Here is a 56,640-nt window from a genome sequence, read left to right on the forward strand (position 1 = left end):
ATATTTTTGAAAACATGGGAAATGTCACACCATAGTTCATTTCACAAAATTGTGCAATTTCTTCATCACTGCCCGGCTCCTGCCCACCAAAATTGTTTGCAGGGAATCCCAGAACATAAAACCCTTTACCCTCATACTCTTCGTACAACTCCTGAAGTTCTTTGTACTGAGGCGTATATCCGCATTCAGATGCTGTATTTACAATAAGTAACACGTTCCCCTCGTATTGAGATAGTGATATTTCATCACCCGACAGAGACTTCATTTCAAATTGATAAAGCGTACTTTCTATATGTAAAGTCATAAAAATTAGTGAACCAATTAAAAGAGATATTGTTTTCATAGATACATACATTTGATTTATTGTTGAACCATTTCCTTACTCAATATCATTCCCAGTAAATATTTATAAAAATGAAGAAATATACCGTTGGACTTTTACTTCTATTCCTGTTTGCTATCAGCCCTTTATCCGTCACTGCACAGATGTTCTCTGTAGAAGATTCATCACCGAATCGAGTGCAACCATTAGGCCTATACACGACGATAAGTGCCGGGTGGGAAATTGGCGATTTCAATAACCGTCAATCCGGGATAAACCTTAATGATGACTACAGTTTTAATGACAATATTTACAGAATCAGACTCGAAAGTCCCGGAATAGATGTTGGTCTCGGTTTCGGTGGCAGATTATCAGGAATGGATAGCAACAGCTATGTGAATGTAGTCGGACGGTTACACAACAACCTCAACCTTTATATGAATGATGACCGTTCATTCATCCTTCGGGCTCCCATTCAAATAACCACCGACCTGAAAAGAGTTCAGAGAAACAACATTGATTCCGAGTTTCAACAGAGTTCATTCATATTTGGTGCAGGATTGATGGCCGATGTTCGAATTGCAGAAAATATAGATTTCTCTGTGAAAGGAACTCCAAACTATGGATTCAGTTTTTCGCAAGGGAACCTGTTTGGCGGGAGTCTGTTCCGGACAGATGGCAGAACCCATCTCTTATTCCGAAACTTATTTGGGGATAAAGGGCTCTCTGTTGGTTATCATTTCGATTTCAGGCGATATGACATTGACGGTGATCAAAATGATTACGATTATACATCCCACTCATTTTCAATCGGACTCATCTTCTAATGAAAACAGAAACGTTGTTACTTGAGTTAGAATCGCTTTGCGAAAAAGGAGGGTATACCATCCGAAAAGAGAGAGGTGCATTTCGCGGGGATCAGTGTGTAATTGAAGGTGACAAATTGATCGTCATCAACAAGAATAAACCGCTTGAGTCGCAAACTGCTATTTTAGCACGGGTACTGAGAAACCTCAACACGGATGAAACCTACATTAAACCGGCTGTTCGGAAGGAACTGGAAAAAATCTGGGACAGACTGCAGAGATTCAAAGAAGAGGATATAACTGAAGAGCTCTGATTTATGATGAAGTGTACATTTTTAGGTACCGGAACATCCATGGGCGTTCCGGTTGCAGGCGGTTTCGGTTCAGACCACATCAAAGGTGATCCGCGAAATGAACGAACCCGATGTTCGATGTGGATTAAAACCGATAAATCCTCAGTGATTATTGATACCGGACCGGAATTTCGGATTCAAACAATCCGGTCCGGAGTAAAACAGATCGACCTGGTGTTGATTACCCATGAACACATGGATCACATTGCAGGATTGGATGACCTGAGAGCCTTTAATTATACACAGAAAGGGGCCATACCACTCTTCACGTCCGAACAGACAAAAAACTCTATTCTGACTCGCTTCAACTACATGTTTGGCGAAAACAGGTATCCCGGCTCCACATCCGTGGATATTTCAGTAATCGATAGCAGGACAACCTTTCGGGATCTGACCATCACACCGCTCCCTTACAATCACGGCCGTATTCAGGTTCAGGGTTATCGCATTAATGAGATCTCCTATTTGACGGATGTTAAATCTATTCCGGAATCTACCAAAGAGCTGGTAAAGGGTAGCAGAGTTATGGTTTTAAGCGGACTGCGCTGGCAACCGGAACACCCTACTCATCTTACCATTCCTGAAGCAGTTCAAATTGCAGATGAACTTGAAATCCCTCAAACCTATCTCATCCACATGAATGGCTTTGTTGATCATGAGGAGTCGAATAAACAACTCCCCGATCACGTACAACTGGCCTACGACCAGATGGAAATCACGGTCTAATCAGAGAAATTCTTTCAGATCGGGGTTTGACTTCAGCTCTTCAACCACCTGTTTAACTCCCTGCGCTTTTTTCAGGTTTACAACCAGAATTGCCTTTTTCGTTTCTACTACGGCTACATTATCAACCCCAACGAGGGAAACTAATTTTCCACTGTCGGTTTGAACTAAATTTTGAGATGAATCCACAAAGCAGATCTTAGCACTTCCAATCGCGTTTCCGTTATCATCTTTTTCTGAAAGTTCATGAACAGCCGTCCAGCTCCCTACATCATTCCACCCAAATTCGCCGGGCACTACGTGCACCTTCTCGGCCTTTTCCATAATTCCATAATCAATGGAAATGGACGGACACGCCTGGTAAAACTGGTTGATATCTTCTTGATTTAAATCAGAATTTTGAAGCTTTTCCGTCAATTTAAAAACCTCAGGCAGATATTTCTTAAAAGCATTCAAAATGGTTTCTGTTTTCCAGATAAACATTCCGCTATTCCAGAGGTAGTTTCCATCAGAAAGAAACTTATCTGCCGTTTTTCGATCCGGTTTCTCAGTAAAATTTTTCACTGAATAGACAGGGTTCTCCCCCACACTGATTATGCTCTTTTCATTGTAGCATATGTAACCGTATCCGGTTTCCGGTCGATTGGGCTGAATTCCAATTGTGACGAGAGAATCCTCCCGTTTTGCGGTATCAATCGCAGTGTTCAGAATATTCAGAAACGCTTTCTCATTTTTGATCTGATGATCTGCCGGCAATACAACCATCACCGAATCCGGGTCCATCTTGTTCATAATGGCTGCAGCTGCGGCAACACAGGGTGCTGTATTCTTGGCTACCGGTTCACCTATAATGAATTTTTCCGGAACTTCGGGAAGCTGTCTTTTTACTATTGGAACATAGTTATCGTTGGTTACCACCAGAACATTCTCCGTCTCAATGGCACCTTTCAGCCGTGCCACCGTCTCCTGAATCATCGTCTTTTCACCAAACAGGTTTAGAAATTGTTTGGGTAGTGCTTTGGTGCTTTTCGGCCAAAACCTTGTTCCGGATCCACCGGCCATAATTACAGCGTAGGTCATAAATAGTCTTGATTTTACTTGTTAAGGCATTTCCATCAATTGCAGATTCCACCCCTAAGTTACCGGATGAATTGCCTCAGAAAGGTAGAAAAAAGAGGATCAAACCGAAACGTGAGAAACGCGTGAGAGTGTAAAACGAAACGTAGAGCTTTTCTCAGGTTCGCTTTCAATGGTGAGTTTCTCGCCGTGTGCCTCAATGATGTGCTTTACAATAGAGAGACCGAGCCCTGTTCCGCCCTTCTCCCTGGATCTCGATTTATCCACCCTGTAAAAGCGTTCGGTTACCCGTTCAATATCTTTCGGGTCTATACCGATACCTGTGTCTTTCACAAAAAGCTCAACTTTATCCCGATTGAGTACAGTTACTCCTATCTCAACTTTTCCATTCTCTTTGTTATACTTGATGGCGTTTTCAATCAAATTCACCAGTACCTGTTTAATCTGGTTACGATCAGCCCGGATCTGAATATTTTTGTCAAAATCATGTAAAACAAGCTCAATATTCTCTTTTTGAGCTTTAAACTGCAGGCTTTCGACCACATCCATTATCAAATCCCGAAGAAATACCTCCTGGATATTGGTTTTTAACTCGCCTGTTTCAAGCCGGGAAATCTCCATCAAATCTTTCGTCAAATAGGTAAGCCGGTTCACATTACGCATGGCTTTATGAAGAAATACCTCATTCACTTCATCATCATGAATGGCTCCGTTCAGCAGAGTTTCGATAAAACCCTGAATGGCAAATATCGGCGTTTTTAATTCGTGAGAAATATCACCGATAAACTCCTTCCGGTAATTTTCAATCTTATTAAGGCGGATCAGCTCTTTCTCCACCATCCGGCTTGCACGGATGGTCTGTTTAATCAAATCATCCAGCTCGTCATTTTTTTGTAGCTGAATATCATCATACACCTCAAACTGCTTATGCGATATGTTTTTGATGATTCGAGTAAGCTGATTGACTCTTGAATTGTGCAGATATGCCGAAACCAGATAAATAATGGCAAATACAATTGCGAAAAGTATCACAAACAGAAGAAGGGCATCAAATGAACTCAACCCAATGATGTACCAGATAAGCAGCGAAATCGTCGGCGCAATAACCATCGATGATATTCCCGCGGTGCGGAGAGATATGGCAGAAAAAAAGTTTTTTTTCAACGATTCTCCCTTTAATCCTTAAATCGGTAACCGACCCCTTTTACCGTTTCAATATAGTGATCGCCCAGTTTTTCACGGATTTTACGAACATGAACGTCCACGGTTCGATCAACAACATAGATGTTATCACCCCAAACTTTATTGAGCAAGGTTTGCCGGTCGCGAACTTTCCCTTTACGGCTCGCCAGATAGTAGAGCAGCTCAAACTCTTTTCGCGGAAGCTGAAACTCTTCTTCGCCCCGGGTAACGATGTAACGGTCCTTATCGATTTCGAGATCGTGAACGACCAGTTTATTTACCTCTTCTTCGGTTTCATCGTATCTGCGAAGTACAGCTTTAATTCTTGAAAGCAGCTTTGTTGTGCTGATCGGCTTAGTAACATAATCATCCGCTCCGGTATCCAATCCCTCCACCTCTGTTTTTTCATCACTTCGGGCAGTCAGAAAAATCACCGGAATTCCCTTAAGGTCTGGACTCGACCTCATTTTTTCGCATACCTGTATGCCATCCATTTTCGGCATCATAATATCCAGAAGCACCAAGCTGGGTTTGTGCTCATTCGCCATTTCCAATCCCTGAACGCCATTTTCGGCCTTCAGTACATTGTATCCCTCTTTCTTCAGGTTATACTCGATCAGATCGAGTAAATCCTGTTCATCATCAACGACAAGAATGGTTTGTTTTGACAAATCAAATAAACTTAGTTTGAATTATGGTTCTCACGTAACGGAGTAAGAACACTTACATGATAACCATTTTGTGTTAAGTAAATATTATCTGTTCATCGAGCTCAACGCACTCTTCACAATATCCGAAACTGAAATTTTTGGATTGGCAGCCGCAATTTTTTGTACTGCCTGTTCAGCATCCCGCTTTTTAAATCCAAGCGCCTCCAAAGCAGAAGTAGCCTCCTCGAATCTGCTTCTCTGCTCGGTTGAGCCGGTGGCCACTGATGGCTGATTTTCATCGAATAGCTTGTCTTTCAGCTCCAGACACATTCGTTCTGCCGTTTTTTTACCTATACCGGAAATTTTGGAAAGTGCCGCTGTATTTTGGGTTACAATCGCTTCCATCAGGTTTGCTGCCGGCATCCCCGACAAAATCGTTAAACCCAATTTTGGCCCGATTCCCTTTACGGTAATCAATCGTTCAAACAAGTTTTTCTCTTTGGATGAGGCAAACCCAAACAGCCGCTGGTCGTTGTCGGTAATATGATGATAGATTAAAATTCGAATCTCCTTCCCGGTTTCGGGCAATGTCTGCAACGTTTGGCTTGAAATCTCCACCCGATAGCCAACTCCCTGCACATCAATTATGCACTCCTCTTCCGATTTACTGTGAAGAATTCCGTTCAGAAAGGCAATCATAAAAAATGTCGTTTAATATTGAGGATCAATGTTCTTTTACACGATCGGGATTTGCATCCACAAAAGCAGCCCAGCTCGATTTGCTATTATTTTGATGCATCTTCTTTTTGAGCTGCTTAGCCGGTAAATGTCCGGTTTTGGTGTGATGACACCATGCTACCGCCAGGGCATCTGTGGCGTCGTCTTTTAATTTCTTATCAGGCAACGTCATCAGGCGCTCCAGCATAAAGGCAACCTGTTCTTTGCTTGCATTTCCATTCCCGGTTATCGCCTTTTTCACCGCTTTGGGGTAGTACTCAGAGACCGGAATTTTCTGATTGGTAATAGCCAGAATGGCCGCGGCTTGTGCCCGCCCCAGTTTCAGCATCGCCAGCGGATCCACTCCGTAAACCGGAGTTTCTATAGCACATTGAGTAGGTTTATGCTCTTTGATCAGCTTGGTAATTTCATCAAAGATAAACTGAAGGCGATCGTTGTGATCGTCCATTTTTGCCATTCGAATTACATCACAAATATCCGCCCAGTATTTTCCATTCTCCTCTTCCAGGATGGCAAACCCCGTGGTTCTTGAGCCGGGATCGATACCGAGGATTTTAATGGCCATGGCCGAATAGATTGATTTTAGCTGCGTTTCGATTAATCAATTGATTTCACACAAAAAAGTGAGTAAAGGTATTTTTCAATTCAAACCGTTGAAAGTTGAATCATTTCTTAAAACCTCCCCTCTATCCCCTCCTTAGAAAGGAGGGGAAAATCTAACGATCGATATTACATTTTAAATATCAGATTCATGACAAATACCATGTCTCAAAATTGAACTTACTCTTCGTCGGCGTAGAGTTTTACGAGTCCGTCAATCATCTCTTCAGAAATACCGCTGGTTACAAATCCGCCATCGTGATAGAGATTTTGCATCGTTACCTTTCGGGTCAGATCGGAGAAAAGTGTTACACAGTAGTCGGCGCACTCATCGGCAGACGGATTCCCAAGAGGGGCGATTTTTTCAGCAAATGTATACATGCTGTCAAATCCTTTAATGCCAGATCCGGCCGATGTTTTGGTTGGTGCCTGAGAAACAGTATTCACCCGGATTCCGCGATCAGCCAAGCGGCTTCCATAGTTTCGGGCAATACTTTCGAGCAGCGCTTTAGCGTCATTCATGTCGGAGTACTTAGAGAAAATTCTCTGGGCACCAATGTAGGAAAGCGCCACCACGCTTGCTCCGTCATTAAGAACACCTGTCTTCTCCGCATGGTGAAGAACTCTGTGCAACGAAATGGCAGAAATATCGAGTGTTTGCTTATACCAGTTATAATTCAACTCTTTATAATCTTTCTTCTTTCTAACATTGGGTGACATTCCCACAGCGTGAAGAATAAAATCGATGCTACCGAGCTCCTCTTTGGTTTTTTTCATCAACGCTTCAACATCCTCATCATCGGTCACATCGCACGGAATAATCGGGGCGTTCGTCTCTTCACCCAATGCATCCAGTGTGCCAAGACGCAGTGCAACCGGAGCATTGGTCAATACAAAATCTGCACCTTCACGCTTGCAGGCCAGGGCAATTCTCCACGCGATACTACGCTCATCCAGCGCACCGAAAATAATCCCCTTTTTTCCTTTTAATAATCCATATCCTTTTTCCTGAGACATATCTGTAAACTGATTTAATAGGTTGATTGCTGTTCTGAGATGAAAATAACTACTTCACCCCTCACATCGAAATATAAAAAGAGAAGCCACATTCAATTCTCATGATTGTGGGTTGCTGCAGCTGAGTGATTAAGCAATATAAATGGCCGTACTTTTACCCGATGGTATGGCGGGCGAAACGTAAACAGTTGGTATAAGTTAGTTTTCTCTTACAGGAATAGATCCGGATTGATCCGAAATAATAACTTCTACCCTGCGATTTTGCTGGCGTCCCGATTCTGTTTGATTGGTTGCTACCGGATAGCGAACACCATAACCAACAGTCTCAATCCTGTTTGATGAAATTCCCCGGTTAATTAATGCCCGTTGTACAGAATTTGCCCTTCTCAAGGAGAGGTTTTGATTATACTCTTCCGAGCCGATACTGTCGGTAAATCCCTCAATCATTACATTTCGTTCGGGATACTCATTAAGAAATTGGGCAAGCTCGGCAACAGCACGCTGGCCACCGGGCTTCAGTTCTGCACGGTCAAAATCAAAGAGTACATCACCCAATGTAAGTACCAGTCCGCGTTCTGTTTGCTGTGCTTCCAGTTCATTAACTCTTGCTGCGAGTTCTTCAGCCCTTTCCCTTGCTCGTTCAGCTTCTTGCCGTTCACGCCGAGCCTCTTCAAGAGCCTGTTCCGCACGCTGTTCAGCCCGCAACGCCTGATCTCTTCTTAGATCGATGAGAACGCGTTGTCGATCCGGTTCAGCTCTCTCAATCTCTACTTGTGCCTGATTCAAGTTTGCTGTCTCTTTGGCAATCGCCGCTTTTTGCTTGGCCAGATAGGCATGGTGATCAATCAATGTGCGGTCGGCCCTTGCCTCCCATAGTAACCGGCTGCGCTCCAGCTCCTCTTCTGCTTCAACCAGGGCAACCGGTGCATAAACCAATACCGTAGAGTCTTGCGAAACCGTTTCAAATTCAGCTTCTGCTTCTTCAAGCATTGGAGTCATCACAAGCGGTCCGCTGCAAGCCGTTAGAAGAAGTAAAAGTCCTGGAATTGTAAATAATCGTAGCATTATCTTCATATCATTTCACTCTTTATTTTCGCCATCACGTTTACTCAATTCCTCCTCAAGCAGCCTGATACTCTCCCGAAGCTCCCGAACAGCCAGCTGGGCTTTCCCGGAAAGTGTTTTAATCTGTGCCAGTTCGGCGTCTACTTTGGCTTGCTCAGCAAGCCTTGCCGCCTCTTCATAATCTTCATTGTTATATGCGGCGTGAGCCTGTTCCAGCTTCTGCCTGGCTTGACGAATTTCGAGCGGAGCGTAATCCCCGGCACCTATTTGGTCGGCCTGGCGAATCACCGTTTCAGTTTCTGTAAGTTGCCGGGTGGGTGGATTTGTAGAAGCACAAGCCCCGGTAAGGAAAATCAAAATGGGTAGTGCCGTTTTTAATACGTTCATAAACCTGATCCATACTTGTGTCGAGTGGCTATTATGTGGAGTTGTAAGCCACTCTAAACAAAATGTTCCCTGATCTTAAATAAGATGGTTCAGGTCTTTATCTTCCAAAAGGTATAGTTACGCCAAGCCAGGGAATACCTATATAATCACCTCCTCCATCTGTGGGGCGAAAGAGCCCAAAATCAACTGCAAACTGTTCACTTGTCCAGCGTGCACCTTACAGATAGTATACCTCCTGCTTCAGTTTCTGGAACAAAATAGTTCTCTGTAAGAAGATAGAGCCGGCGATTTACCCGAATCATTCCACTTATATTAATTAACGGTGTGCTTGATACTTCTTCACCCGCATATCCATACCCAATTCCCACAGTCAAATTTTTATCCCGGTCGCCCAATGTACCCACGCCGTAAAAAAGGCCCAGGGATTCTGTTACCGTTCCGATCAGCCCGCCAATCATTGCACCGGCCCCAAGGTGAAGCTTTTCATTAGCAACCGGAAACGTGACCTTGGGCAGAATCCAAACAGGGGTTGACGAAACGCCAAATAGAAACAGCGGTACAATTCCACCGCCCAGAGAGAAATTGTCTGAAATACCATAGTTCACATTGTTGAAAAAGATCCAGGTATTTTGATAGTATCCTCTCCCTTTTGGAAGACCCAGGGCGTTAGGTGCAAAAAAGTAACGTGTGGCTTGTGGATTTTCGTAATAGTAAGATCCATTTATAATTCGTTCGGAATCAATTTGAGTCATACTTCGAATATTCTCCCTTAGAATAGTTACTTCACCTACAGACTCAACATTGAGTACTACAGACTGATCATTTTCTGAAATCAGGTAGCCAAAAAAAACATTGCCTTCAATCGATTCAACTCTATACCATTCTCTCTCTTCTGCCTGCCCATGTGCCGGCGTGCTCCACACAACAAGCAATAAACTAAAACGAAGAACTATCTGTACAACTGTTTTCATAATTGCAATCTCATTCATTTAGGTTCTACGCATATTACACTATTTGCTGCCATTAATTTTAACTATTTAAAAACATATATTTATTCTTAAATATTGCATAACTAATAAAATGATACAAAAACGTTTCATCCCCTTATTAACAGTAATTACCGGTGTTATACTTGTAACCTGCGGACTTTTACTTGTAGGGTTCTACATATATACTGCGATTCATTCTATAGGGCAGGCTGATTCCTCTCTCATTTTCTGGAATATACCGATTGTATTCCTTGGTCTGATGCTGAGCGTTGCCGGAGTTTTCTTTATTGTTACAGGATATAACGCCCGTACCAAACCGTCTCTTTATAAGCTTTCAAAATATTTACTCATCGTTCTTCTAATCGTAACCATTTTCACCATTGCATATGTATGGTTCGGAGAGTACAGGGCTGAACAGATAAGAAATGAACTTCGGGTGCAGCACGAAATCCTATCTGAACTTATGGAAATTGAAAGTGTTGAAATACGGAATCTCTCCACGGAAGCATTCATCTTACACACAATTATAACCGGAGAACAAACCGGTGAATATGAGATGACTGTAAAGCTATTCGATTCACAAGATGAACTCTATCAAACTTCAGAGCTGCACAATCTGATTAATTTAGAAAATGAAATCATTACCGAGCTAACTTTTGATGATTTATTTAAAATATGCAGAGATAGCGGTTCAGAAAATCGCTCCTATTTTTGTGTAGATGGTGCCGGTACAAACAATACAAAATTAAACATTAAAATTACTTTAAAGCCCCGCAACCTGAACAATATTGAATTGAAACCGGATGATGTGGAAACATCGTGGACAACTTCATTGATTTTGGATACCATAACCCGGAATGGCCTGGTAAATGTGGAGAGTATAAAAGAGGGATAAAAAACAAAACACCTCTTACAAGCCATTTTAACCGGGTATTAGGCACATCTATATTCTTCTGTTCTGATTCTATTCGCCTTTTTTAAATAGAAACCGAAATATTCATAGATTCTGTGTTGATAATTCAGGGGAATGTCCGTATCATTTGAGACTCTGCATCAATCGATGCTTTTATTGATATTCTAATTAAACGTGCCTGTGTAATGTTTGAAGATTTGTCTTCTAAAATAGAATCAGCCGTACAGTCCTTGAAGGGGCAGTCGAAGATCACCGATGTAAATATCGCTGAGACCGTACGCGAGATTCGTCGTGCCCTGCTTGATGCAGATGTAAACCTGGAAGTTGCCCGAAAATTCACCGAAGATGTGAAAGAACGGGTTATGGGGTCTGATGTATTAACCGCCGTGAACCCTGGCCAGCAGTTCACCAAAATTGTTTATGACGAGATGGTGAAGATGCTTGGCGAAGAGCGATCTGACCTGGCCGTTGCCAATACCCCTCCCACCGTAATTTTGATCGCAGGTCTGCAAGGATCAGGAAAAACAACTTTTGTAGGGAAACTAGCCCGTTATCTCAAAAAAGAGAATAACCGAAATCCAATTTTAGCCGCAGCCGACGTTTATCGTCCTGCTGCAATCGATCAGCTCAAAACCCTTGCATCCGAAATTGATGTGCCGGTTTATTCCATCAATCAAAAAGATCCGGTTCGTGTAGCAAAAGAAGCCGTATCGATGGCAAAAAGCCTGGCACTGGACACCGTTATTATTGATACCGCCGGCCGCCTGCACGTGGATGAGAAAATGATGGATGAGGTAGCCGAAATCAAGAAAGCGGTTAACCCTGATGAAATTCTGTTTGTTGTTGACGCCATGACTGGCCAGGATGCCGTAAACACAGCCAAGGCGTTTAACGACACAATCGATTTTGATGGAGTGGTATTGACAAAGATGGACGGAGATACCCGCGGCGGTGCTGCACTATCCATCCGTTCAGTTGTTGAGAAACCTATCAAGTTTATGAGCACCGGCGAAAAGCTGGATGCTCTTTCCCCATTCTACCCAGACCGGCTTGCTCAGCGGATTTTGGGTATGGGTGATGTAGTTTCTCTGGTAGAGAAAGCTCAGAAGGAATACGACGAAGAGCAAGCTCAAAAACTACAGAAAAAGATCAAGTCAGATAAATTTGACCTGGTCGACTTTTATGATCAGATCCAGAAGATCAAAAAGATGGGAAATCTGACCGACTTGGTTGGAATGATTCCCGGTGCTGACAAAGCAATGAAGGATCAGGATTTGGATGAAGATTCATTCAAACCGATTGAAGCCATTATCAACTCCATGACGCCGGAAGAACGTCACGATCCTTCACTTTTAAATGGTGCTCGTCGTCGCAGAATTGCGAAAGGATCCGGCACGTCTGTTCGTGAAATCAACGAGTTGATGAAGCAGTTTGAACAGATGAAGAAGATGATGAAGACGATGAGCAAAATGAATAAAGTAGGCCGCGCCATGGAAGGATTAAAAAACCTCCCCTTTGGACGCCGGTAAACATCAACAAGAATATATACCAAACAAAACCTTAAAGGAGTACATCATTGATTAAAATACGCTTACAACGAAAAGGAAGAAAGAAACGCCCTTTTTACCACATCGTGGTAGCTGACAGCCGTTCTCCTCGTGATGGCCGAATTATTGAAAGACTTGGCCGTTTCGATAACGTGAGTGAAAGTAAAGAGCTCACATATGATGAAGAACGTGTAATCCATTGGCTAAAAATCGGTGCACAACCAAGCGACACCGTTCGCAGCATTTTTAAGAAAGAGGGAATCCTCTACAAAATGCATCTGATGCGATGGGGTAAAAGTGATGAAGAGATTGAAGCTGCACTCGATGAGTGGAGACAGGCTCGCGAAGAGAAGAACAAAGAAGATGACGTAAGCCGAAAAGCTAAACAGCAAGAAATTCTGAAAGCTGAAGAGAAAGAGTACAAGAAACAGCTTGAAGAGAAAGCTGCCGCTGCTGCCAAAGAACTCGAACAGAAGAAAGCTAAAGAAGAGGCTGCAAAAGCTGAAGCTGAGGCAGAGGCCAAAGAGGAAAAAGCTGAAGCCGCTGAAGAGACTTCTGAAGAAGTAGAAGCGAAAGAAGAAGCTGCCGAAGAAAAAGCTGAGAAGAAGGAAGAGGCTAAAGCAGAAGAAACGGAAGAAGCACCTGCTAAAGAGGAGGCCAAAGCTGACGATTCTGAAAAAGAGGAAAAAGCTGAAGCTAAGGAAGAAACTAAAGATGAGCCTGCTGAAGAGAAGGAAGAAGCCAAGGCAGAAGAGGAAGAGAAGAAAGAGCCCGTATCTCAGGTTTCAACCGATATGACCGCTGCAGAAGCGATTGACCATATTAAAAATACCCCGCTTGATGATCTGAAAGGATTTGTTCCTGAGGATGAAGATCGTGTTACGGTTCAGCGTGCATGGGACAGCAAGCAGGAAGAATAAATATCTGTACCGGTTATGAGTAATTTGACGGATAACCGGTTTACAGAAATTGGCCGTTTTGGCAGGCCCAGAGGATTGGATGGCAACATCCGTTTCCAGCCAAATGAAAATTTTGTTGATGGACTTTTTGTTCAGTCCGACCTCTTCTATATAAAGAATGAACGGTCTGATCTGATACCTGCCAGAATGGAATCGTGCAGGATTGAAGAGAAAAGAAATCAACAGACGTTCTTTGTAAAATTTGATTTAATCGCTGACCGGAATGATGCGGAAAAGGCAATGAACAAAGCTCTCTATGTAGTTACAGAAGAGCTTCAAAGCCTTAGAGATGAACAACCGGCCGATACGGAAGATATGATCGGCTACAGAATCATCTCAAATAATCAGGAAATTGGAAATGTGCTGGATATATTTGAAAATCCGGCTCATCCCATTCTTGAAATTAAGTATCAATCCGGTTCGCTCCTCATTCCAATGGTAGATGAGTATATTGATCGTGTTGATCACGAATCTGATTCAATTTACTGCAAAAACCTCCATCAGTTAACAGAAGAGGCTTAATGCTTAGAATTGATATCATATCAGGTGTACCGGAACTCTTACGAAGTCCGCTCGACCACAGTATTGTGGGACGAGCCAGAGAAAATAACCTGGTTGAAATACACACCCACGATTTGCGCGACTACTCAGAGGATAAACATCATAAAATTGATGATTACCCCTATGGAGGAGGAGCCGGAATGGTGATGACAGCTCAGCCCATTTTTTCCTGCATACGAAAACTGCAAAGTGAACGGACTTATGATGATGTACTCTTTACAGCCGCAGATGGGAAAAAGTTTGAGCAGAAAGATGCAAACAAGCTGTCGCTTAAAAAAAATATCATCATTCTATGTGGCCACTATAAAGGAGTTGATCAGCGTGTACGGGATGAACTGATTACCGGAGAATTTTCCATCGGTGATTTCGTTCTGTCCGGTGGAGAATTGCCGGCATTGGTTATGACCGATGCCATTGTTCGCCTGCTGCCCGGCGTGCTTGGAGATGCCGAAAGTGCTCTTACCGATTCCTTCCAGGATGACCTTCTGGAACCGCCTGTCTATACCAGGCCGGCAGAGTACGAAGGTTTGAAAGTTCCGGATGTTTTACGTTCCGGAGATCATAAAAAAATTGCTGAATGGCGCTCCGATATGGCGATTAAACGAACCAAACAGAGAAGACCCGATTTGTACGAAAATTTTAAAAAGAAAAACTAAAGCCCAGTAACGAGGACAATATCATGGATAAATTGAAACTTGTAGAACAGACCGTTGTACGCGACGATCTACCGGAATTTACAGCCGGAGATACCGTAAACGTTCACTATCGTGTTCGTGAAGGGGATAAAGAGCGAATTCAGCAGTACCAGGGCGTTGTAATTAACGAACGCGGAAGTGGTGCCAATAAAACGTTTACCGTACGTAAAATGTCGGGCAGCGTGGGCGTAGAAAGAATTTTCCCTCTTTACTCACCATTTATCGCTAAAATTGAAGTGAAGAAAAAAGGACGTGTACGTCGTTCTAAACTCTTCTATCTGCGCGATCGAAGAGGTAAAGCTGCTCGAATCCGTGAAAAAGATTCGACCCCGAATAAAAAACAGTAGTTGCTATTTTTAAAGGCGATGTAGTCCAATACATCGCCTTTTTTATGGCACAACTTTAGGTAAAACTATCGGCTCATTCTGAACAGTTCAGAGAGATAATGGGCTAACTATAAACATTAAAGGGTATTATGAATATTATAATTTTCGGACCTCCGGGAGCCGGGAAAGGTACTCAGGCTGAAAAAATGAAACATCATTTTGAGATCCCTCACCTCTCTACCGGAAATATTTTCAGAGAAAATATCAAAAACGAAACGCCTCTTGGAAAAAAGGTTAAATCCATTCTGGACGCGGGTGAACTTGTTCCAGACGAAACCGTCGTGGATCTGGTAAAAGATGAGCTGAGTAAATCAAAATATGATGACGGCGTAATTCTGGACGGTTTTCCACGAACCGTTGCTCAGGCTAAAGCCCTCGACTCTTTCTTTGATGAAAACGATAAGAAGATTGACGCATTTCTTACACTCACAGTACCTGAAGAAGAGCTGATCAATCGAATTTTGAGTCGCGGTGAAGGACGCTCGGATGACACTCCGGAAATGGTCAAAAATCGATTGAGTGTTTATCACAAAGAAACCGCTCCGGTTCTGAACTATTATAAAGAAAAGGGAGCCGTTAAAGAGATTAACGGAGTTGGAACAATTGATGAAATTTTTGATCGAATCAAAGAAGCCCTCTCCTGATTCCTCTCCTTCGAATTTTAGACAAAGCCCTCATCTGTTGAGGGCTCTTTTATTCCTTATCTTTTTTCAGCGAATCCAAAATTGCAGGAGTTATATCCAGTATGGATGATGCATTTTTAAATGGTTCCGCATCACCTTTTACAAAGAGAGGGACCGGGTTCCGTGTATGCGTTTTAATGGAAAGATCTTCAATATTCCCATGATCGCTTGTGATGACCAAGGTATCTGATTTACTCATATTCTGAATCATGTGAAACAAAAATCGATCAAGTATGGTGAGAATGATGTCCGTTTTCTTTCTATCCATCTGATGGCCCATCTTATCCGTCAGATAGTATTCATACAGTACCAGGTCAAACTCTTTTAACGAATTCAACGCACGCATGGAAGCATCTTCCGGGGTAATTTCCGGTACATCAAGGTTCAGACTTTCCCTCCATGCGTTTTGAATAATCTCTGCAGTCAATGCCTTCTCTTTTAATACATCTTCCAGCCTGTTTAATTTGATCCCGGATGCCTTGGTCATCAGCGTGGTGCAGGTCCATCGATTTCTTTGTGCAGATTTTTTAAAGAAAATATCGGGATAGGCATTCAGAAAATGTGGGGAGAGTCCTTCCTGTTTAGCTTGATGAAACAGGCTAACCTCTTCAAGTAAAAATTTAGTTGTGGAATAAGGAAATGGACCAAAATGTTTACCGGCTATTTTGGAAGCATTTTGTCCGGAAAAAAGCGTAGCCTGACCCGTTCCACTTTGAGGTAATCCCTCCACATCCAGATTTGCATCAATGGGCAAATAAAGTTTATCCTTTTGAATCACAGGCCGGATACCGTCATGTAATCCATCCGCTTCTGTAAAATAAGAGAACGATTTGAGGTTTTTTGTAGCCAGTGGATTCTCTTCACTCTTTTTACCGACCCCTACTCCATCTATAAATACAAAGAGTAAAGACATCTATTTCTCAACAATAATTGTGACAGGGCCGTCATTTATCAGATCCACTTCCATCATGGCACCAAATTTCCCTTCCTCAATTAGTAGATTAGTTATCTGCTTAAACCGATCAATCATATAGTCATAAAGTGGTTCAGCTACTTTCGGTTTCGCTGCCTCTATAAAGCTGGGACGAGTTCCCTTGCGGGTATCTCCATAAAGTGTGAATTGCGAAACTACCAATATTCCGCCATTAATATCCTCAACAGACCTATTCATTTTACCCTCCTCATCCTCAAAAATTCTGAGTCGTGATATTTTTCTACAACACCAATCTATCTCCTTTTTTGTATCAGATTCGTGAATACCTACAAGCAGCATCAACCCCCGGTTAATTTTTCCGGTTACTTCGTTATTTACCTTTACCGATGCTCTTTTTACGCGCTGAACGACAATCTTCATATGTGGATAAGAGTGTGAATAAGTTTGGTTAACAATGTGAACAACAGAAACCTTCCATTATTAAGCAAATCTTTCCACACCAATTCACAAAAATCTCGAATTGTACACATAGAAAAAGAATAACTTTCGCTGTGGAAAGACTAGATGCATAAGATAGGTGTGAAACGTATAAAATGTTAATTACTTTTCTAAGTAGTAGTTAACTCTTTATTTTTATTGACCTATTTATCCACAATGTTATTCACATTTATAAAAGATTATCCAATCAAGAAGGGATAAAAAAGTTTTAAACATATCCACACTGCCTACTACTAAAAAACAAATTTCCAATCTCATCTTACTCGTAAATTCCTGTGGATAACAAACAGAATAAATCAAAATGAGTTCTCTCTTTATTTCTATATTTAAACTGCTTTTAGATGAAGCCTATTAAATTTCGATACTAAAAATTTCCAAAAATACTGTGAGTAAAAAATCATTCAGCTATAAAGATTCAGGCGTAGATATTAAAGCAGGTGAACAGCTTGTGGATTCTATCAAAGATGTTGTAAAAGAGACACATAATGAGAATGTTCTGACCAACATCGGTGGATTTGGAGCTCTGTTTAATGCAGATTTTTCAAAATATAAACAGCCTGTATTGGTCAGCAGTGTTGACGGAGTTGGTACAAAATTGATTGTAGCTTTTAAAGCTGAAAAATTTGATACAGTTGGCCAGGACCTGGTAAATCACTGTGTAAATGACATAGCTGTTTGCGGAGCAACCCCTCTCTTCTTTCTTGACTATTTTTCTACAGGTAAACTGGAACAGCACGTTGGATTTAACGTCATAAAAGGTTTTTCGAAGGCTTGTAAAGAGAACGGTGTTGCATTGATAGGCGGTGAAACGGCTGAAATGCCTGACATCTATCAAAAAGGAGAATTTGACCTGGCCGGAACCATTGTTGGCGTGGTTGACAAGGAAGAGTTGATTGATGGATCAAAAATTGAAAAAGGAGATTTACTGATCGGCTTTAAAAGCAATGGTCTGCATACAAACGGATATTCACTCGCCAGAAAAGTACTGTTTAGCGAATATGAGATTAACGACATTCCGGGTAAACTGGATCGGTCGGTTGGAGAAGAGATGCTCAAGGTTCATAAATCATACCTGAAGTTGATAACTGAGCTGAAATCGGTAAAGGGTGTAAATGGATTTTCTCATATTACGGGGGGAGGAATCATTGGAAATACAAAACGTGTTCTTCCCAAGGGAACCGAGCTGGATATTAAATGGGATAGCTGGGAACGACCTGCTATTTTTGAACTGATCCGCGAAGTTGGAAATGTTGATGAAGAAGATATGCGTCAGACTTTTAATTTGGGAATTGGGTTAATTGCCATAATAAACCCTGAAGTACTGGATGAAGTTGAAAAGAGAGCGCAAAAGCTCGGTGAAGAGCTTTTTAAAATTGGAGTTGTAAAGTAAAAAGCAACATGAACACTAAAAACGATTGAGATGGCTACTGTAAAATTATTGGAACTGGCACACGGCCGCAGCGGAGACAAAGGCAACGGAAGTAACGTGGGGATTATCGCCCGCCATCCGGATGTGTATGATTATCTAAAAAAAGAGCTAACTGCCGATAGGGTGAAAGAGCACATGAAACATATCTGCAAAGGTGAAGTAGAGCGTTTTGAAATGGATAATATCGGCGCTCTGAACTTTATTTTGAATGAAAGCCTCGGTGGCGGTGGCACAGTTTCTTTAAAATTGGATGCACAGGGAAAAACACATGCTTCTACTCTTCTAAGAATGGAAATGGATGTACCGGAAGAACTGATTGAAAAAGTTAAATCGTAAAAGTTCTGTTTGAATTTCATAAATACCTGAAAACAGGGAGAGAAAACAACGATACTTATCCGTTTTCTTGTCGGTGTGGTATTTATTGCTGAAGGAATTCAGAAATTTCTCTACCCAGTACTCCGAGGCCTCGGACGATTTGAATCTATAGGTATTCCATATCCTGAATTTTCAGCCAATATGGTGGGTGGATTTGAAGTAATTTGCGGGCTGCTGATTTTAATCGGTCTTTTCACCCGGTATGCTTCAATCCCTCTGATTGTCATCATGATTTTTGCAATCATTACGACCAAAATTCCTATTCTGTTCGGTGTAGAGATGATGGGGTTCAGCCTTAGAGAACTGGAGTACTACGGTTTGTTAAGTATGATTCATGAATCCAGAAACGATATGGCCATGCTAATCGGCTCAATTTTTCTGTTATTGAAAGGCGGCGGAATGTACTCTCTTGACCTGAAACTGTTTGGACCAGCCGGAAAGGAAACTTACAATTAGTCCATTCCGGTATGAAATCGATCTCTTAATTCCTGAACATAAATTCCGATCTCGTTCCGGATCTCAAACAAGCGATTGTGAAATTCGAAATAGAGTTCACTGTCAAGTAGTTTTCCTTTCTTCAATTTCTGCAGATTAGCCAGTGCTTCATTAGCACTATAGAGGGCTTTTTTTGTGTAAGCGATATTTCCGCCCAGTACATCAAGGTCAAACCCGAATGAGTAGCCGCCGGCCAGTTTTGCAGAAATGGTAAGTGTATTGCTTACGAATTCGTGAACGGCTTTAGACTGTTTGGTAGGATTGATCGTTTCGCCCCACTTCAAAACATCAACGGCATAGTTGAGTGCCTCTTTGTAGATTGCGAGATTTTCAATGGATCCAAACTCGTCCATCGCATAATCTTCACTTAACTCTTTCCAGCTTTCTCCGCTGTCAAAGTCATCATCGTCATCCTGGTCGAAGGGAAATTCATTATCCAGGAAGAAAAAGTCATCTTCATCCCACTCATCCTCTTCGTCTTCCCAGTCATCTTCATCTTCAGGGAAATAGGCGTCATCCAAAAGAAGCTCTTCTTCGATAAATGTTTCAACCGCATCCAGCTCATCAATACTTTCTTGAAGCAGTATTAGCCAGCGAGGTGTATTTCCGTTAGGATCGGAAGTGATGAATCGTCGAAGTTGTTCGCTTCTTTTCTCGATCTCGTTTAGGTGAGACTCCCACTGAAACTCATTCCAGATAGGGCCATCGTCAAAATCGTGAAAGCTCATGCAGTGATGTGCTATAGAATTATTGGTTATTGTATTTAATCAAAAAACCTGGTTAAATACAAGTACAAAAATACGACTTTTTGTACTAAAAGTAACTACAAGAACGCATCAAAAAGAAGATTGTTACGAGTTCTTTTAATTATAAATAAATCAAGTAATATCAGATTCTTATAGTTTTTCTAAAACACCGATTATCACTTTTGTCATTTTTGGCTCGGCAATACCCGCCGCTTCAATAATATCTTCCATTACCACCGGCTTCAGATTATCGGGAAAACATTCATCCGTAATTGCGGAAATTCCAAGAACTTCCATCCCCATATGAACGGCTGAAATGACTTCCGGAACCGTGCTCATACCAATAACATCCGCACCAATGAGTCGTAAAAAACGATATTCAGATTTGGTCTCCAGCATGGGTCCGCTCATGGCAGCATACACTCCCTGGTGCATATGGATATTCTGTTCGAGGGCAACGGTCTGAGCAATATCCATCAGCCGCTCTGTATAAGGTTCACTCATATCCGGAAATCGCGGCCCAAGTTCATCATCATTGGGTCCGATCAGGGGATTGTCTCCCAGTAGATTAATGTGATCGCGAATGAGCATGATGTCTCCACTGGTAAAATTTGGATTCATCCCCCCGCATGCATTGCTGACAAAAAGTGTGTTTGCTCCGTTTTCTTTGAGAACCCGTACCGGAAAAACAATCTGCTGCATCGAATAGCCCTCATAGTAGTGGAATCTCCCTTGCATGGCTACGATATCCTTACCGGCGAGGGTGCCGAATAGAAGTTTCCCTTCATGAGTTTCTACCGTAGAGACCGGAAAATGTGGAATTTGATTATAAGGGATGGATATTTCCACATCCATCTCCTCGGCAATTTGTCCCAGACCGGTTCCAAGAATTAAGAGATATTCCGGACGCAGATCGGTTCGAGACTGAATGTATTCGAGGGCTTCATCACGGTTTTTTCGAAATGTTTCTACAGTTTCCATAGTAAGGGGTAATCAAAATCTGATGTTGAAAAATTTTAACTGGTGTGTGAACTGAACTATAAAGCGTTTGATGATTTTATGAGATTGAAAATAGCGGCAGTTCGTCAGTCCAGTTCGTCCAGAATATCATCAAGTGATTGAGGAACAGATGATTTTTTACTCTCTTTGGATTCACTCTCATCATCAAACGTAAAATTGTTGGATTTTTTGGATGACTTCTGCTCGTTAGTTTTTTGGTGAGATTGATCAATTTCCGGCTCTTTTGGAAGTTTAAACAGTGAAGCTTCGTCTTTGCTAAACTGATTTAAAGAATCCGATGCGATATCGAGATAAGATTTTATACCACTGATAATCTCTTCGCGGCGATCGAGCAGGCGCAGAATGCTTTGGCGAATTTGTTGCCGCTGCTGATGAGCTTCCCTGACGATAGAGTCAGCTTCCATTTCAGCTTTTTCGATGATATTTATGGACTCCTTTTTCGCTCCGCTCAATTTCTGTTCAGCGCTGTCTTTGGCAGTTTGAAGCGTTTCGTGGAGAGCTTCTTCCACACGTTCATAGTGTTTCAGTTTATCATCCATTTTATCAATCTGGGCCTCCAGTTCCCTCACTTTTCCAACCATATGCTCCCACTCGCTGGCAATCAGATTCAGGTATGCGTGAACCTCAGCAGTATCATAACCCCGCAGAGATTTTTCAAATTGTTGCTGTTTAATTTCAAGAGCCGTGAGTTTCATTGGTTGTGATCCCATAAGTTATTGCAAAACTGTTTCTGTTACCTGTATAGATGAAAATGTAAAAAGCTGACTTCAGAGAACATAACGATTACTGATTTAACATGTTTTTCAGTTTACCGCTGTTCGTCTGCCGGTTTTCCTCTTTTTTGGTTTGATCTTCTATTTCTATCTCTATAGCACTTTTACGTTCCTCTTTTTTCTCATCTTTTTTGAAAGATTTTGAAGGAATCGGGTCATCACCGGAAACGATCGCCTCCAGGTTTTGAAGACGACGATCAGTATTCTCTTTGAACTCACGAAGTGCAGCCAAAAATTCTTTATTGTCTGTAATACTGCTGCTTGACTTCCTTTTAATTGCCGCCTTAATAATACTCCCTACAGTTGCTATAAAAACGATAGAAATTACACTTCCGAATATAATAGCTAAAATTGCAACATCTTCACCATACATAGTTAATCATCTCTGTTTTTTTGCCTTGTTTGAAACCGAACGCCGGTTTTCTTCTTTAATACTTTCTTCATCATCAATTTCTATCTGTTGAAGAGGGTCACGTTTTGATCCTGAACTAAACTCTTCAGGATCTGCAGCAGCGATTGCTTCCAGATTTTCAATTCGTTTCTTCATTTGATGAAGCAGTGTTCTCATCTCATCCAGATCATCCTCAGTTCGGGAGGATTTTGTCTGCCACTTCATTTTATTCTTTTGGTAATCAATGATATACCCGCCAACTATTGCTGCTAACACAATCAAAGCCCACATAAAACTACCCATATCTCTACATTTTAATAATGTTCTCTAATAAAATATCAAAATAATGCATTCGGTTGTGTTATAACGGAATGGTTTTTCAATAGTTGCGTTCTCCAAAGATAGCCGTTCCAACACGAACCATGGTTGAGCCTTCCTCTATGGCAACTTCCAGATCGTTGGTCATGCCCATGGAGAGATGTTTCAGATCTACAGAGCCTCTGTTTAAGTGCAGATGTTTATCCCTGAGATTATTCAAGAGTTTAAACTCAGGACGAACCGTTTCCGGATCATCGGCGAACGTGGCCATTCCCATTAACCCCTGCACTTTAGTGTATTTTAAATCCTGTGCATATTTCAGCATACCCTCAAGTTGTTCGGGGTCACATCCGCTTTTTTGATCCTCATCGCTGATATTTACCTGGATGAGAACATTAATGACCCGGTTGATCTCAGAAGCTCTTTTTTCCACCTCTTTGAGAGCTTTCTTTTTGTGAATGGACTGAATCCAGTTCACCCGTTCAACCATATACTTTATTTTATTGGTCTGAAGGTTACCGATAAAATGCCAGACCGCCGACGGATTTTTGACAGATTCCATTCTATCCTGCAGTGCTTTGGCGCGATTTTCACCAAAATGAAAATGCCCATGTTCCAGTAATTTCAAAACATCTTCATCGGGTTTGGTTTTACTAACGGCCACAAGCGTAATCTCACCAGGATTTCTGCCGGCTTTTTTGCAGGCTTGTTCAATTCTTTTTTTAACTGCTTCGTACCGTGAAATAATTTCACTGTTCATAAAATGATTGGACTATTTTAAAAAGATCAAATTTTAAGTTTCTACTCTTGATAAAAAAGATAAGCAACAGATCATTTCAAAAAGTACATGAAAAGAGAAATAATCCCGAATTTAGTTTTTAAATGGTGAAAAAATAATCGTATTTTTCATGTCTGTGAAAAAGATTATGACACATCAGCCAAAATCTTACATACAAGATTTAGCGGGTCCTCAGCCGGCAGAGATCAAAGCACATCAAAAAACCGGAGGCCCATCCACTTGAACACTCAGGTTCGCCATATAAAAGACTTTATGCATCAGTGGGCACCGCCCGGCATAAAGATGAGTTATGACAATGTAGGACTTTTGGTAGGCGATCCCTCCGCATCTGTTTCCAGAGTGTTAGTGTGCCTGGATGTAACCGAAGAAGTAGTAAACGAAGCCGTTGATAAGAAGTGTGAGCTGATTGTTTCTCACCACCCTCTCATTTTTAAAGATATTTCACGGATCAACCCTACAAACGAACAGGGACGAATTATCTACAAGCTGATTCGTAACAATATCGCTTTGATGACGGCACACACCAACCTGGACGCTGCACTGGATGGAGTTTCATTTGTGCTTGCCAATAATGTTGGGCTCGACAACCTTCAGTTTCTGGATAAGAATTATAACATCAGCCGGAAAATTTCCCTGGTCACAAATACGGATGACACTCAGGCGGTGTTAAAGCTTCTCAACTACTTTTCGGCAGAAGAGGCGCACTACTACAGTGTAGACAACCGCAAAGAGGGTCAGTACTGCTTTGAAGCCACCATTGATGAACAGAATGTGGGTCAGCTTCGCGCAGCACTTGAAAAAGAAGGCTTGTTGAAAAAGGGATCTTTTCAGGAGATGGAACTGACAACCCCATCAAATAATTTTGGAATGGGTGTGATAGGCGACTACCCCGAGGAGGGAATCGCCATGGATGAATTTTTACACCTTGTTTGCCGCGCACTCGATGTTCCATCCGTTCGCTTTTCGGGTTCATCCCAAAGAATTAAAAAAGTTGCCGTATGCGGTGGAGCCGGCGTGTTTTTGAAAAACAAAGCTCTCAAGGCCGGAGCCGATGCATTTGTGACCGCTGATATTAAATATCACGACTATTTTACCGAGAGGGATGATTTTCTTCTGGTAGATGCCGGCCACTATGAAAGTGAGTTTCCTGTAGTTGAGGCGATTCGTAAAGAACTGACCGAAGCTTTTGAACATTTGTTTGTAGATGCAACTGAAGTTGTCACAAATCCGATGAAGATCTACGTAACCGATTTTGAAAATAAAAACATCTAAACATCTCTAAATAACGCCATGCAAGAGGTACTTCAACAATTAGCCAATTTACAATACATTGACAGCCGCATTGACGAAATCAAGCAGTTGCGCGGAGATCTTCCCGAAGAAATTCTGGATATTGAAACGAATATCAATCGCTACACAGTTCGAATCAATCAGCTGGAAGAGGAAGCCGACAGCCTGAAAGCTGAGAAGAAGAAACTGGAAGTAGGTATTGAAGAGTCTCTTGACAAGACTAAAAAATATGAAGAGCAGCAGCTCTCTGTTCGCAATAATCGTGAGTATGATGCTCTTACCAAAGAGATTGAAGCTCAAAAAACTTTTGTAGAGAACGCGGAATCGCGCCTCGAAGAGATTGCAAAACGCCAGGAAGAGCTTGAAACCGAGCTGGCTGAAAACAAAGAGAATCTGGAAGAGACGGAAGAACTTCACGCAGAAAAGAAAGAAAACCTTGATAAGGTGATTCAAAACACCAAAGAAGAGGAAGAGAAACTTCTGGATAAACGGGATGAGCTGGAGAAAGAGCTTGATAGCCGTTATGTGAGAAGTTACAACAGATTGCGAGAAGGACTTACAAACGGCATGGCTGTAGTGGCCATGGACAGAGGAGCCGCTCACGGAATGGCACTGCCTCCCCAGACTCAAGTTGAAGTCCGCAGAAAGAATAAGATCATCATTGATGAAAACAGTGGCCGTATTGTTGTAGATCCCTCCTTCTTTGAAGAAGCGAAAAAACAGCTTAAAGTTTAAAAGACTCTCCCTTTACTATTAATCAAGCTATACGTTTCTGGTAATTCAAAACGTTATAGCTTCATCGCATTAAGTGAAGATTTCCGGACAATCGCCGCCTGACGTTTCAGGAGGAGGAAAGTCCGAACACCAACGAGAACCGTGCTTCCTAACAGGAAGGTCTCTTTAACGGAGGACAGCTAGTGCCACAGAAAACAGACAGCCACGCCTTTGGCGTGGTGATGGTGAAAAGGTGAGGTAAGAGCTCACCGCTCCGGCAGTGATGCACGGGGGCAAGGTAAACCTCACGGGGTGCAAGTTCACGCAGGCTGTGCGCCTCTCGTCGCCATACAGCCGGGTAGAACGCTTGAGCTTCGGAGTGATCCGGAGACTAGATAAATGATTGTCGTCTCGATTTTTCGGGATACAGAATTCGGCTTACAGGAAATCTTTACGAACTTTAAAGGCTATTAGAGTTATATCTGGTAGCCTTTTTTGTTATTGGAACAAAAAAAGATGATTTTAACTACACAAAAATAGTTGGTAATAAAAACCAAAGATTTAGGTTATAAACCTAAGCGAATTAATACTAAACAACACAGGTACTACATGACACTTATTCGAAGCATTAGCATTGCACTTATTGCATTATTAATTGGAGCAGGAGCTGTATCCGCTCAGGTTCAGCAGCAACAGCCACAAATGCCCGATCTTCCATCCAATGAAGATGTTAGCGATGAAGAAATTGAAATGGTTGCAAGTGCAATTAATGAACTCGGCCCGATTCAGGTTGAAGCACAGGAAAAAATGGCTGAGGCTGTAGAAGAAGAAGACATCACTTTTGAACGTTTTCAGCAGATGATGATGGCCATGCAAAATCCTCAAATGGCTGACCAGGTTAATATTACCGACGAGGAGATGTCCAAATTGCAAACACTTCAGCCTGCTCTGATGGAAATTCAGTCAGAAACTGACGAGAAGATGATTGCAAAAATTGAAGAGAACGGTCTTACAATTGAGCGATATCAAGGAATTGTAATGGCGGCTCAGCAAGATGAACAGCTTAGAAACAGAGTTGAAGCTCTTCTTGATGATGAAGAGGAAGGATAATCTGAAACGAACGTTTTAGAAAAAGTAAGGCTGTCGGTAATCACTGACAGCCTTTTTATATGAATGTATATAAAGCCGTTTAAAGGTTCACGTTATAGGAACCTTTAATTTTTCGATCCAGTTCTCGGCGAACATCCTTCTCTTTAATATCTTCCCGCTTGTCGTACTGTTTCTTACCGCGGGCCAGACCAAGCAAAATCTTTGCATATCCTCCCTTAAAGTAGAGTTTAAGCGGCACCAGGGTAAACCCTTTTTGGTTGATGCTCTTGTCAATTTCGCGAATTTCCCTCCGTTTAAGAAGAAGCTTACGGTCGCGCCGTTCGTCGTGGTTATTGTACGAACCAAACTTATACGGTTTGATGTACATGTTTTTTAGCCAGATCTCCCCATTTCTGAAATAGGCAAACGCCTCATTCAAACTCGCTTTTCCTTCACGAATTGATTTTACCTCCGTTCCCTTGAGTACCACACCTGCTTCATACGTCTCATCGATGTGAAAATCGTGACGTGCTTTTCGGTTCTCAATTTTTGGCGGAGGGTTTTTTTTAGGTTCGTTCTTAGCCACAGCTAACAGTTAAATGTAAAATTCAGTACGAATAAGATTTAAGTATGCAAAACAAACTACTCGTTCTGCTGATTTGAAAGTTATCAGCTTTAGGGATGGTTACCAAAGAATCAATAATCAAACCCTACTTCACGCAGAGCTTCAAGTACTTCGGGTTCCGGTTCCCGGTTTGGTATGGTGGAGTAGATATCCATTATCTGCTGAATCTGTTCTGAAGCAATTTGGTTGTCCGGATTAAGCTTCAGCACTTCAACAAACTGCATTAATGCATTATTCATCCGGGTGCGCATTTCGGTTTGATCAAACGTGTTCATGCTGTACAAACCGTAGTTGAGATGGGTCTTCTCAAGCAAAAATCGAGTATCGGGATTCTGGGGATCTTCTTCCCGAAGTAGATCGAGCGCTGCTTCATACCGGTTCTGATCTATCATTCGATCAATCTGCTCAGAAAGTGTCAGATTTGGATCAATTTCTATATCTCCTTCATCAGAAGAGCAAGAGATTAATGTAATGAGAAGTAAAACAGAGAGAATTTTTTTAATCATGGGGTTCAAATATTAGTCTTTAGTTTAAAAAATAGATGGGCGTTGGGCTTATGCACAAAATAAAAACTGCCATACTGATCCATCCGAGTCGTTTTCGTCCGGGTGAGAGTTCTTGTTCATAAATTACCGGCGGATGTTCCAGTTTAACAAAATAGACGAGAAAGAAACTCCATACCACCCAGATCAGCGAGCCGGATTGTGTAAAACTACCGACCCAGAAATAGAGATAGCCGATTGAGACGATCAGTGAGAGCGCCCAAACCGGGGCAATCCAGGTGTGGTCGCGGTAAAACCCTTTACGCATTAAAAAGAGAAGAGCCAACGCCCAGATAAGCAGTGCCGAATGGCCGTATCCCGGCAGCCACTCCTCTATGGATAGATAGAGAAACGGAATGGCTTCAATACCGCCAAGTGCAGTAATAAATCCAAAACTGATACGAGCAACCGTTTGATGTTTTTTGTAGCCGATGAGCGAGTAGAGTATGTGGCCGCCATCAAGCTGCCCGACGGGTGTTAAGTTTAATGCGGTAAAAAAGAGGCCCAGCCATCCGGCAAAAAGAAACGGATAGTGATACATCTCATACATGGGCGGAACATTGTCGAAAAAAGAAGCCAGAAATGAGTAGAGAAGTGTATTTCCCATTAAAATTGTGGCTGCTTCCTCAGATTGAGGTTCGGGTGCCACATCAGGAAAAGTACCCGTCTCCTGCACGTGTGCAATGACCTCTTCATGACCGGCAAAATTCTCGACAAAAGAGGGATCCGGCAGTGTGGAGAACCCGTAGAGTAAAATGATGATTGATACGACAAAGCCGGCTACAGGCCCGGCTACACCAATATCGAACAACTTTTTGGTATCATGTATTTTCTCCTCAATCTTGATGACTGCGCCCATCGTGCCAATGCCCAGCGGAACAGGTATAAAGTAGGGTAAAGTAACTTTTACATTGTGATAGACGGCTGCAAAATAGTGGCCAAACTCATGAGTACCGAGAAATGCCAAAAGCAGTGCAGCAAAAATTGCTCCTTGCGGCCACATCTGCCAATAACTTTCTGCATTGGCCGTATGGCCTACCCAAAAAATACCCACAAACGTTACGCAAATAAACGTAGCAACAAAGAGAAGAAAGTGTTTGGTGATCGTCCAGGCCGAAGGATTGTTTTTCTTTGGTCTCTCAAACTCGGGGTTCTCTTCCTGAGGAATATTGTATTGTGGAAATGACAAATTAACGCTCGTTTAAATTTAAATTCTGCAGATGATCAAAGTGAACCGCGAAGTACCGGCATAGTCATACATCGTGCGCCACCTCGCCCACGGCACAGTTCATGACCCTGGAAACTGATCGCGATTTTCCCCTCTTTTTTATAGTCAAACGGCTTGTTACTGAACTCATCAATGAAATCGAATTGATCCATCAGCTTGTAACCGTGTTTTTCCATTTCTGAAAACGTTTTGGTGTTTCGGCCATACCCTACAATTACACCCGGAGCGAGGGCAAACACGTTGGCGCCATCGGTCCACTGCTCGCGATATTGATTTATGCGCTCCTCTCCACCGCACTGTATAAAATTAAATTCTTGCTCTGTGAGCTCTTCAAGCGCACCTTTCAGTGATTCGCAGCGGCGGGTTTGAATATTACCGTTTACGGCATAAAGATCTACCACATTGTCGGTCTGCTCCTCAATTGCAGGCGGGAATGCAACACACTCATATTGGTCGGCAAAGGTAAAAATGGTATCCAGGTGCATGGAAGATCTCTGTTTGGGAATATCCACGGCCAGGACATGCTCCACACCCGTATCGATCAATTTTTCGGCAACATTCATCAGGCCGCTGAACGATGTGCGTTCACTCATCCCAATCAGAACAATATTATCTGTAGCAACCAATACATCTCCCCCTTCAATTGATTGATGGCCGCTGATGTTGATGGTATTGCTCTTCACCTCATCAAATAGCGGATGATGCTTCACAATCATGTTCATCAGTAAAAATTCGCGTGCACGGGCTTTTTTGGCGGCACGTGAGAGTATGATATGATCTCCCACCACGGCTGAAAGATCGCGAGTAAACAGAAGGTTTGGCGCGGGGTTTAAATTAAACGCTCTGTTTGGGGGAATGGAGCCCTCCACAACAAATTGAAGAAGTTTTTCAGGTGAGAGCTTTTTGAGATCTGCCTGAACGGTGTGGATATTTTCAAATGGAAGCTCTTTGATCATCAGTTCGATGAACTCTTCCCGGTTCTCCACTTTTTGAAAACAGTGCAGGGCAAGATCCAGAATTTCTATCACCTCGCCATCTTCCGGCATGGCAGCTTTAAATATTTTCAGCATGTCGAGATGCTCCTGGCGGGCATCATTCTCAAAGATAATATCATCAAAAAGAAGTTCATCTTTAATCACCGGATTGACCAGGGAAACTTCGTGCCCCGGCGTGTGAACGATTACTTTTTTGAGCGGATTAATTTCTGATGGTATACCGACGTTCATGATCATTATTTAAGTCTGAATTAGAAGCGTGTAAGATATGAAAAATCATGGAGAGATCGGTCAGCACCCATTTAATTTTGCAGACTAACCATTCTACAGAAAGAACTGTATCTTTTGATGAATCATAACGGCGATTAAACTGTTTGATGGAGTGTTAAAAGTAGTAATCGAGGTAGTTAATGACAACAAAATCAGAAATAGAATCACTTATTTATCTACTGGACGATCCTGATCCGGAAGTTCAGAGCGGAGTTCACAGCCGGCTGAGAGAACTGGGTGAGGATGCTGTTCCCCTGCTCGACGAGCATAAAAATGAAACACGTGGTGAGCAGGAGAAGGAGTTTATCAACAACATCATCTACAACATTACCATAGGATCTCTGATTGAAGAGTATGCGGAACTTATGGAAGAGGGTGTGCACGACGCCCGGAATCTGGAGCGGGCTGTTTTAATGCTGGCCAAGTTTGGTTCTCCAACCCTCCGTATTGAGGAGTATTCACGTAAACTGGATATCCTCAGCCGGGAGATCAGTGCAGATATTGCTTACACGCCATCACTGAGAGAAAAGATGCAAATTATACTCCAGTATGTATTCCGGGAACTCCGTTTTCGGGGGGATTCAGCAAATTATCATCATCCTGATAATGCACTCCTCAACAGGGTGATCGACCGCCGAAAGGGGTTGCCGATCATGCTCGGGCTTGTTGTTATGTTCCTTGGGCGAAGATTAAATCTTCCGTTTTACGGTGTAAATATGCCAATTCACTTTCTGCTGCTCTATAAAACACCAAGTGAAGGCGTGTTAATCGATCCGTTTGATGGCGGCACTATCGTCACGTATGATCAGTGCTACTATTTTCTCAAAAAAAATGGTGTGGAGCCCCGACCCGATCACCTGAAACAGGCGGATGAGTCTGAAATACTGGCACGGTGTATTCGCAACTTAATTAACAGCTACAGCAAACAGAATCAGGAGCGAAAAGTGAAAGATCTTCGGCAGTTGCTTCATCTGACCGAATTAAAGGGGTAGTAAAAAAGTCTCCCCTAAAAAGGGGCTCCGAGTGTTAGCGACACGTGAAACGAAATTTAGAGGGGTGTTCAATAATGTGTCGTCCTGAAATAGGTTGACGGATTAAACATTAAACCCACCTACAGCGTAAACTCTACGGTATTCTCTTCAGATGAGAAACGGTATGGATCCATTTGGGCAGCCATACTTCGGAAAGATTCGGCCTCTTTTTGATCTCCGGTCTGGCTGTAGATCTCTGCAGCGAGATTAAACAGATCGGGGCTGGCCGGGTAGCGCTCCATCAGCTTTGTTAAAAGCGGCGCTGCATCTTCAGTCTCTTTATCAGCTACATGAATTTTCAGTCGGAAAAGATCAAAAACGGGGTGAGATTTTCCGGCTTTATCCAAATAGTGACGGCAGCGTGAGTAGATGTTTTTTCCAAAGTAGTAGTGTACAAACAGAATCAGAAGTGCGGGCGGAATGTCAATTTCATCCAGCCTGTCTTCGAGTGTGCGCAAGATTTCCCGTTCGTCGGCAATCAACAAGGCCGATACAATTGTCATCAGTTCCCGTGGGTTCCAGTCGGTTCGCAGAATTTCTGTTTTGATTTCGTCCGTTAAATAATCCTGCACGGCGTGAACCCAATCCGGTTCCGGCTGGAGTGGATTTTCGGGCATACCCAACAGTTCAAACCGGTCGGGGTGTTTTCCCTGATTCGGCATACTGTATTCCGGATCACCGTCCCACTTTTCTGAATATCGTTTTCGGTTCTCCCACTTCAGATGGGGAACCATGGAGATTCCCATCATATCAACGGTTTTCCCCTTGATGTGCTGAACCGCAGCTCTGTTTGCCACCATCACTTTTTTGCCTGCATTCAGGATCTGAAAGCAGAAATCTTCCATATCGAAGTGGCACAGTTTGTACTCCTCATCAAACCGGAAGCCGGAACGGTTTTGAACCATAAAACAGCAGCTATCTACAATATCCGTTTCGGAAAACTCCTCATCAGAAGCGGCTGTTTCTTTGCCTTCATTCAGAACTTTAGGAGCAACAAGTTCTACTTTATTTTGGTTTTTGAACGTACTTCTCAGTACCGGAATGGTGTTTTCATTTAAGAGCACATCGTTGTGCATGACCAGAACATAATCTCCGTTTGAAGCTTCAAAGCCCTGATTAACTGATGCACCAAATCCGCGATTGGAAGGGTTGGTAATAACGCGAATATTTAAAAACCGGTCCTCATCAAGCTGTTGCAAATATTCAAAAGTATCGTCAATACTGGCATTGTCAATTACAATTAACTCCGTAGTATTGTGATCCACAACATCAGAAAGCTGAATCAGGGAGTTTTCGAGCAGTGATTTTCCGCGCCCGGCAGTAGGGATCACAATACTCAGTTCAATCTGATCAGGATCGGTTTTCTGCTTTTTCTTCTCCTCTGCTGCTTCGTGAAACAGTTCGGCTTGAGATTTTGAACGGTTTTCAAGCTTGTGGAGAGAGTGTTTCAATTCGGAGGCTTCAACGTGTCTCCTCAATTTCTCCAGCGATTGAATTTTGATCCGGTACGCTTCGTAATGATCAGGCTCTTTCTTGAGTAGTTTGTTAACCAGATCGAGAGATTTATTTGCATCGCCCTGGCTTAGTAACTGCCGAGCTTTAACAAGCAGATCGTCATTGGACTGAACCACACTTTCGTCCGACTTTAAATCTGCCAGCAGGTTCATCAAGGTTTTTTGTTCCTCTGCACGTTCTGATATTCTGATAGATGAAAAAATAAATTCCCGCACATCCGAAGCGGAAGCGTGTATCGGAGAGTTCTCAGAGACTACAAAAAATGGATCCGTACGGTGCCATGCATTATGGCGGCTCAGCCGGAGCGCGAGTTCAGCTCCGTGCAGGTTTTCCAGGTGAGCGTTAAAAAAGAGTTCATTCTGGCGAATTACATTCCGATTCCAGATCAGGCTGCTGTCATCCGGCAGGTCACCCTCAATAGCGGCGTTAATCCACTCCTCTGCGGTTGATGGCAGGTTGTGGTCGAGCACCCAGACGGCCGTCGGATCAGATTTGTACCGCTTGATCGATTCGGAAAGCAACGACTCATTCAGTCGTTCGGCCTGAAGGGGAGCCCAGATTAAAGGAGCAGTAGATTGCAGAATACCCTCATTTAAGGAATTTCCACGGCCCGAAGGCGAATCATGTTCAAATAGGTAGATTCGTTCACCCGATGCCGTGTTCAGCGTTTGGTGAATAAACTGAGATGTCTCGATATCAGCCGCATCATTGATGATGATGATCTCAAGACCGGGAATTCTGAACTCCGTCGTTTTGGTCAGAAGCTCCCGAAAATGAGGCTTCTGGGCGTGTGTGGTAAGTAGAACCGAAAGCTGAACCTTATCCTGCATCATGATTTTGTTTTAAACAAATATACAAGATGATAAGGGCGGATAAAAAATCAGATTAGGTTGTTTTAACTCCGAAACTTTTTGGGCTCAAAGAGGCTCATAAATATTGGCATTTGATGCTCTTTTTGTTAACCTGATGGCAAATTAATTTATGGTGATGGTTATGAAAAAATTTGCAACACTCTTATTACTATCACTCTTTTTGATCTCCTGCACGTCATCGCAAAAGATGCTGGACAGAGGACAATACGATCGTGCTATTGACAAAGCTGCCGAAAAGCTCAGGAAAAAGCCCAATAATGAAAAAGAGCTGAATGTGTTAAAAGAGGCCTATGAACTCGCCAATATGTTCGACAGGGAGCGAATAGAGTTTTTGGAACTGGAAGGGCGCGAAGAGAGCTGGGTTGAGATTTATCGAACGTACGAAGAGATGAACCGCCGGCAGAATGTAATTCGAACGCTCCCCTCCCGTGTGCGGAACGAGTTCACCTTTTACAACTACGATAATGAAATTATAGAGTCGAAACGGGCTGCAGCTGAGGTGTCATATAAACGAGGATTGGATTTCCTGGAACGTGGAGATAAAATAAGCGCAAGACAGGCTTGGAATGAGTTTGACCGGGCCGCCGAGATCTATCCCGGATATGAAGATGTGGATATTAAACTGGCCGAAAGCCATCGGCTGGGTATGAATAATGCTCTCTATTTTATTGAGAACAATTCAGGAATGGTTCTCCCCGACTTTTTTGATGCAGAGATGAAAAAGGTCACCTTAAGAGAACTGAATACCCACTGGCTCAATTTCGATACCTATGAGAATGACAATATCGATTACGACTATTTTCTGGTTCTCAATATCACGGAAATTGCCTTTTCACCTGAGTCGGTAGAGCGCCGAATTTATAAAGAGTCTCGTGAAATTCAGGACGGAATGCGTTACGAGTACGACAGTAACGGAAATGTAAAAAAAGATTCAACCGGCACTGATATTCGCGTTCCAAATATGGTTATCGTTGAAGCTGAAATAACAGAAACCGAGCAATCGAAGTCGGCATTTGTAGCCGGGTCGCTGGACTTTTATGATCTGAGAAGTGATCAGCTAATAAAAACGGAATCGGCGTCTATTGAAGCTGTTTTTCGTCATCGCTATGCCCGGTTTAGCGGGAACCGAGAAGCACTGAGTGAAGAGACGGAGAAGATAATTGGTGGTCGAGAAGCTCCTTTTCCCGGAAATGAACAGATGATGATGGATGCCACCGAACTGTTAAAGAACCGGTCCAAATCGATTATCTCCAGAAACCGGCGCCTGCTGGAAAATTAACAGAGGGCAAACGGGGATTCTATTTATGAGCCCGTCTTTTTCGCAGTTCTGAAAGACTGGATTGATGAAGAGTCTCAACATCCTTTTGGGTCTTAGGAAGATCTTTACAAAAAGAGTCGGCACAGTTTGGGCTTCAAAAATCTACGTTGAATGATTTTAAGGCTGTATTTGTAGTTATAGTAAATCACAAACAAATACAGTTTTATGGCAAAGTCATTAGAGATTAAAGAAGTTGAAAATGTAACACACGACGTGATTCAATTAAGGCTGGAAAAGCCGGATGGATATTCATTTACACCGGGACAGGCAACGGAAGTATCCATCGATAAAGATGGATGGAGAGATGAAAAACGTCCTTTCACGTTTACTTCCCTGAACGAAGATCCGTATCTGGAATTTGTGATTAAAGTTTACCTCGATCATGATGGTGTGACAGAGCAGATCGGAAAACTCAAAGCCGGTGATTCACTTCTGGTTGATGAACCCTGGGGAACAATCGAGTATAAAGGTGAAGGGGTATTTATAGCCGGCGGCGCTGGTGTTACGCCGTTTATCGCCATTTTCCGAGATCTCCATAAGAGAGGTGAACTGGGGAATAACAAACTGATTTTTTCCAATAAGTCCGAGAAAGATATTATTCTGAAGGATGAGTTTGAGAAGATGCTTGGGGATCATTTTATCAATGTGATTACCGATGAGCCAACGGATAATCATATTTATCTGGACGGATTTATCGATAAAGATTTCTTGAAAGATCAGATTCAGGATTTTAGTCAGTCGTTCTATGTATGCGGTCCCGGCCCGTTTAATAAAGCCATGATGAGTTATCTTAAAGACCTGGGAGCCAGTCCGGATGCACTGGTTTTTGAAGAGTAATTGAACGGTTTGGAATTAACTTTCACCAAATTCGTTGATCCATTTTTGTAGCGTATCGGTTGTGTCGGTTTCTACCCCGTCATCTTCTTTGAGTGAGTCGGGAAGGTTCAGTTGACGAAGTGAATCATTCGGTTCTGTTATGCCGGAAGAGCCTCTGTTTGAGGTGTCTGTCTGGTCTGATACACGAAACTGACTAATATTAAATTCGGCTCGCATCAGATAAGGATCCACATCATCGAAATCGTGCGTTTTTTCAGGTTCCGTTTCTTCCGGCTGAACGTAAGCAATGCCGCTCAACTGCGTCATCTGTCGCAAGATCCACAAACTTCTCTCTTCTGCAAAAGGTGATGGAGGATTCACCCGCATTCGTTTCGGACTGGGTAGAACTGCGGCAAGTTGTGCAGACATCTCCGGGGTGATTTCCGTTGCCGGGATGCCCCAGTACTGATCGGCAGCGTACCCGATGCCAAAAATTCCGGGCCCAAACTCTGCGATATTCAGATAGACTTCAATGATTCGTTCCTTGGACCAGAAAAGTTCAATCAGAACAGTAATCCCGGCTTCAATACCCTTTCGAAAGAATGATTGTGCGGGAGAGAGATAGAGATTTTTTGCAACCTGCTGAGTGATTGTACTTGCACCTCGTGTTCTCTCACCCGCTTGCCGCTCCTCCCACGCCTCCCGGATCGACTCGATATCAAACCCTGAATGCTCCCAGAACAGTTGATCTTCGGATGCAACCACAGCCCATTTCATATGATCGGGAATCTCCTCATACGACACCCAAAACTGCTTCAGGCTATAAGGCTCTGTATTAAATTGTGACCAGTCCTCCCGTGCAAAGAACCTTGTGGAGTCGGGATTGTACCAACGATATGAAATCACTGATATCAATAGAATTGAAAGCAGCAGTGTGATGATCCCAACTATTGAGATCAGATAGAAAGAAACTTTCTTGTAATATGGTGTGGGTTTTGAGTCCGGGTTAGCGGGTTTCATGGTGGGTATCAAAGGTTGGTGGGTTCAGGCGTTTGTAAACAAGTAACGCAATGACAGTGAATTTATGAGCTTAATCACTAAAATAAACCGTAAACTTTGTACCCTGTTCCGGTACACTTTCCACTTCGATGGACCCTCCAAGACTTTCAATCTGATTTTTTATCAGATAGAGACCTATTCCCTTTGCGTTGGAGTTGCCGTGAAACGTCTTGTACATCCCAAATATATCATCCCCATGCTTGTGCAGGTTGATTCCCTTTCCATTATCCGAAACCTGAATTCCCGGCCCATCCGACCCATTAAACGAAGTGATTGTGATTTCAGGAACTCGGTTCGGGTGGCGATATTTGATAGCATTGGAAACTAAATTCAAGAGTATGCTCTCCAGGTATGAAGAGTTATACTTTATAATAAAATCCTCAGGGACACTCTCCTCAAACTGTACATTGTGAATAAAGATGTCGGTTATTAAAATGTCTTTTACCTTATCCAAGATATCCCGAACGGAAACCTGCTTAAGCTCAATGTCGGTTTTTGCGTCAACATCTACGATTTCATTCAGGTCAGCAATGGTATCATTCAATCGATCCGAAGCAGTCGCCAAATTTTCAAGCAGTTCATTTTTCTCTTTCTCAGAATCGATGACTTCCATCAGAGACAAAATCATGGAGATGTTGCCTGCATGATTTCGAAGATTATGAGAAACAACATGAGCAAAATTCTGAAAACGGTTTTTCTGCTGGCTGATGATCTCAATGGTTTCATTCAGTTCATCCCGCTGCTTTTTACCGGCTGTGATATCTCTTGTAATTCCAAACGTGCCGATCGTATTTCCGGATGAATCCAGCATGGGAATTTTGGTAGTGGATGCCCACCGAATACGATTTTCATCCCCCGAAAAAACCTCCTTTTCCACTTTATCGATAATCGGTTTACCCGTTTTCATAACCCATTTCTCATCTTTAAGGGCTTGCTCAGCGTGCTCATCTTCAAAGAAATCAAAATCTGTTTTACCAATTGCCCGGGCAGGATCGTCAAGGCCGAATTTTTCTGCACAGGTTTGATTGATTCGGATAAATCGGCTCTCCTCATCTTTAAAAAAGATACTCTGCGGAAGGTGTTTCATAAGCAGATTCAGAAGATAACCGTCACGTGTGGAAAGATTCTGCTCGATAAATTCAATCTGACCGGCAACAGACTCCGGGCCGGTTTGTTCAGCCGAAATTTTTATTGGTATCCGGCTTCCATCAATACATACCGAGCTAAAAGCAGTAATCGAATCGCAGTCGTTGTTCTGTAGAATCGCTTCTATTTTTTGATCAAAAGCGGACTGGTCATCCGGGTGGATCAGACAGTTCCAAAATGTTGATGGGGATGAATCCGGCAGATCAATTCCGATTTCATTCAATTTGTTTGAGTTGACAGAAACCTCTTGATTTTCGACATCCCAAACCCAAAACGTACGTGTAATATTCTTCACTGACAGAGTTACTTATCTTTCTCTGATTTAAACCCTTAAGTTAAAAAAATCTAATTAAAGAGTACGTTAGATTCGATCTGTCAAAAAGCCTCAGGAGGCTTCAGTTTCAGGACCGGGTGAGTTTTGGACAAATCGAAAGAGCATTCCGCCAACAATAAAGAGGGTGATAAAAAAGCCGTTAACTGCGAGAATTTCGTAAACAGAACTGTGAGGGAGATGCTGGGCACCGGTAAGAAGTGCTGAAATGGCAATAACAAAGGTAACTGTTGCTGCTGAAAACATGGTATTTGCCAATCCTCTTGGTTTAAACCGAGAGATAAATGCCCCGGCAATTCCGGTAAAAATAACCAGAAAGTAGAGCAGGTTGATTGGGTTGTTTTCAGAACCGATCAAGCCAACAGCCATATTGGACCAGATGAGGAACAGGCCGGACAACAGGGAGAAACCGACTGCAATTCGAAATGTTGAACTTTTAAACAGATTGGTGATGAGGATGTATGACAGTCCGGTACCGAAAATCAGAATGCCGGCAATGATAAAGTCGGAAAGAGACCAGACCACGTCTTTTGAAAATTGCATGGCCGTGAAGGGAATCAGTAACAGAGCGGTTGTAAACAAAAAGAGTATAGCGATCGATTTTTTTCTGTTCATAGGAGGGCGATGTTTATAAAGTGAAAGAGAAGGTGCCGAAAAATAAAGTGTAGCAATATTTTCATTAAGAGGTAAGCTTTTTTCTTGTAAAAAGATACCAGCCTGCACCCGCAACAATCAGTAATAGCGGCAATGCTCCGGGTTCATCTTCAACAGAAATCATATAAGCCGTTAGCAGAAAGCCCACGATCACGATGATCAAAGAAAAAATTTTTTGCAAGGGAAGTGTGTTCAATGTTGTCAGATTTGGGTTTTTAAATAACAACTCACAATTAGGTAATTTGTTGCAAGCCAGACGTTTTTCACTTCTGTTTTAATGACAAAAGGATGTGAAACCTACTCCCCTCATCCGGCTCACTTTCAGCCCAGATCTTACCATTGTACTTCTTGATAAAATCAATGCATAAATCTAAACCAAGTCCGGACCCTTTCTCGCCATGGGTTCCTTTTGTGGTAAAGTTTGTGGTCTTATCAAATATCTTATCCAATGTTTTGCGATCCATACCAACCCCGCTGTCTTGCACGGATAGCTGGACCTCCTGACCGAGCTTATTACCTTCTATGATTACATCACCGCCCGGGTGTGAGAATTTTATAGCGTTTGAAAGTAGATTACGAAGCACAGTATTAATCATGCTTTCATCTGCCTCAATTACACAGGCCCCATGCAGATTATTAACGATCGAAACACCTTCATCTGAAGCTATTTGCTGCTGCTGTTTTATGATCTCTTCAGAGTTGCGCTGTAGCTCAACATCGGCGAAAAATGGCTCTGCTTCCTGAAATTGATTTTTTGCCCATGAAAGCAGATCAAAAAGCAGTTTCATTGCATTTTCGGTACTGCTGTTCATCACTTTTAAATATTCGAAAACTTTATCTTTGCTCAAGTCTTCAAAATCTTCGATAATGAGCTCCAGCAGACCCGAGGGACCGGCCATTGCATTTTTTAAATCGTGGCTTATTACAGAAAAGAGCTTGTTTTTCTGAACGTTGAGCTGCTGAAGCGGTTGATTGGATTTTTTAAGACTGAGCAAAAGATTGGTACTGATCAGCAGCGGATACTTAAAGTTGATATTTAAAGATCACACGGTCATTAAATGAAAATTGATAAATATTGGAATGTATTTCAAACTTTGGTTCTATAAACTATTGTGTATTAATGAGATATAATTACATGTAAGTCTTGATATGGAGTGTGTGCCGATTATTATTCAATTTTTACAACTTCGATTGTTAGATTCTAAAAACAGTTATAAATCAAACAGATGATGATGAACAAACCTCTACAAAAATTATTCGGAATCACCCTACTTGCAATTCTGACTCAATCTATTTTTATCGCTCCTCTCGCCGCTCAGGGGCAGTTTACCTTTGAGGATGTGATGCAGTTTGAAGACATCAAAACGCCGGTTATTTCTGCTGATGGCCGGTGGGTAGGATATTCGGTTTGGCCCGAAGTTGGAGATGGTGAAGCAGTTATTAAAAGTGTGGATGGCCGATCAGAATATAGCGTTGAGAGAGGAGAACGACCTCAGATTGCATCGAACAGCCGATGGGCCGGTTTGATAGTTCAGCCGCCTTACATCGAGAAGCAGAACGCCGGAAGAGACGCACCGCGTCAGGGTGCAACGTTTATCAATACAGCTGACGGTGAAACAGTGGACCTTGAAGAGGTGAGGAATTTCTCCTTTTCCAACAGTGGTGAATGGGCGATTATTCGGCACTATCAGGGGGATGACATATCCACAAATGGTAATTCGAAAATTGGATCTCCGGTTACAGTCAGAAACCTGGCTAACGGTGAATCTAACCGGCTGGATTTCGTGCATGAATCGGCCGTTGACAGCACATCCCGATATTTCGCTTATTCTGTAGTGGATACATTGGGAATAGGGAACGGCCTCTATTTGATTGATTTAGAGGACGACTTGATGAAATCTCAAAAAATAGCAGGGTCAGAAAATTCCCTCTATTCCAACCTGACCTGGGATCATGATAACAGCCGCCTGGCATATACTGAATCAAAAATGGATACTGACCATGAGTATCTGCCGGGTGATGCCACAATTTATTCTATGCAAATAGGAAATGAACCCATTGCACTCGTCACTCCGGGCGATGTTGAATCCGGGTATCGTCTGAGAGATCACAATAATCTGGTATGGACACACGACAATAAGAGACTTTTCTACGGTGTGATGGATGCTGAAATGGTAGCACTGGATGAAATGAAAGAGGATACGGACTCGGTAACGGCCGATAATCTATACGACCTTGACCGGATATTGAATGATATTGAAGGTAAAGTCTGGCACTGGGATGATCCCCAGATCAAAACGCATGAGAAGCAGACCTGGAACAGCCGGAAAAATCATCTTTTCACGTCCGTTCACCATGTTGATTCAGGCAGATCTGTACAATTGGCAACGAAAGTTATTCCGGATGTACGCCCCGCACACAACAGCGGTAAAATATTGGGCTCATCCGACCTGCCCTATCAAAAACTTCGAACCTGGGACGGTACCTACCGGGATTACTATCTGATCGATTTAGAAACCGGAAACAGTGAGCAGTTTTTGGAGAAGCAGCGTTTTGGAGCTTCTCTCTCCCCTAACGGAAATTTTGTAAGCTGGTTTGATGGAGCTGACTGGCACATCATGCATACCGATAACGGCACATCACGCAATTTGACGGCTGAAATAGATATTCCTTTTTATGATGAAGACAACGATCGCCCGCAACCATCAAGTTCATACCGAATAGCAGGCTGGACTGATGGAGATCGACATGTTCTGATCTACGACAAATTTGATATCTGGCAATTTGATACCCGAAACGGAGAGTATGTAAGAATCACAGAGGGGCGTGAAGATCAGCGAATTTATAGGATCAGAGATCTGAATCCGGACCAGGAAACCATTGCACGAAATGAGCGCCTCTTTTTAACGATGTTCCACGACCGGGAGAAGAATTACGGCTTTTATGAAGCGAGGGTTGGACGAACGGGAACAACCAGAATCATAGAGGAAAACAAACGATTTAATATCGTAGACTTGGCAGAAGAAAGTGATCATATTCTCTTTACTCAAGAAACCTACCAGGAGTATCCAAATCTTTGGGTAGCATCAGATCGCAGATTCCGTAACCCGGTTCAGGTAACAAATCTTCATGAAGATCTTTTAGATCGATTTGCGTGGGGTGAAGCGGAGCTCATTGACTGGCTGAATATGGATGGAAAAACCGTTCAGGGAATATTGATCTATCCGGGCGATTACGATCCAAATAAGCGCTACCCGGTGTTTATTTACTATTATGAGCGCTATTCCCAACGGTTGTACGACTTTAATAAACCGGTAACCAATCATCGGCCAAACCTGGCGCAGTATGCCAGTGACGGATACGCCGTGTTCCTCCCGGATATCTGGTTTGACGTACCGATTCCGGGTTACTCTGCAACGAAAAACCTGGTGCCGGGCGTACAAAAACTGGTAGAGATGGGTGTGGCTGATCCCGACGCCATCGGGCTGCACGGACATTCCTGGAGCGGTTACCTGACCGCACAAGTTGTTACCCAAACCGACATTTTTGCAGCCGCCGTTGCCGGCGCCCCGGTAGGGAATATGACCAGTGCATACAGCGGAATCCGGTGGGGCTCAGGGCTTGCACGGCAGTTTCAGTATGAGCAGACGCAGAGCCGGCTTGGTGTGAGCATGTGGGAGAATCTTGCCCCATACATTGAAAATTCGCCGGTGTTTTTTGCAGACAGAATCAATACACCGATTATGATTCAGCATGGAGATGCAGATGAGGCGGTGCCGTGGTATCAATCGATAGAGCTCTACCTCGCACTTCGCAGGCTGGACAAGGAGTCGGTATTTCTCCACTACTATGATGAGCCTCACCACCTGCGCAAAATGGCCAATCGACTGGATTATGCCATAAAAATGAAAGAGTATATGGATCACTATTTGAAAGGAGAACCGGCTCCGGCATGGATTACGGACGGGGTACCGTATTTGGGGGAGTAGAAAATCTTCAATTTTATACCGGGGATAAATCCCCGGATTGTATTTTAAACCTATGAATGGGTTTTTGGATCCATTTGCGGAATTTTGGTTTGAAATAGAAATGCCCCAGGAACATGGGGCATTATATACGAGCCGGTCATTTATGGCCGGTTCCTATTTCCCGCCGGCAGCTTGCAGGTCGGCCACACAATTTTCATCTAATTCCGGAATGGAACCGCCGAAGATACTTCCAAACAGATCCGCATTGCGAAAAGCGTAATACATCAGGCATTGGTCATTATCGCAGTGGCGCCCATTTGCAGTGTCCTGATGATTTTCCTGCATGTCCACACCGTTATTTACCAATCCCAAAATGTGACCAAATTCGTGACGCATCACAATCGTTTCAACATCCTCTTTTGAGGGGCTGCCAAGTCCGGAGCTTACTTCATTAAATTTTGGACCAAACAGTGCCATGGACGTATTAAAGTGTGCAATTCCCAATACATCGCTATCGCTGTATTCACCATCCACAATGATAAAATATGCAGCGATCTGATTTTCTGAAGAGAATTGGGTCCGATGCTCCCGTTCAAGTTCGCGGATTTCGTTTGCGGTATATGAACTCTGACCGGCGGCAGGTATCTCTTCAGGCTCCATGATGGTGATGGATGATTTGTTGAGACGATCTCGAAGGAATGTTTCCAAATTATTAAGACCTTCCTGAGTTGGTTCATACCCCTGCATGTACTGAACCTGAACGATCAATCGTTCAAAATTATCATCCGTCAAAAAATCAACGGCAGATTGTCCCGGGTTTATCTCGTGATTGAACGAAAATTCGTTTTCACCGGGTTCTGTTACGGAATCTGAATCGCATGAAACGATAAATAGTGTTACAGAAAATAAAATTGTAAAAATGGTACGAATGGTTCTCATAGCTTAGATTTTGGTTCAATTTCACCTATTTTTATGGAATAATGGCTTAAATGTTTCCTGCAGATAAGGTTAACGAATAGAGTAAATACAGAAACGGATGAAAAAATTAGAGATCGTCGAAACAAATCTCAATGATCCAAAGCACGCGGAGGCTGTAGTTTTTTGTACCGATCAATATGCCCGAGATGCAATGGGTATGAAGCGACCTCTGGATGATCACGTAAAATCTGTACTGATTGATAACTTAAAAGCCTTTCCATCCTACATTGGATTTCTTGCATTTATAGATGGGCAGCCTGCCGGAATTGCAAACTGTGTGTACAGCTTTTCATCCTTTAAAGCCCGGAAGGTGATCAATATTCATGACTTAGCAGTGAACCCACAGTTTCGCGGGAATGGAATCGGGGAGGCTCTTTTGGCCGAAGTTGAGCGAAAAGCGAAAGAAGAGAACTGCTGTAAAGTCACGCTCGAGGTTCGGGAAGATAACCGTGCACGTCATCTCTATGAACGAGCCGGTTTCTCGTACGGTGAACCGAGAATGTTCTTTATGGAGAAGGAAGTGTAAGAATCTTTATTTTTCTCAGGATTGATTTTGATGTTGCCACGGAAGCACAGAATATTCAGTGTCATTCCGTGCTTCCGTGGCAAAGTAGTAGTGTTCTACTCTTCAACATGCATAAACCGAACAGCTTGTCCGCCACCCGGCGCAAGGGTTACGGCAAACTCTGTTTCTGACGTTACCTCCATCTCCTCAACCACAAAACCGTATGGGTTCGACTCCCAATCGGCATCATCGCTGTCTCGATAAATTTGGGCGATATATACATCTCCTTCATTCAAGAAATCAAGGGTAAATGAGAATTCGCGAGGCTCCTCGTCGGTAATGCTGCCCAGAAACCAGTCTTCACTGTTTCGGTCTTTCCGAACCGTGGTAATGTACTTGCCAATCTCTCCGTTCAGCACTTTGGTGTCGTGCCAGTCGGCAGGTACATCTTTGATGAATTGAAGGGCGTCGGGTCTTTCCTCATAATTCTCAGGCAAATCGGCCGCCATTTGCAGCGGACTGTAAATGACTACATAGAGAGCGAGCTCTTTTGCTAACGTGTGGTTGATGCGATTATCCGGCTTGTACTCATCAAAATGCAGATCTACAATTCCGGGTGTGTAATCGAACGGGCCGGCCAGGTTTCGATGGAAAGGTAAAATGGTTACATAGTTTGGCGGATTGCCGGGACCGTCCCAAACATTTTCTCCGCTTCCCCAGGCATTATACTCCTGTCCGCGGGCAACTTCCCGGGTCATCAGGTTTGGCCAGGTTCTGCGAAGCCCGGTGGCCTTCACTCCTTCATGTACATTGAGGGAGATTTTGTGTTTAGCAGCCAGCTCCACCACTTTTTGGTGATGGCGAACCATGTGCTGACCGTGGTGCCATTCGTAATTTCGATCACCATTTTCGTCCGTCCAGAAAATCTCCTGGCCGTGGCCAACATATCCGGTTTTTACAGCTCGTACACCCAAATTTTCATAGAGCTGGAACGCCTCTTCCATCTGGCTTTCGTAGTGCTCCACCGAGGCGGAGGTTTCGTGGTGCCCCATGAGTCGTACTCCATTTTCAAGAGCGTATTCGGCAACACGTTCCAGGTCAAAATCATCCATCGGGCGGGTGAAGTCGAACACAACTCCGTCGGCAAACCAGTCTCCGTCCCAGCCTGGATTCCAGCCTTCAACCAGCACGTGATCAAACCCATGCTCTGCTGCAAAATCGATGTATTTCATAGCATTTTCCGTGGTTGCGCCGTGAATCGGCCCCGATCCCCAGGTGGATTTATCGAGATGCATTTCCCACCAGATGCCCACATATTTAGCGGGCTCAATCCATGAGGTGTCGTCAATTTTGTTGGGCTCATTCAGGTTCAGAATCAGGTACGATTCTGCCAGGTCACCGGCCGTCTCACCAATTTGCAGAGTTCGCCACGGTGTTTTGAAAGGCGTGGATGCCCGAACCAAAACTCCGTCGTGCCACGGAATCAGGTTCGCTTTTAGCCGATTCTCTCCTGTATGCTCAATATTCATGGTAGAGTAATCCATCAGTGCAGCCTCATGCAGAGCCAGGTGAAGTCCGTCATCCGATTTCATCGTGAACGGTGTAATGACTGTATCCACTTCAGCGAGCCGGGTATGTTCAGGAAGATATTCGTATCGGTTCCACTGAAGAGCACCAATCCACCAGCTTTTGTGATCATCGGTCATATTGAATTCGGTGAGTTCATCCATAATGTTGAACTCCTGTAGATTGGGTTGCTCGGGGAATTCATACCGGAACCCGATGCCGTCATCATACGCACGAAAAACCAGTGTAAGCTCCCGGTTAGGCTCTTCAGTTTCACGCAAATCTATTTTCAGCTCGTTATAATGATTTCGGATCTCCTCTTTTTCACCCCATACCTGTGTCCACGTCTCATCGAAGGACGATCTTTCTACGGAGGTGATCTCAAATCCACCGTTAAGAGCGGGAAGATCCTGAAGCTCAAACCCCAGCCTTGACTCTGTAATGACCGGAGTGCCGCTATGTTGAACCGTGTAGTATGGAGTTCCCTCGTTCAGGTAAAACTCAACGGTGTTGTTGCCGCCGGGCGAATCAACACGTGTTTGTTGACTTGTGCAGGATGTAAACAGTATCAGGAAAGTTAGAGAAAGTAGAATGATGGAGATTCTCATAGAACGTGTTATTAAAATTGAGCTGAAAGTGAACAGGTAAAATAGCCCAAATTATGCTATCAAATAAAGTGCATTTCAAAACAGCGGCTGTGGGCAAATTGGCCGAATGATTCATTTAATTATCTGAATTAGATTCCGTAACTTAATGAGCTGTTTAAATAGGTATTCAAGCAGCGGGGCCTAACTTTAGCTAAATAAATAAAACAGCCCGGCCCTGCAATAACTTTTGAAATCAATAAGATCTTAAACGACATGGCAAAAGAATTTGACGTTTGTGTAATCGGCAGTGGCCCCGGGGGATATGTAGCTGCCATTCGCGCATCTCAACTGGGTTTTAAAACTGCAATTGTAGAGAAGAGATTTTTGGGTGGCGTTTGCCTGAACATCGGTTGTATTCCAACCAAAGCGCTCCTTCGGTCTGCTGAAGTGATCGAAACGGTATCTCATGCATCCGACTACGGAGTAGATGTGAAAGAGTTCTCTCCAAACTTTGAGAATATCATTAAGCGCAGCCGAGGCGTTGCCGACAAAATGAGCAAGGGTGTTCAGTTTTTGATGAAAGCCAATAAAATTGAAGTTCTGAACGGAACCGGTGTCTTTAAATCCGGCAAGGAGCTGGCTATTCAGGATGAGAAAGGAAAAGAGCAGGAAACTGTAAAGGCGAAACATTTTATTATCGCGACAGGAGCTCGTCCGCGTCAGCTTCCTAACCTGGAAATTGACGGCAAGATGATCATCGACTCCGAAAAAGCGATGCAGCTCGACAAGCAGCCCAAAAAAATGGTTATTGTCGGTGCCGGAGCCATCGGTGTTGAGTTCGCTTACTTCTATAACTCCATCGGTACGGAAGTGACCCTGGTAGAACTGCAGAAAACACTCGTTCCTGTTGAAGACAAAGATGTTGGAAAAGAGCTGGGCAAACTGTACAAGAAGAAAGGAATAAACGTGCTTACTGAAAGCTCCGTTGAGAAAGTGGAGAAGAAAGGCAAGGGCGTAAAAGTTACAATTAAAACCAAGAAAGGAACCGAAGAGGTAGAAGCCGATGTGGTTCTTTCCGCGGTGGGTGTAACCGGTAATGTAGAAAACATCGGGCTGGAAAAAGCAGGTGTAAAAACGGAGAAGGGCGCCATCAAAGTGGACAAGAGCACGTATCAAACCGACGCTGAAGGAATTTATGCTATCGGTGATGTGATTGGAGCTCCATGGCTGGCTCATAAAGCTTCACACGAAGCAACGGTTTGTGTGGAGCAGCTGGCCGGAGAAAAACCACATCCAATCAACTACAACAATATTCCGGGCTGTACTTATTGCGAGCCGCAAATTGCATCTGTCGGTTTGACCGAGGAGCAGGCGAAAGAGGAAGGTTACGACGTAATGGTCGGAAAATTCCCATTCTCGGCCAGCGGCAAGGCTACAGGACTCGGCCACGAAGAAGGTTTTGTGAAGGTCGTTTTTGATGCTAAATACGGCGAATGGCTCGGCTGTCACATGATCGGTTCGCACGTAACAGAACTGATTGCTGAAGCCGTTGTAGCTCGCGATCTCGAAACTACGGGTCACGAAATTATCAGCGCGGTTCACCCACACCCAACCATGAGTGAAGCGGTGATGGAAGCTGTGGCTGAGGCATACGGCGAAGGGGTTCACCTGGGATCAAAGCCAAAGAAGAAAAAATAGGACGCTGAATAAGCGGCTTAACGTTTATCTATTTTGAAAAGGCAGGTTTAACGACCTGCCTTTTTTGTTTTTAATTCTATTTAGGATAAAAAGGTAGTTTTTTATGAAAACTACACATCTTCTTAATAATTGGACGCTAAGTTAAATATAGAGAGGTATAAAAGGATCATATAAAAGAGTTATGAGCACATTAATGAGAGGTTTAACATGGAAACAAAGAAAAGAAGACCCGGCCCAAGAAGAATAAAAAAAGAGGGTTCAGACCTGCGAGACTATTACACCATCCTGTGGGAAACAGGGCTTGTTCTAACACTTTTGATTTTCATCATCCTGTTTAGAATTGATTTTATGCCGCAGCAGGAAGATGATCACTACGTAGTTGAAACTCAGGAAGAGGTGGTGATGGAGGAGATCGTGCAAACCAGGCAGCAGGAGACCGTACCCCCACCACCCCGCCCGCCGGTACCCGTTGAAGTTCCAAATGATGAGATTATTGAGGATATAGAAATAGATATCGATGCAGAGCTGGATCTGTTTACGGAATCCAGGCTGCCGCCCCCACCGCCCCCATCAGCGGATGATGCTGCCGAAGATGAGGAGGAAGAGGATTTCTTTGTATTTGTAGAGGAGATGCCCCAATTGAAAGGAGATCTGGCAAAACTTCAGGCAGAAATTGAATACCCGGAATTGGCCCGAAGAGCTCAAATCGAAGGCAGAGTTCATATACAATTTGTGGTAAATGAACAGGGGCAGGTTGAGGATCCCCAAGTGATTCGCGGTATAGGAGGCGGATGCGATGAAGAAGCACTGCGCGTTGTGAAACTTGCAGAATTTACGCCGGGACTCCAGCGGGGCAAACCGGTTCGGGTTCAATATTCATTGCCAATTTATTTTAAACTCAGAGAAAAAAACTGATCGTTTGGTGTGTGAATCATTAGCCGGAGAGATTAATTAAGCAGATTTTTAATTATCTTTCCGGCTATGATGAAGTACATCGATGTTTACGATTTAGGATATCAATCATACCGTCCCGTCTGGGATTTGCAAAAGCAACTTCAGCACGGATTAATCACACAAAAACGGAAGATTCGTGACGGATTTCTGAATGAGTATCAAACCAACGACATGCTCCTTTTTGTGGAGCATCCTCACGTCTATACGCTGGGAAAAAGCGGCGACTCCTCTCACCTTCTCAAGGCTATCGAAGAACTTTCACAAATTGAAGCGGAGTATATCGAAATTGACCGGGGCGGCGATATCACCTATCACGGACCGGGACAGATTGTTGGTTATCCGATTCTTGACCTTGACCGCCATTTTACCGACATCCACAAATATTTGCGACTCCTGGAGGAGGTGATCATCCGAACCTGCTCAGATTTTGGTGTTGAAGCAGGCAGAATTGACGGGTTGACCGGTGTTTGGGTTGATCAGAAAAAGATCTGCGCAATGGGTATTCGCTGCTCGCGCTGGGTTACCATGCACGGTTTTGCCTTCAACATAAATTCAGATCTTTCCTATTTCGATCACATTGTACCGTGCGGAATTAATGATAAATCAGTAACCAGTTTATCTGAATTAAAAGGTAGTGATCTGGAGCTCAGCGATGTAAAAGAGTGTTTGCTCAAACACTTCGCAGAGATCTTTGAAGTTATACCCAAAGTGAAAGATCAAAAACCTGAACCCGAACAACAATTTTCTTACCTTACGTCTCTTAAATCGAAAGCCGAATAGCGGCAGAATGAATGTGTTATGATTAAAGAACTTGAAATTATTGACAAAGAAGGACCCTCCAAGCGCAGACCCGATTGGCTGCGTGTAAAACTTCCGTCCGGGGAGAAATTTAAGGAGGTGTCTCAAACCATTCGCGACAACAATCTGAATACGGTTTGCTCTGAAGCAAGATGCCCCAATATGGGTGAGTGCTGGGGAGCCGGTACCGCTACATTTATGATTTTAGGCGATGTTTGTACGCGCTCCTGTTCATTCTGCGCAGTAAAAACCGGACGCCCGGTTCAAGGGCTTGACTGGGATGAGCCGCGACGGGTTGCCGATGCAGCCGCAAAGATGAAATTGAAGCACGTGGTACTCACATCCGTAAACCGTGATGAGCGAAAAGATGGCGGTGCGCCTATTTTTGCTGAGTGTCATAAAGTTCTTCGGGATACCATTGAAGGAGTAACCATCGAATCGCTGATTCCGGACTTTCGCGGAGTGTGGGATGCCCTTCAGATTGTGATTGATACCCCGCCGGACGTGTTGAGCCACAACCTGGAAACAGTTCCTCGTTTATACAGAACGGTTCGTCCGCAGGCTAAATATGAGCGCTCCCTGGAGCTGTTGAAACGGGTAAGAGCGCAAGGTGTTCGCTCCAAAACCGGTATTATGGTTGGACTGGGCGAAACACGTGAAGAGGTAATCGAATTGATGCAAGACTGCGTGGACCACGATGTAGATGTACTTACCATCGGGCAGTATATGCAGCCAACCAAGATGCACCATCCGGTTGTGGAGTGGGTTCACCCCGATCAGTTTGCTGAATACAAAGAGATCGGTGAGGAGCTGGGACTTGAGCATGTAGAGAGCGGTCCGCTTGTGAGGTCATCTTATCACGCTGAGCGGCACGTGTAACTGCTACCTGGCTCGGCTTAGACTGTTACTGCTACATTCAACCTCTGAAAAATAGGAACCGCTTCCGATGCTATCTATCATAATTGTACTGATTCTCTGCTACTTGATTGGGTCTATCCCGAGCTCTCTCTGGATGGGTAAGATCTTCTATAAGGTTGATATCAGGGAGCATGGAAGCGGAAACGCCGGTGCTACCAATACTTTTCGAATTTTAGGCTGGAAAGCCGGGACCATCGTTCTTCTTTTTGATTTTGGCAAGGGGCTGCTTGCAACGGCGGTCATCAGTCAGCTTGCCTATAGTATTGGCGATGGCCCGATTACGTTTTATGAAAAGTGGGATGTCAACTCAATGCTGCTGATCCTCTCCGGACTTGCGGCGGTAGTGGGTCACATGTTCCCGCTCTATGCGAATTTTAAAGGAGGTAAAGGAGCGGCCACCGCTTGCGGAATGCTTTATGGAATTGAACCGGTTTCCATCAGTATATCGCTTGCAATATTTTTGATCTTGATGTTCTCAACCCGGTATGTTTCTGTTGGGTCTATCTTTGCCTCACTCCTCTATCCGTTTTCGCAGTTAACTCTTCGGTATGGATTTGATTTTGATATTGATGGGAGCATTATCCTGTTCAGCAGCGCATTGGCGCTTGGCATTATCATCAAGCACAAAGGAAATATTAAACGCCTGTTAAACGGTACAGAAAATAGAATTAAATCATTTAAACCATCGGGCGGAAGATTGAATAAAGAGGAGTCGTCAGCGTGAAAAAGATTAGCATAATAGGTGCGGGTAGTTTTGGTACGGCATTGGCCGTTGTTTTAAAGGATAAGGATGTTGATGTATCTATCTGGGCCAGAGAGAAAGAGGTTGTGGATGGTATAAACGAGAGTGGATACAATCCATCGTACCTGACCGATATTGAGCTGCCCAAGAATTTACGTGCCACACATTCACTAAAGGAGGCTGTAGATCATGCTGAAATGATCGTTTTTGCAACACCTTCACACGCTTTGAGGGAGGTGGCAGGAAAAATTAAGCCGTTACTTGGCGGAAAAGAGATTATCGTAAGTATTGCCAAGGGGATCGAAAAAAATACCCTGATGACCCCCTCACAGATTTTAGTTGATGTTCTGGACGAAGCGGTGTTGGAAGATCAGATTGGCGTGCTCACCGGCCCGAGTCACGCAGAAGAGGTGGCACTGCTAAAGCCGACAACCGTTGTGTCTGCCGCCTACTCAAAACGAGTGGCCCGCATTATTCAGGAGACCTTTATGACCTCACGATTTCGGGTCTATTTAAATAATGACATCATAGGTGTGGAAATTGGCGGTGCGCTTAAAAATATCATGGCCATTGCAGCCGGTATTGTAGATGGTGCTGAGCTGGGTGATAACGCCAAAGCTGCATTAATGACCCGCGGGCTCCATGAAATGAAGCGAATGGGAGCAGTACTTGGAGCATCGATGGATACATTTTCCGGATTGACCGGAATGGGTGATCTTATTGTTACCTGCACAAGTAAGCACAGCCGTAACCGATTTGTAGGTTATAGCATCGGGCAGGGTAAAAAACTCGATGAAATTAAAGCCGGTATGAATATGGTTGCAGAGGGTGTGAAAACTGCGGAGTCTGTATGCCAGTGGTCTCAGGAAAACGGCGTGGAGATGCCAATTACCGAAGCGGTTTATAAAGTACTGTTTAAAAATATACCTCCGGCGCAGATGGTGGAAGAGTTGATGACACGAAATCCGAAAGAGGAAAAAATGATTTAAACATTCTGCCGTTCTGTTCGTTGAAAAACTGTTATACCCCAAAAGTGCATAGTATTATGAAATTGCCAAACGGTGAGATTGTCATATCTGACATGAACCCTTCCGATCTTCGAAACCTGATTCAGACCGGCGAGGGAACCTATCTCGAATTCAAAAAAACGGTACCCACTCCGGCAAAAATTGCGCGCGAAATAGCTGCATTCGCAAATACATCGGGCGGAACTATTTTAATTGGAGTGCAGGATGATAAACAGATAACGGGAATTCGCTCCTTTTTTGAAGAGGAGTTCCTACTGCAGGAAGCGGCCCAAAAACTTTGTGTTCCGGCTGTTGAGCTGCAAATTGAACTCGTACATCTGTCCGACGCCGATGTAATAGTGGTGCGGGTCCCGGAGTCGAAGAAAAAACCTGTATATCTGAAGGGAAAGAAGAAACGCCGGGTTTTTGTTCGCTTTCAGGATGAAAGCACACTGGCAAGTGACGAACAGACTGAGATTTTGAAACAGCAGTATTCAGAATCAGGTGTTACGTTTGAGTATGGAAAACATGAACAGATGCTGTTCCGTTATTTGAATGAATACGGTGAGATCAGTGTTCAGAAGTTTTCAGAATTGATTAATGTAACAAGCTATCGTGCGTCCAAAATTCTTGTTAATTTGGTGAGTGCCGGAATTCTGAAACTGTTCAGGAAATCGGAAAAGGATTATTTTACGTTTTCAAATCCTGTGAAGTAACTGAAAAATTATTCTATCTATGGCTATCGAAGATGAAAATTTAGACGACGTTATTGCATCTCTGATTGATGAAGAGCCTGAAGAAGAGCTCAGCGCTGAAGAGAAGTTTCGCCGGGAATTTGAAAAGCAGGCGAGCGGCAATGATCTTCAGCTTACAGAACGGGCAGCAAAGCAGGTTCGTAAAATCAAGCAGGATGAAAATCTGGATGAAGAGCTCTATCTGCGCGTAGCGGTAGAAGGAGGCGGATGCTCCGGGTTAAGCTATAAGCTGGGATTTGATATTCGGACGGATGAAGATGTAATTGTAAACACTCAAGGCCTGGAAGTTGTTGTGAAGTCCGATCACATGTTATATCTGGATGGTGTTATCATCGACTACCCTGATGGGCTGGATGCGCGAGGCTTTACATTCGATAACCCTAATGCCAGCGAAGCGTGCGGCTGTGGGTCATCTTTTGCAGTTTAGTAAGATTTTATACGTTATATGGATCAACGACGGTATGAATGACCTCTGTTAGCTTCATTCATGTTGAAAGCCGGCAACGGATTAAACCGGCTTCAGGATTTTATTGATTCCCCTCACATTGCCATCGGCGAGAACTACAGAGGAAGCTCAATTCATTTTCGCTTTTGCATTCTCCGCCAGCTCGGCAATTTCCTCTTTGCTGATTTCAACTTTAGACCCGCAGTAGTTACAAACCACTTCCTGGCTCTCATCCTTCATCTCTTTAAGCTCTTCATAACCAAGCATAGAGAGAGCGTTTTTGAAACGCTTGGGTGAACAACGGCAGAAAAAGTGAACAGGCTGCCGATCCAACTCTTTAACGGCATACGGTTTTGTTGCCACCTTCATGATATCGTCTATATAATAGTCGTTCTCAAGCAGTTCACTCAAAGGTGGAAGGTCGGTGAGTGTTTTCTGAAGTTTCTCAACCGTTGTTTCATCCGCTTCGGGCAGACGCTGCAAAAGTACCCCACCGGCATGTTTTACGGTGCCGTCGTCGAACAGGCTCACATCAAGCAGAAAGGCGGAAAGGACCTGCTCGGATTGCGCCATGTAATGGGCAATGTCTGAATTGATATCGCCGTTAACCAAAGCGATGGAGCTCCGGCGCGGCTCTGCCTCATTATAGAGGGTTTTTGTGACGGTGAGAACTCCATTTCCTAAACCATCAGAAATGGTTGTTTCCGGGTTGGTATAATCCAGTTCGGCGGAAGGATTTGCAGAGTAGCCGCGCACCTCTCCCACTCTATTCGCTTCGGCTGTCAACATCCCGACCGGTCCATCCCCGTCAACTCTGATCTGAATACGCTCTTCACCTTTCAATTCTGATGCAAGCAGCATGGCGGATGTCAATGTTTTGCCAAGCAGTACCGTATTGAGCAGAGACAAATTGTGGTTTTTCTGTGCTGTGCGAACAACATCCGTCGTTTTAACCACGCTTATTTTAAATTGCCCGTCCGGGTCGATTCCCTTAATTAAACGATCCTTGAACTTAAACTTCTTTTTCAGTGACATATAGATAATACTTCAATATTGGATTGGGATGATTCTAATGCAGAACAGTAAACGATTCGCCTGACGCGGATATTATCTCACCGCCCGATCGATCTGGCTCTGTGTGAAGGAGCCGGGCAGGCGCTGTTCACGCACATAAAGATACAGAGTTGCCATGAAAATAGATTGAAGAATCCACTGTAAAATTCCCAGTGTGAGTCCAAAGAGGATTAATATGGTGAGGGCAATCAGAATGAAGATATCACCCAGCAAAAAAAGCGGTATGGTAACAATGGCGGCACCCATGAGCAGTGCAGTAAAGATGAGGCCGAAACTGAAGTGACCAATGAGCTGCTCTCCCCACGATTTTTTCAACATGCCTGCAGACTCTTTCAGCGCTTCAATCGGCCCTTTTTGTTCCACGATGAGAACCGGAATGACCATAAAGCTGGTTACGGTCCAGCTAAGCCCAATGAGGCCGGCTACAATTTTACCAACCCAATCCGATTGATTTTCAATGGTGTTGATGATCAACCCAACGGTTGCCGCGATGGCTGTCCATCCAAGAATGTGGCCAATACGGTCCCGCAACTGTTGAAAAACGTCACCAAATGTGGGCTGTTCACCTTTTATATGTTTGATGGCATACAGCACAGCACCTGAATTGAAAAAGATCATCACAAAGTAGGTGAGCAGGTAGAACATGAAAATGGTGATAAACATCATCGCCTCGGGAAGAGCGTCCAAAAAGCCAAAAATATTCAAGCCCTGCTGAAATACGATCGGTACAATAAAAGTGAGTCCGATGGCCAAAGTGCAGATTCCTGAGAAAATTGGAAAGAGGAGCATTTTTTTGTCTTCCAACAGAATGAGAAGAGAGCTCTTCATCAAAGACCAGGTTGCGGAAAATCGATTCATAAGGATGGAATAGATTTTAAGTTCAGAATAATCTGACTCTTTCCCATAAAAAAAGCAACCCGATTTTCACCGGGCTGCTCAGTTGAATAGTCAGGGTTGTGTACAATGTTATGATCGCTCTCTCAGGTACTGCTCACCCTTCCGGTTGGAAAAATGGCTTTTTGAGGAGTAGATCGTTCCAACTTTACCTACGTCTTCAATTCTCTTTTTGGCAAGAGCGTTTGATGCGGCAATGGTTGGGATACTGTTCTCTTCCGCGTAATCAAAGATATCGAGGACGGTATCATAAATGCGTGAAGCTTTGTTCATAGCCAGGTTTTCGTTGTAACCTTCCAGCTCACTGGCCACATTAATCAATCCGCCCGCGTTGATAACATAATCGGGTGCGTAGAGAATTCCTTTTTTAATCAATTCATTCCCGTGTTTGTCTTCATCATCCAGGATGTTGTTGGCCCCGCCGGCCACAATGTCGCACTTCAGGTAGTTGATGGTATCGTCGTTCACCACACCGCCCAGTGCACAGGGACTTAAAATATCCACGTCGAGAGTGTAAATGTCGTCCGGTTTTACCATGGTGGCCCCGGTAGCCTCGGCCAGCTGCCTGGCTTTATCTTCAAATATATCGGTTACAAAAAGTTCTGCATTCTCTTTACTGATGTGATGGGCAAGGTGAGACGCCACAGAACCTGCACCCTGTATGGCTATTCGCTTTCCCTCGAGCGAGTCGCTGCCATAGGCTCGTTTTGCGGATGCCTTGATTCCCATATATACCCCGTAAGCCGTAACAGGAGAAGGGTTACCGCTTCCGCCCATCTCTTTGGGTATACCGGTTACAAATTTAGTTTCAGAGAAGATCCACTC

The 56,640-nt window shown here is 43.5% G+C and carries 62 protein-coding genes and 1 other RNA gene (1 of these 63 only partly in view); 30 read left to right on the forward strand and 33 right to left on the reverse strand.

Features of this window, described 5'->3' with window-relative positions; all coding sequences use genetic code 11:
• Window positions 1-265, reverse strand: a 265-nt coding sequence (locus BG260_RS09520) for a redoxin domain-containing protein (protein ID WP_408005561.1), incomplete at its 3' end; no start/stop codon positions are given.
• Between the two features lie 149 nt (window positions 266-414).
• Between BG260_RS09520 and BG260_RS09525 the strand changes: the two genes are divergently transcribed.
• From BG260_RS09525 to BG260_RS09535, 3 genes are read left to right on the forward strand one after another with little or no spacing between them, the layout of a single operon-like run.
• Window positions 415-1,149 (forward strand): hypothetical protein, encoded by a 735-nt coding sequence (locus BG260_RS09525; RefSeq protein WP_069132064.1) that lies wholly within the window; start codon window positions 415-417, stop codon window positions 1,147-1,149.
• Window positions 1,149-1,442 carry a hypothetical protein gene (locus tag BG260_RS09530; RefSeq protein ID WP_069132066.1) on the forward strand — a complete coding sequence of 98 codons (294 nt, stop codon included), beginning with the start codon at window positions 1,149-1,151 and terminating at the stop codon, window positions 1,440-1,442. Before BG260_RS09525 ends, BG260_RS09530 begins: the two co-directional genes overlap by 1 nt.
• Window positions 1,443-1,445: 3 nt before the next feature.
• Complete coding sequence (locus tag BG260_RS09535) at window positions 1,446-2,207, forward strand: MBL fold metallo-hydrolase (RefSeq protein ID WP_245683941.1); 762 nt, start codon at window positions 1,446-1,448, stop codon at window positions 2,205-2,207.
• On the opposite strand, the gene BG260_RS09540 is transcribed toward BG260_RS09535, so the two are convergent.
• The 9 genes from BG260_RS09540 to BG260_RS09580 all read right to left on the reverse strand — a co-directional run bounded on the left by BG260_RS09540 (window position 2,208) and on the right by BG260_RS09580 (window position 9,891).
• Complete coding sequence (locus BG260_RS09540) at window positions 2,208-3,284, reverse strand: mannose-1-phosphate guanylyltransferase (protein WP_069132068.1); 1,077 nt, start codon at window positions 3,282-3,284, stop codon at window positions 2,208-2,210.
• Between the two features lie 99 nt (window positions 3,285-3,383).
• A complete protein-coding gene (locus BG260_RS09545; protein ID WP_069132070.1) occupies window positions 3,384-4,445 on the reverse strand; it encodes a sensor histidine kinase in 1,062 nt (353 codons plus the stop codon).
• An 11-nt stretch (window positions 4,446-4,456) separates the two neighbouring features.
• On the reverse strand, window positions 4,457-5,134 hold the full coding sequence (locus BG260_RS09550; protein ID WP_069132072.1) for a response regulator transcription factor: 678 nt from the start codon (window positions 5,132-5,134) through the stop codon (window positions 4,457-4,459).
• An 84-nt stretch (window positions 5,135-5,218) separates the two neighbouring features.
• Complete coding sequence (gene ruvA / locus BG260_RS09555) at window positions 5,219-5,812, reverse strand: Holliday junction branch migration protein RuvA (RefSeq protein WP_069132074.1); 594 nt, start codon at window positions 5,810-5,812, stop codon at window positions 5,219-5,221.
• A 25-nt stretch (window positions 5,813-5,837) separates the two neighbouring features.
• Entirely contained in the window at window positions 5,838-6,416 is a 579-nt protein-coding gene (gene ruvC, locus BG260_RS09560; RefSeq protein WP_083750231.1) for a crossover junction endodeoxyribonuclease RuvC, read from the reverse strand.
• A 215-nt stretch (window positions 6,417-6,631) separates the two neighbouring features.
• On the reverse strand, window positions 6,632-7,468 hold the full coding sequence (locus BG260_RS09565) for an enoyl-ACP reductase FabI (protein WP_069132076.1): 837 nt from the start codon (window positions 7,466-7,468) through the stop codon (window positions 6,632-6,634).
• 198 nt (window positions 7,469-7,666) lie between these two features.
• Window positions 7,667-8,542, reverse strand: coding sequence for an OmpA family protein (locus BG260_RS09570; protein WP_069132078.1), 876 nt, complete (start codon window positions 8,540-8,542; stop codon window positions 7,667-7,669).
• 6 nt (window positions 8,543-8,548) lie between these two features.
• Complete coding sequence (locus BG260_RS09575) at window positions 8,549-8,920, reverse strand: DUF4398 domain-containing protein (RefSeq protein WP_069132079.1); 372 nt, start codon at window positions 8,918-8,920, stop codon at window positions 8,549-8,551.
• Between the two features lie 197 nt (window positions 8,921-9,117).
• On the reverse strand, window positions 9,118-9,891 hold the full coding sequence (locus BG260_RS09580) for a hypothetical protein (protein ID WP_218089757.1): 774 nt from the start codon (window positions 9,889-9,891) through the stop codon (window positions 9,118-9,120).
• Between the two features lie 109 nt (window positions 9,892-10,000).
• On the opposite strand from BG260_RS09580, the gene BG260_RS09585 reads away from it, so the two are divergent.
• From BG260_RS09585 to BG260_RS09615, 7 genes are all read left to right on the forward strand, one after another.
• Window positions 10,001-10,804 carry a hypothetical protein gene (locus BG260_RS09585; RefSeq protein ID WP_069132081.1) on the forward strand — a complete coding sequence of 268 codons (804 nt, stop codon included), beginning with the start codon at window positions 10,001-10,003 and terminating at the stop codon, window positions 10,802-10,804.
• A 203-nt stretch (window positions 10,805-11,007) separates the two neighbouring features.
• Entirely contained in the window at window positions 11,008-12,351 is a 1,344-nt protein-coding gene (gene ffh / locus BG260_RS09590; protein ID WP_069132084.1) for a signal recognition particle protein, read from the forward strand.
• A 47-nt stretch (window positions 12,352-12,398) separates the two neighbouring features.
• Window positions 12,399-13,289 (forward strand): 30S ribosomal protein S16, encoded by an 891-nt coding sequence (gene rpsP, locus BG260_RS14545; protein WP_069132086.1) that lies wholly within the window; start codon window positions 12,399-12,401, stop codon window positions 13,287-13,289.
• 15 nt (window positions 13,290-13,304) lie between these two features.
• The gene (gene rimM / locus BG260_RS09600) at window positions 13,305-13,850 is read left to right on the forward strand and encodes a ribosome maturation factor RimM (RefSeq protein ID WP_069132088.1); all 546 of its coding nucleotides are present in this window, start codon (window positions 13,305-13,307) and stop codon (window positions 13,848-13,850) included.
• A complete protein-coding gene (gene trmD / locus BG260_RS09605) occupies window positions 13,850-14,545 on the forward strand; it encodes a tRNA (guanosine(37)-N1)-methyltransferase TrmD (RefSeq protein ID WP_069132090.1) in 696 nt (231 codons plus the stop codon). Before rimM ends, trmD begins: the two co-directional genes overlap by 1 nt.
• A 23-nt stretch (window positions 14,546-14,568) precedes the next feature.
• Window positions 14,569-14,931: a 50S ribosomal protein L19 gene (gene rplS, locus BG260_RS09610; RefSeq protein WP_069132092.1), complete on the forward strand. Its 363-nt coding sequence runs from the start codon at window positions 14,569-14,571 to the stop codon at window positions 14,929-14,931.
• 128 nt (window positions 14,932-15,059) lie between these two features.
• Window positions 15,060-15,614, forward strand: coding sequence for an adenylate kinase (locus BG260_RS09615; RefSeq protein ID WP_069132094.1), 555 nt, complete (start codon window positions 15,060-15,062; stop codon window positions 15,612-15,614).
• A 49-nt stretch (window positions 15,615-15,663) separates the two neighbouring features.
• Here BG260_RS09615 and BG260_RS09620 read toward each other — a convergent pair whose 3' ends face one another.
• Window positions 15,664-16,566, reverse strand: coding sequence for an alkaline phosphatase family protein (locus BG260_RS09620; protein WP_069132096.1), 903 nt, complete (start codon window positions 16,564-16,566; stop codon window positions 15,664-15,666).
• Entirely contained in the window at window positions 16,567-17,007 is a 441-nt protein-coding gene (dtd, locus tag BG260_RS09625) for a D-aminoacyl-tRNA deacylase (protein WP_069132101.1), read from the reverse strand.
• A gap of 463 nt (window positions 17,008-17,470) precedes the next feature.
• On the opposite strand from dtd, the gene purM reads away from it, so the two are divergent.
• From purM to BG260_RS09640, 3 genes are all read left to right on the forward strand, one after another.
• Window positions 17,471-18,475, forward strand: coding sequence for a phosphoribosylformylglycinamidine cyclo-ligase (purM, locus tag BG260_RS09630; protein ID WP_069132103.1), 1,005 nt, complete (start codon window positions 17,471-17,473; stop codon window positions 18,473-18,475).
• A gap of 30 nt (window positions 18,476-18,505) precedes the next feature.
• A complete protein-coding gene (locus BG260_RS09635) occupies window positions 18,506-18,850 on the forward strand; it encodes an AtuA-related protein (RefSeq protein WP_069132105.1) in 345 nt (114 codons plus the stop codon).
• Between the two features lie 75 nt (window positions 18,851-18,925).
• Window positions 18,926-19,345 (forward strand): DoxX family protein, encoded by a 420-nt coding sequence (locus BG260_RS09640; RefSeq protein WP_218089758.1) that lies wholly within the window; start codon window positions 18,926-18,928, stop codon window positions 19,343-19,345.
• On the opposite strand, the gene BG260_RS14185 is transcribed toward BG260_RS09640, so the two are convergent.
• The 6 genes from BG260_RS14185 to BG260_RS09670 form a co-directional block, all read right to left on the reverse strand.
• The gene (locus tag BG260_RS14185; RefSeq protein ID WP_069132109.1) at window positions 19,342-20,112 is read right to left on the reverse strand and encodes a hypothetical protein; all 771 of its coding nucleotides are present in this window, start codon (window positions 20,110-20,112) and stop codon (window positions 19,342-19,344) included. The two genes, BG260_RS09640 and BG260_RS14185, sit on opposite strands and share 4 nt — an antisense overlap.
• A gap of 168 nt (window positions 20,113-20,280) precedes the next feature.
• Window positions 20,281-21,111 carry a purine-nucleoside phosphorylase gene (locus tag BG260_RS09650; protein WP_069132111.1) on the reverse strand — a complete coding sequence of 277 codons (831 nt, stop codon included), beginning with the start codon at window positions 21,109-21,111 and terminating at the stop codon, window positions 20,281-20,283.
• 104 nt (window positions 21,112-21,215) lie between these two features.
• Window positions 21,216-21,860 carry a DivIVA domain-containing protein gene (locus tag BG260_RS09655; protein WP_245683942.1) on the reverse strand — a complete coding sequence of 215 codons (645 nt, stop codon included), beginning with the start codon at window positions 21,858-21,860 and terminating at the stop codon, window positions 21,216-21,218.
• Window positions 21,861-21,933: 73 nt separating this feature from the next.
• A complete protein-coding gene (locus BG260_RS09660; protein WP_069132113.1) occupies window positions 21,934-22,296 on the reverse strand; it encodes a hypothetical protein in 363 nt (120 codons plus the stop codon).
• 6 nt (window positions 22,297-22,302) lie between these two features.
• On the reverse strand, window positions 22,303-22,617 hold the full coding sequence (locus tag BG260_RS09665; RefSeq protein ID WP_141691565.1) for a hypothetical protein: 315 nt from the start codon (window positions 22,615-22,617) through the stop codon (window positions 22,303-22,305).
• Between the two features lie 76 nt (window positions 22,618-22,693).
• On the reverse strand, window positions 22,694-23,392 hold the full coding sequence (locus BG260_RS09670) for a YggS family pyridoxal phosphate-dependent enzyme (RefSeq protein WP_069132117.1): 699 nt from the start codon (window positions 23,390-23,392) through the stop codon (window positions 22,694-22,696).
• A gap of 258 nt (window positions 23,393-23,650) precedes the next feature.
• Here BG260_RS09670 and BG260_RS09675 point away from each other — a divergent pair, with 258 nt between their 5' ends.
• The 4 genes from BG260_RS09675 (at window position 23,651) to BG260_RS09690 (ending at window position 26,545) form a co-directional block, all read left to right on the forward strand.
• A complete protein-coding gene (locus BG260_RS09675) occupies window positions 23,651-24,703 on the forward strand; it encodes a Nif3-like dinuclear metal center hexameric protein (RefSeq protein WP_069132119.1) in 1,053 nt (350 codons plus the stop codon).
• An 18-nt stretch (window positions 24,704-24,721) separates the two neighbouring features.
• Window positions 24,722-25,456 carry a zinc ribbon domain-containing protein gene (locus BG260_RS09680; RefSeq protein WP_069132122.1) on the forward strand — a complete coding sequence of 245 codons (735 nt, stop codon included), beginning with the start codon at window positions 24,722-24,724 and terminating at the stop codon, window positions 25,454-25,456.
• Window positions 25,457-25,531: 75 nt separating this feature from the next.
• An RNA gene (rnpB, locus tag BG260_RS09685) (RNase P RNA component class A) lies at window positions 25,532-25,892 on the forward strand.
• A gap of 152 nt (window positions 25,893-26,044) precedes the next feature.
• Complete coding sequence (locus BG260_RS09690; RefSeq protein WP_069132125.1) at window positions 26,045-26,545, forward strand: DUF4168 domain-containing protein; 501 nt, start codon at window positions 26,045-26,047, stop codon at window positions 26,543-26,545.
• A 79-nt stretch (window positions 26,546-26,624) separates the two neighbouring features.
• Here BG260_RS09690 and smpB read toward each other — a convergent pair whose 3' ends face one another.
• From smpB to BG260_RS09710, 4 genes are all read right to left on the reverse strand, one after another.
• Window positions 26,625-27,110, reverse strand: a complete 486-nt coding sequence (gene smpB / locus BG260_RS09695) for an SsrA-binding protein SmpB (RefSeq protein WP_069132127.1) — start codon at window positions 27,108-27,110, stop codon at window positions 26,625-26,627.
• Window positions 27,111-27,220: 110 nt separating this feature from the next.
• A complete protein-coding gene (locus tag BG260_RS09700; protein ID WP_069132129.1) occupies window positions 27,221-27,655 on the reverse strand; it encodes an outer membrane protein assembly factor BamD in 435 nt (144 codons plus the stop codon).
• Between the two features lie 19 nt (window positions 27,656-27,674).
• Window positions 27,675-28,880, reverse strand: a complete 1,206-nt coding sequence (locus BG260_RS09705; RefSeq protein WP_069132131.1) for a site-2 protease family protein — start codon at window positions 28,878-28,880, stop codon at window positions 27,675-27,677.
• A gap of 35 nt (window positions 28,881-28,915) precedes the next feature.
• On the reverse strand, window positions 28,916-30,145 hold the full coding sequence (locus BG260_RS09710; RefSeq protein ID WP_069132204.1) for an arginine deiminase: 1,230 nt from the start codon (window positions 30,143-30,145) through the stop codon (window positions 28,916-28,918).
• Between the two features lie 179 nt (window positions 30,146-30,324).
• On the opposite strand from BG260_RS09710, the gene BG260_RS09715 reads away from it, so the two are divergent.
• The gene (locus BG260_RS09715; protein ID WP_069132133.1) at window positions 30,325-31,176 is read left to right on the forward strand and encodes a SirB1 family protein; all 852 of its coding nucleotides are present in this window, start codon (window positions 30,325-30,327) and stop codon (window positions 31,174-31,176) included.
• 119 nt (window positions 31,177-31,295) lie between these two features.
• Here BG260_RS09715 and BG260_RS09720 read toward each other — a convergent pair whose 3' ends face one another.
• Window positions 31,296-33,563 (reverse strand): glycosyltransferase, encoded by a 2,268-nt coding sequence (locus BG260_RS09720; RefSeq protein ID WP_083750233.1) that lies wholly within the window; start codon window positions 33,561-33,563, stop codon window positions 31,296-31,298.
• 160 nt (window positions 33,564-33,723) lie between these two features.
• Here BG260_RS09720 and BG260_RS09725 point away from each other — a divergent pair, with 160 nt between their 5' ends.
• Window positions 33,724-34,881 carry a tetratricopeptide repeat protein gene (locus tag BG260_RS09725; protein WP_141691566.1) on the forward strand — a complete coding sequence of 386 codons (1,158 nt, stop codon included), beginning with the start codon at window positions 33,724-33,726 and terminating at the stop codon, window positions 34,879-34,881.
• 204 nt (window positions 34,882-35,085) lie between these two features.
• Complete coding sequence (locus tag BG260_RS09730; protein WP_069132139.1) at window positions 35,086-35,757, forward strand: FAD-binding oxidoreductase; 672 nt, start codon at window positions 35,086-35,088, stop codon at window positions 35,755-35,757.
• A 15-nt stretch (window positions 35,758-35,772) separates the two neighbouring features.
• Here BG260_RS09730 and mtgA read toward each other — a convergent pair whose 3' ends face one another.
• From mtgA to BG260_RS09755, 5 genes are all read right to left on the reverse strand, one after another.
• Entirely contained in the window at window positions 35,773-36,756 is a 984-nt protein-coding gene (gene mtgA, locus BG260_RS09735) for a monofunctional biosynthetic peptidoglycan transglycosylase (RefSeq protein WP_069132140.1), read from the reverse strand.
• 70 nt (window positions 36,757-36,826) lie between these two features.
• Entirely contained in the window at window positions 36,827-38,236 is a 1,410-nt protein-coding gene (locus tag BG260_RS09740; RefSeq protein ID WP_069132142.1) for a PAS domain-containing sensor histidine kinase, read from the reverse strand.
• Window positions 38,237-38,326: 90 nt separating this feature from the next.
• Window positions 38,327-38,887 carry a hypothetical protein gene (locus BG260_RS09745; RefSeq protein ID WP_069132144.1) on the reverse strand — a complete coding sequence of 187 codons (561 nt, stop codon included), beginning with the start codon at window positions 38,885-38,887 and terminating at the stop codon, window positions 38,327-38,329.
• Between the two features lie 64 nt (window positions 38,888-38,951).
• Window positions 38,952-39,107 (reverse strand): PEP-CTERM sorting domain-containing protein, encoded by a 156-nt coding sequence (locus BG260_RS09750; protein ID WP_141691567.1) that lies wholly within the window; start codon window positions 39,105-39,107, stop codon window positions 38,952-38,954.
• Between the two features lie 82 nt (window positions 39,108-39,189).
• Entirely contained in the window at window positions 39,190-39,921 is a 732-nt protein-coding gene (locus BG260_RS09755; RefSeq protein ID WP_141691568.1) for a sensor histidine kinase, read from the reverse strand.
• Between the two features lie 237 nt (window positions 39,922-40,158).
• On the opposite strand from BG260_RS09755, the gene BG260_RS09760 reads away from it, so the two are divergent.
• Window positions 40,159-42,915, forward strand: coding sequence for an alpha/beta hydrolase family protein (locus tag BG260_RS09760; protein WP_176719472.1), 2,757 nt, complete (start codon window positions 40,159-40,161; stop codon window positions 42,913-42,915).
• Window positions 42,916-43,068: 153 nt separating this feature from the next.
• On the opposite strand, the gene BG260_RS09765 is transcribed toward BG260_RS09760, so the two are convergent.
• Window positions 43,069-43,833 carry a zinc metalloprotease gene (locus tag BG260_RS09765; RefSeq protein ID WP_069132151.1) on the reverse strand — a complete coding sequence of 255 codons (765 nt, stop codon included), beginning with the start codon at window positions 43,831-43,833 and terminating at the stop codon, window positions 43,069-43,071.
• A 97-nt stretch (window positions 43,834-43,930) separates the two neighbouring features.
• Between BG260_RS09765 and BG260_RS09770 the strand changes: the two genes are divergently transcribed.
• Window positions 43,931-44,398, forward strand: a complete 468-nt coding sequence (locus tag BG260_RS09770; protein WP_069132155.1) for a GNAT family N-acetyltransferase — start codon at window positions 43,931-43,933, stop codon at window positions 44,396-44,398.
• Window positions 44,399-44,493: 95 nt separating this feature from the next.
• Here BG260_RS09770 and BG260_RS09775 read toward each other — a convergent pair whose 3' ends face one another.
• Window positions 44,494-46,551, reverse strand: coding sequence for a glycoside hydrolase family 97 protein (locus BG260_RS09775; RefSeq protein WP_087148700.1), 2,058 nt, complete (start codon window positions 46,549-46,551; stop codon window positions 44,494-44,496).
• Between the two features lie 252 nt (window positions 46,552-46,803).
• Here BG260_RS09775 and lpdA point away from each other — a divergent pair, with 252 nt between their 5' ends.
• The 8 genes from lpdA to BG260_RS09815 all read left to right on the forward strand — a co-directional run bounded on the left by lpdA (window position 46,804) and on the right by BG260_RS09815 (window position 53,829).
• The gene (gene lpdA, locus BG260_RS09780) at window positions 46,804-48,228 is read left to right on the forward strand and encodes a dihydrolipoyl dehydrogenase (protein ID WP_069132159.1); all 1,425 of its coding nucleotides are present in this window, start codon (window positions 46,804-46,806) and stop codon (window positions 48,226-48,228) included.
• A 207-nt stretch (window positions 48,229-48,435) separates the two neighbouring features.
• A complete protein-coding gene (locus BG260_RS09785) occupies window positions 48,436-49,143 on the forward strand; it encodes an energy transducer TonB (protein WP_069132161.1) in 708 nt (235 codons plus the stop codon).
• Window positions 49,144-49,209: 66 nt separating this feature from the next.
• Window positions 49,210-49,962, forward strand: a complete 753-nt coding sequence (lipB, locus tag BG260_RS09790; RefSeq protein ID WP_069132163.1) for a lipoyl(octanoyl) transferase LipB — start codon at window positions 49,210-49,212, stop codon at window positions 49,960-49,962.
• Between the two features lie 18 nt (window positions 49,963-49,980).
• On the forward strand, window positions 49,981-50,859 hold the full coding sequence (gene lipA / locus BG260_RS09795; protein WP_083750235.1) for a lipoyl synthase: 879 nt from the start codon (window positions 49,981-49,983) through the stop codon (window positions 50,857-50,859).
• A gap of 67 nt (window positions 50,860-50,926) precedes the next feature.
• Entirely contained in the window at window positions 50,927-51,622 is a 696-nt protein-coding gene (gene plsY / locus BG260_RS09800; protein WP_069132165.1) for a glycerol-3-phosphate 1-O-acyltransferase PlsY, read from the forward strand.
• The gene (locus tag BG260_RS09805) at window positions 51,619-52,629 is read left to right on the forward strand and encodes an NAD(P)H-dependent glycerol-3-phosphate dehydrogenase (protein ID WP_069132168.1); all 1,011 of its coding nucleotides are present in this window, start codon (window positions 51,619-51,621) and stop codon (window positions 52,627-52,629) included. The genes plsY and BG260_RS09805 overlap by 4 nt, the downstream gene beginning before the upstream one ends.
• Before the next feature lie 56 nt (window positions 52,630-52,685).
• Entirely contained in the window at window positions 52,686-53,363 is a 678-nt protein-coding gene (locus BG260_RS09810) for an AlbA family DNA-binding domain-containing protein (protein WP_083750236.1), read from the forward strand.
• 19 nt (window positions 53,364-53,382) lie between these two features.
• A complete protein-coding gene (locus BG260_RS09815) occupies window positions 53,383-53,829 on the forward strand; it encodes a HesB/IscA family protein (protein ID WP_069132170.1) in 447 nt (148 codons plus the stop codon).
• A 147-nt stretch (window positions 53,830-53,976) separates the two neighbouring features.
• Here the strand turns inward: BG260_RS09815 and hslO are convergent, their stop codons facing one another.
• The 3 genes from hslO to BG260_RS09830 all read right to left on the reverse strand — a co-directional run.
• Window positions 53,977-54,882: an Hsp33 family molecular chaperone HslO gene (gene hslO / locus BG260_RS09820; protein ID WP_069132171.1), complete on the reverse strand. Its 906-nt coding sequence runs from the start codon at window positions 54,880-54,882 to the stop codon at window positions 53,977-53,979.
• Window positions 54,883-54,954: 72 nt separating this feature from the next.
• Window positions 54,955-55,779 (reverse strand): DUF6159 family protein, encoded by an 825-nt coding sequence (locus BG260_RS09825; protein ID WP_069132173.1) that lies wholly within the window; start codon window positions 55,777-55,779, stop codon window positions 54,955-54,957.
• A 108-nt stretch (window positions 55,780-55,887) separates the two neighbouring features.
• On the reverse strand, window positions 55,888-56,640 hold the 3' portion of the coding sequence (locus BG260_RS09830; protein WP_245683944.1) for a Glu/Leu/Phe/Val family dehydrogenase. The gene runs 420 nt beyond the window's last position; only the last 753 of its 1,173 coding nucleotides appear in the window; its start codon lies off the right edge, out of view; its stop codon occupies window positions 55,888-55,890.

Source organism: Rhodohalobacter halophilus (assembly GCF_001715195.1).
In the GTDB taxonomy this organism is placed as follows: domain Bacteria; phylum Bacteroidota; class Rhodothermia; order Balneolales; family Balneolaceae; genus Rhodohalobacter; species Rhodohalobacter halophilus.

What these genes read in the sequence shown, in the direction of transcription:
- BG260_RS09525 (WP_069132064.1), top strand. Translation starts at nt 415, where the DNA reads ATGAAGAAATATACCGTTGGACTTTTACTTCTATTCCTGTTTGCTATC.
- BG260_RS09530 (WP_069132066.1), top strand. Translation starts at nt 1,149, where the DNA reads ATGAAAACAGAAACGTTGTTACTTGAGTTAGAATCGCTTTGCGAAAAA.
- BG260_RS09535 (WP_245683941.1), top strand. Translation starts at nt 1,446, where the DNA reads ATGATGAAGTGTACATTTTTAGGTACCGGAACATCCATGGGCGTTCCG.
- BG260_RS09540 (WP_069132068.1), bottom strand. Translation starts at nt 3,284, where the DNA reads ATGACCTACGCTGTAATTATGGCCGGTGGATCCGGAACAAGGTTTTGG.
- ruvA (WP_069132074.1), bottom strand. Translation starts at nt 5,812, where the DNA reads ATGATTGCCTTTCTGAACGGAATTCTTCACAGTAAATCGGAAGAGGAG.
- ruvC (WP_083750231.1), bottom strand. Translation starts at nt 6,416, where the DNA reads ATGGCCATTAAAATCCTCGGTATCGATCCCGGCTCAAGAACCACGGGG.
- BG260_RS09565 (WP_069132076.1), bottom strand. Translation starts at nt 7,468, where the DNA reads ATGTCTCAGGAAAAAGGATATGGATTATTAAAAGGAAAAAAGGGGATT.
- BG260_RS09570 (WP_069132078.1), bottom strand. Translation starts at nt 8,542, where the DNA reads ATGAAGATAATGCTACGATTATTTACAATTCCAGGACTTTTACTTCTT.
- BG260_RS09575 (WP_069132079.1), bottom strand. Translation starts at nt 8,920, where the DNA reads ATGAACGTATTAAAAACGGCACTACCCATTTTGATTTTCCTTACCGGG.
- BG260_RS09580 (WP_218089757.1), bottom strand. Translation starts at nt 9,891, where the DNA reads ATGAAAACAGTTGTACAGATAGTTCTTCGTTTTAGTTTATTGCTTGTT.
- BG260_RS09585 (WP_069132081.1), top strand. Translation starts at nt 10,001, where the DNA reads ATGATACAAAAACGTTTCATCCCCTTATTAACAGTAATTACCGGTGTT.
- ffh (WP_069132084.1), top strand. Translation starts at nt 11,008, where the DNA reads ATGTTTGAAGATTTGTCTTCTAAAATAGAATCAGCCGTACAGTCCTTG.
- rimM (WP_069132088.1), top strand. Translation starts at nt 13,305, where the DNA reads ATGAGTAATTTGACGGATAACCGGTTTACAGAAATTGGCCGTTTTGGC.
- trmD (WP_069132090.1), top strand. Translation starts at nt 13,850, where the DNA reads ATGCTTAGAATTGATATCATATCAGGTGTACCGGAACTCTTACGAAGT.
- rplS (WP_069132092.1), top strand. Translation starts at nt 14,569, where the DNA reads ATGGATAAATTGAAACTTGTAGAACAGACCGTTGTACGCGACGATCTA.
- BG260_RS09615 (WP_069132094.1), top strand. Translation starts at nt 15,060, where the DNA reads ATGAATATTATAATTTTCGGACCTCCGGGAGCCGGGAAAGGTACTCAG.
- BG260_RS09620 (WP_069132096.1), bottom strand. Translation starts at nt 16,566, where the DNA reads ATGTCTTTACTCTTTGTATTTATAGATGGAGTAGGGGTCGGTAAAAAG.
- dtd (WP_069132101.1), bottom strand. Translation starts at nt 17,007, where the DNA reads ATGAAGATTGTCGTTCAGCGCGTAAAAAGAGCATCGGTAAAGGTAAAT.
- BG260_RS09635 (WP_069132105.1), top strand. Translation starts at nt 18,506, where the DNA reads ATGGCTACTGTAAAATTATTGGAACTGGCACACGGCCGCAGCGGAGAC.
- BG260_RS14185 (WP_069132109.1), bottom strand. Translation starts at nt 20,112, where the DNA reads ATGAGCTTTCACGATTTTGACGATGGCCCTATCTGGAATGAGTTTCAG.
- BG260_RS09650 (WP_069132111.1), bottom strand. Translation starts at nt 21,111, where the DNA reads ATGGAAACTGTAGAAACATTTCGAAAAAACCGTGATGAAGCCCTCGAA.
- BG260_RS09655 (WP_245683942.1), bottom strand. Translation starts at nt 21,860, where the DNA reads ATGGGATCACAACCAATGAAACTCACGGCTCTTGAAATTAAACAGCAA.
- BG260_RS09660 (WP_069132113.1), bottom strand. Translation starts at nt 22,296, where the DNA reads ATGTATGGTGAAGATGTTGCAATTTTAGCTATTATATTCGGAAGTGTA.
- BG260_RS09665 (WP_141691565.1), bottom strand. Translation starts at nt 22,617, where the DNA reads ATGGGTAGTTTTATGTGGGCTTTGATTGTGTTAGCAGCAATAGTTGGC.
- BG260_RS09670 (WP_069132117.1), bottom strand. Translation starts at nt 23,392, where the DNA reads ATGAACAGTGAAATTATTTCACGGTACGAAGCAGTTAAAAAAAGAATT.
- BG260_RS09680 (WP_069132122.1), top strand. Translation starts at nt 24,722, where the DNA reads ATGCAAGAGGTACTTCAACAATTAGCCAATTTACAATACATTGACAGC.
- BG260_RS09690 (WP_069132125.1), top strand. Translation starts at nt 26,045, where the DNA reads ATGACACTTATTCGAAGCATTAGCATTGCACTTATTGCATTATTAATT.
- BG260_RS09700 (WP_069132129.1), bottom strand. Translation starts at nt 27,655, where the DNA reads ATGATTAAAAAAATTCTCTCTGTTTTACTTCTCATTACATTAATCTCT.
- BG260_RS09710 (WP_069132204.1), bottom strand. Translation starts at nt 30,145, where the DNA reads ATGAACGTCGGTATACCATCAGAAATTAATCCGCTCAAAAAAGTAATC.
- BG260_RS09715 (WP_069132133.1), top strand. Translation starts at nt 30,325, where the DNA reads ATGACAACAAAATCAGAAATAGAATCACTTATTTATCTACTGGACGAT.
- BG260_RS09720 (WP_083750233.1), bottom strand. Translation starts at nt 33,563, where the DNA reads ATGATGCAGGATAAGGTTCAGCTTTCGGTTCTACTTACCACACACGCC.
- BG260_RS09725 (WP_141691566.1), top strand. Translation starts at nt 33,724, where the DNA reads ATGAAAAAATTTGCAACACTCTTATTACTATCACTCTTTTTGATCTCC.
- BG260_RS09730 (WP_069132139.1), top strand. Translation starts at nt 35,086, where the DNA reads ATGGCAAAGTCATTAGAGATTAAAGAAGTTGAAAATGTAACACACGAC.
- mtgA (WP_069132140.1), bottom strand. Translation starts at nt 36,756, where the DNA reads ATGAAACCCGCTAACCCGGACTCAAAACCCACACCATATTACAAGAAA.
- BG260_RS09745 (WP_069132144.1), bottom strand. Translation starts at nt 38,887, where the DNA reads ATGAACAGAAAAAAATCGATCGCTATACTCTTTTTGTTTACAACCGCT.
- BG260_RS09760 (WP_176719472.1), top strand. Translation starts at nt 40,159, where the DNA reads ATGAACAAACCTCTACAAAAATTATTCGGAATCACCCTACTTGCAATT.
- BG260_RS09765 (WP_069132151.1), bottom strand. Translation starts at nt 43,833, where the DNA reads ATGAGAACCATTCGTACCATTTTTACAATTTTATTTTCTGTAACACTA.
- BG260_RS09770 (WP_069132155.1), top strand. Translation starts at nt 43,931, where the DNA reads ATGAAAAAATTAGAGATCGTCGAAACAAATCTCAATGATCCAAAGCAC.
- BG260_RS09775 (WP_087148700.1), bottom strand. Translation starts at nt 46,551, where the DNA reads ATGAGAATCTCCATCATTCTACTTTCTCTAACTTTCCTGATACTGTTT.
- lpdA (WP_069132159.1), top strand. Translation starts at nt 46,804, where the DNA reads ATGGCAAAAGAATTTGACGTTTGTGTAATCGGCAGTGGCCCCGGGGGA.
- BG260_RS09785 (WP_069132161.1), top strand. Translation starts at nt 48,436, where the DNA reads ATGGAAACAAAGAAAAGAAGACCCGGCCCAAGAAGAATAAAAAAAGAG.
- lipB (WP_069132163.1), top strand. Translation starts at nt 49,210, where the DNA reads ATGATGAAGTACATCGATGTTTACGATTTAGGATATCAATCATACCGT.
- lipA (WP_083750235.1), top strand. Translation starts at nt 49,981, where the DNA reads ATGATTAAAGAACTTGAAATTATTGACAAAGAAGGACCCTCCAAGCGC.
- plsY (WP_069132165.1), top strand. Translation starts at nt 50,927, where the DNA reads ATGCTATCTATCATAATTGTACTGATTCTCTGCTACTTGATTGGGTCT.
- BG260_RS09810 (WP_083750236.1), top strand. Translation starts at nt 52,686, where the DNA reads ATGAAATTGCCAAACGGTGAGATTGTCATATCTGACATGAACCCTTCC.
- BG260_RS09815 (WP_069132170.1), top strand. Translation starts at nt 53,383, where the DNA reads ATGGCTATCGAAGATGAAAATTTAGACGACGTTATTGCATCTCTGATT.
- hslO (WP_069132171.1), bottom strand. Translation starts at nt 54,882, where the DNA reads ATGTCACTGAAAAAGAAGTTTAAGTTCAAGGATCGTTTAATTAAGGGA.
- BG260_RS09825 (WP_069132173.1), bottom strand. Translation starts at nt 55,779, where the DNA reads ATGAATCGATTTTCCGCAACCTGGTCTTTGATGAAGAGCTCTCTTCTC.